Origin of the sequence: Paracidovorax sp. MALMAid1276, from assembly GCF_049198005.1 — a bacterium.
Classification (GTDB): domain Bacteria; phylum Pseudomonadota; class Gammaproteobacteria; order Burkholderiales; family Burkholderiaceae_C; genus Acidovorax.
Genome location: NZ_JBMIRS010000197.1, coordinates 55,685 through 111,125, shown reverse-complemented (window position 1 = coordinate 111,125; position 55,441 = coordinate 55,685). Strand labels below are relative to the sequence as shown.

Sequence of the window (55,441 nt, the reverse complement as noted above, 5' to 3'; positions counted from 1 at the left end):
GGGTGGAGATAAAGAATTGCGAGGCTTTCATCGGGCGATTTCAGGCGAAACGAACCGGCCCACTTGCCGCACGCTAGGCGCCGTGCATAATGGACGCAGTTTAAAAATTTGGGGTTTGATTATGCTTGACCGGGACGGCTTTCGGCCGAACGTCGGCATCATCCTGCTCAACCAGAAAAACCAGGTGTTCTGGGGCAAGCGCATACGCACCCACAGCTGGCAGTTTCCGCAGGGTGGCATTGACCGGGGCGAAACCCCCGAGCAGGCCATGTTCCGCGAACTGCATGAAGAGGTGGGATTATTGCCCAATCACGTACGCGTGGTGGCCCGCACACGGGACTGGTTGCGCTATGAGGTGCCTGACCGGTACATCCGCCGCGACGCACGCGGACACTACAAGGGCCAGAAACAGATCTGGTATCTGCTTCAACTGGTGGGACACGACTGGGACCTGAACCTGCGTGCCACCAACCACCCCGAGTTCGACGCATGGCGCTGGAATGACTACTGGGTGCCGCTGGACGTGGTGGTGGAGTTCAAGCGGGGCGTGTATGAAATGGCCCTCACGGAACTGGCCCGCTTCCTTCCTCGCCACGAACAGCGCAACCGGTACCTGCGCAGCGGCATGCGCACCCGGGAGGGCGAGCAGGCGGGCAGCCTGTATCGCACCGGCAGCCTGCTGACGAACCCCGGCATGGAGCTGCCCCCCGGCGCCAGCTTCGACCCCGACCCGCAAAACAGCATGCCCGGCGAGCTGGACGGGCTTCCTTCCGGCACGTCCACAAGCTAGCTCACATACCAAAACGCCTGCAGCAATGCAGGCGTTTTTGCTTTTACCGGTCGACGCGGATTCCTATGCCCGCGCAGTGAGCACCAAGTTGTCTCGGTGCACCATCTCCGGCTCCGCCACATAGCCGAGCAACGCCTCGAACTCGGCAGACGGCTTGCGACACAGGCGGCGGGCTTCGGCCGCAGCATAGTTGGCCAGGCCTCGGGCAATTTCCCCCCCCTCCGGGTCGCGGATGGCGATCACGTCACCCCGCGAGAAATCACCCTCCACGGCCGTCATGCCGATCGGCAGGAGGCTCTTGCCCTCGTCGCGCACCTTGGCCGCAGCCCCAGCGTCCACCACCACCGCGCCCCGCATTTGCAGATGATCGGCCATCCACTGCTTGCGGGCCTGTTTCTTCTGCGTGGGCGCCACAAGCAGCGTGCCGATGGCTTCGCCGCGCACCAGGCTGAGCAGCACATGCGGCTCGCGCCCCCATGCGATCACGGTGGAAGCCCCTGAGCCCGCAGCGCGCTTGGCGGCCAGGATCTTGGTAATCATGCCGCCCTTGCCGATGCTGGAGCCTGCACCCCCCGCCATGGCTTCCAGCGCGGGGTCGCCCGCCCGGGCTTCGTGCACGAACTGGGCTGCCGGGTCTCGGCGGGGGTCGGCGGTGTACAGACCCTTCTGGTCGGTAAGAATGATCAGCGCATCGGCTTCGACGAGATTGGCCACCAAAGCACCCAGCGTGTCGTTGTCGCCAAACTTGATCTCGTCGTTGACCACCGTATCGTTCTCGTTGATGACGGGCACCACGCCCAGGCGCAGCAGCGTGAGCAGGGTCGAGCGCGCGTTCAGGTAGCGCTCGCGGTCGGCAAGATCGGCATGGGTGAGCAGCACCTGTGCGCTGCCCATGCCCTGCTCGCGCAGCTTGGTCTCGTACATCTGGGCCAGGCCCATCTGCCCGACAGCGGCGGCCGCCTGCAGTTCATGAACCTCATGCGGGCGGCTCGTCCAGCCCAGGCGCTTCATGCCCTCTGCGATGGCACCGCTGGACACCATGATCACCTCGCGGCGCACGCCTCCTTCGCCTCGCACCAGCGCCGCGAGCTGACGGCTCCACTCGCCGATGGCCGTTTCATCCAGGCCCCGGCCTTCGTTGGTGACAAGGCTGGAGCCGACTTTGACCACGATGCGCCGGGCATCTCGCAATACGCTGGAAACCATTTTTCAGTGTTTTAGGCCCTTAGCGCTTATTGGATAAGCCCTAACAGCTATAAATAAAATAGCAATCAATACAAAGCTAGCGACGCCACCTGGTCAGGCCGGCGCATCGCCCGCAAAGCGCGGATCCACCTCGATGGGTTCGTTCTCCACGCGCTGCTCGGCCTGCACATGCTGGTAGATCGCATGGATCAGCGGCTCGCAGCCCTCGCGGGTGAGTGCGGAAATCTCGAAGACCGGCCCCTTCCACTTGAAGCGCTTCACAAAATCCTTGGCCCTGGCCTCACGTTCTTCGGCCGGAATCATGTCCAGCTTGTTGAGCACCAGCCAGCGTGGCTTGCTGTAAAGCGCCTGGTCGTACTTCTTCAACTCGTTGACGATGGCCTTGGCCTGCTCCACCGGATCCACACTGTCGTCAAAAGGCGCCAGATCCACGATGTGCAGCAGCAGCCGCGTGCGCTGCAGGTGGCGCAGGAACTGATGGCCGAGACCCGCGCCTTCGGAGGCGCCTTCGATCAACCCCGGAATATCGGCCACCACGAAACTTTGCTCCGGCCCCACGCGCACCACACCCAGGTTGGGGTGCAAGGTGGTGAAAGGGTAATCGGCAATCTTGGGCCGGGCGTTGGAAACCGCCGTGATGAAGGTGGACTTGCCCGCATTGGGCATGCCGAGCAGGCCCACATCGGCCAGCACCTTGAGCTCCAGCTTGAGATTCTTCTTCTCGCCCGGCCAGCCGGGCGTCTTCTGGCGAGGCGCGCGGTTGATGGCGCTCTTGAAACGCAGATTGCCAAAGCCGCCATCCCCGCCCTTGGCGATGGTGATGACCTCACCGGGGGTCAACAGCTCATAAAGCACCTCACCCGTTTCGGCGTCGGTGATGATGGTGCCCACCGGCATCTTGAGCGTGATGTCGGCCCCGGCGGCGCCGAACATGTCCGAGCCCATGCCATGCTCGCCGCGCTTGGCTTCGTGGCGGCGCGAATAGCGGTAATCCACCAGCGTGTTCAGATTCGGATCGGCCACGGCGAACACATGCCCTCCGCGCCCGCCATCCCCTCCGTTGGGTCCGCCGAATTCCTTGTATTTTTCGTGCCGGAACGACACGCAGCCATTGCCGCCGTCACCGGCAGCAATGTCAATAAAGGCTTCATCGACGAACTTCATGGGGTATCCAGTTTACAAAATGGCACGGCGTGGAGGCGTCCGTCCTTCGGGTGGCGGCGCCACCCGCAAGCAGGCGGACCCAAGCCGGGAGGCGCAGTCCATGCGCATGTGGTGCGGCGGCGACAATGTGGCAAACAAAGCCAGCATCGTACCGACCAAACAACAAAGCCCCGGCAAAGCGGGGCTTGGTGGGTTGCCGAGGACGAGCCTCAGGCGGGCGTCACATTGACCGTGTGCTTGGCCAATGCGCCCTTGGTGCCGAACGACACATGGCCGTCCACCAGGGCGAACAGCGTGTGGTCCTTGCCCACGCCGACATTGCTGCCGGGGTGGAAACGCGTGCCACGCTGGCGCACGATGATGGAGCCTGCGCTGATCAGTTCACCACCGAACGCCTTCACACCCAGCATCTTTGGCTTGGAGTCGCGTCCGTTTCGCGTAGAGCCGCCGCCTTTTTTCTGTGCCATGACTAGCTCCTTCGATTAACCAGCGATCGCACCGATTTGCAGTTCGGTGAACTGCTGGCGATGGCCTTGGCGTTTCTGATAGTGCTTGCGACGGCGCATCTTGAAGATGCGCACCTTGTCGTGCTTGCCGTGCGCCACCACAGTGGCTTTCACAGTTGCGCCGGACACCAGGGGCGTGCCCACCTTGAGTTCAGCGCCGTTGCCGACAGCCAGAACCTGGTCGATCACGATCTCCTGGCCTACGTCCGCAGCAATCTGTTCTACTTTGATTTTTTCGCCGGAAGCAACGCGATACTGCTTGCCGCCGGTTTTTATGACCGCGTACATGTTGACCTCTTGATATGAGTTCTGCAGACGGATTTCCGCAGAGCCCGCGATTATAGCCCAAGACCGGCCATCGCACCACCCCCTCCACCCGCGCGTACCGACCCGCCCTTGCGCGCGCTGGCAGCGCTCTTGGCGTTCCTATAATCCGGGCAGTTTCTGCGATCTCCAGATCACCACATCTTGACCGACCAATCCGCCCCCCCAGCATCGCCCCTCGCACTCGTCGCGCACGACATGCACGAGGTTGACAAGGTCATCGGTCAGCGCCTGACGTCCAGCGTGCCCCTGGTGGCGCAGATATCCCAGTACATCATCGCCGCAGGAGGCAAGCGCCTGCGCCCGGCTCTGCTCTTGCTCGTGTGCGGCGCTCTCGGCTACCAGGGCCGGCATCACCACAGCCTGGCGGCGGTGGTGGAACTCATCCACACGGCCACGCTGCTCCACGACGATGTGGTGGACGCGTCCACCCTGCGCCGCGGCCGGCCGACAGCCAACGAAACCTTCGGCAATCCTGCCAGCGTGCTCGTGGGCGACTTTCTGCATACCCGCTCCTTCCAGATGATGGTCGAAGCCGGAAGCATGCGCATCATGGAAATTCTCTCGGAGGCCACCAACGTGATCGCCGAAGGAGAGGTGCTTCAGTTGATGAACATGCACGATGCCTCGCTGGACGAAGCGGGCTATCTGCGCGTCATCCGCTCCAAGACCGCCAAACTGTTCGAGGCCAGCGCACGCCTGGGCGCCGTTCTTGCGGACGCACCCGCAGCGCTGGAAGAAACCTGCGCCATCTACGGCCAGGCCCTGGGCACGGCATTCCAGATCATCGACGATGTACTCGACTACGACGGCGACGCCGCCGAAATGGGCAAGAACCTGGGCGATGACCTGCGCGAAGGCAAATCCACCCTACCCCTGATTGCAGCGATGCAGCGCGGGACGCCCGAGCAGGCCCACACGGTGCGCCAGGCCATCGAGGAGGGATCGACCGACCAGCTCGCGGCCATCGTGGAAATCGTGCGCGCAACGGGTGCGCTGGAAATCACACGCGCAGCCGCTCACGCAGAAGCCCGGCGGGCCATGGCCGCCGCAGAGCAACTGCCACCCAATGCCTACACCACCGCGTTGCTAGAATTGGCGAGTCAACTACTCGCGCGGCGCCACTGACGCTACTCGCGAGCACCATCGGGGTGTAGCTTAGCCTGGTAGAGCGCTACGTTCGGGACGTAGAGGCCGGAGGTTCGAATCCTCTCACCCCGACCAGAAAATTAACAGCAGATCGGCAAATGCCACTCCTTTGTGGTGCAGTTGCCAATATCAAGCGCTGTACAGCCCTCGGGCGATGGGTGATGATAGGATGGTTTCTTTTCCAAACCTAACACATTACCGGTTACATGGCCGCTGTTGATACTGTCCCCAAAGAAGCTTCTGCGGTCGCCCTGCCCGGTTTGGGCCGGGCATTGATGTCCGCCGGCAAGCTGACGCAGAAGTCGGCCGAGGACATTTACAAAAAATCACAAATTGGCCGCACCAGCTTTATCGCCGAACTGACGGGTTCGGGAGCCGTATCCGCTGCCGATTTGGCCCATACGGTGTCTGCCGTTTTTGGTGCGCCGCTTCTGGATTTGGACGCGATAGATCCGCTTCGCCTTCCGAAGGAATTGCTGGACGCGAAAATATGCCAAGCATACCGCGTGGTGGTTCTCAACAAGCGCAATAATCGCCTGATTGTCGCCACGGCAGACCCCACCGACCAAGAAGCTGCTGAGAAAATCAAGTTCACCACCCAGATGGGCGTGGATTGGATTATCGCGGAGTATGACAAGCTCAGCAAACTGGTGGAAGCCACCACCAAATCCGCTAGCGAAACGCTCGATACATTTTCTGGTGGAGGTGGGGATTTCGATTTCGATGACGTGCCCGTCGAAGAAGCCCCGGAATCCAACGACACTGGTGCGGCCGATGTTGAAGACGCCCCGATCGTCAAGTTCCTGCACAAGATGCTTCTTGACGCATTCAATATGCGGGCATCGGACCTGCATTTTGAACCTTACGAACACCAGTACCGTGTCCGCTTCCGGATTGACGGCGAATTGCGTGAAATTGCTTCGCCGCCCATTGCGATCAAGGACAAGCTCGCTTCGCGCATCAAGGTGATTTCTCGCCTGGATATCTCTGAAAAGCGGATTCCCCAGGATGGGCGCATGAAGCTCAAGGTTGGGCCGGACCGGGTGATCGACTTTCGGGTCAGCACGCTGCCCACCTTGTTCGGCGAGAAAATCGTTATCCGTATTCTCGACCCCAGCAGTGCAAAACTGGGTATCGATGCACTGGGATATGAGCCCATCGAGAAAGAACGCCTGCTGCAGGCGATTGGCCGGCCCTATGGAATGATTCTGGTGACGGGCCCCACAGGGTCCGGCAAGACGGTGTCCCTGTACACCTGCCTGAACCTTCTCAACAAACCGGGCGTCAATATCGCCACGGCAGAAGACCCGTCCGAAATCAACCTGCCGGGTGTGAATCAGGTCAATGTGAATGAAAAGGCCGGGCTGACCTTCGCCGTGGCACTGAAATCGTTCCTTCGGCAAGATCCTGACATCATCATGGTGGGCGAAATTCGCGATCTGGAGACCGCCGACATTTCCATCAAGGCGGCACAAACGGGCCACCTGGTGCTGTCTACGCTACACACCAACGATGCGCCAACGACGCTCACGCGCATGCGCAACATGGGGATCGCGCCCTTCAACATTGCTTCCAGCGTGATCCTGATCACGGCCCAGCGGCTTGCGCGCCGCCTGTGCCCTGTGTGCAAGGCACCGGCAGACATCCCCCACGAGGCATTGCTGGACGCGGGTTATTCCGACGAGGAGCTGGATGGCTCCTGGGTCACCTACCGCCCGGTCGGATGCTCGGCGTGCAACAACGGCTACAAGGGCCGCGTTGGTATCTATCAGGTGATGCCCGTGTCCGAGGACATTCAGCGCATCATCCTGCGCGACGGCAGCGCACTGGAAATTGCCGAGCAGGCCAAGGCGGAAGGCGTGAGATCCTTGCGCGAATCGGGCTTGTACAAAGCCAAGATGGGACTGACTTCCCTGGAGGAAGTGTTGGCAGTCACCAACGAATAATGCTCTTGAGGGATTAGTATGGCGACCGCAGCATCTAGAGACATCAAAGACTTTGTTTTTGAGTGGGAAGGCAAGGACCGCAACGGGAAGATCGTGCGCGGCGAAGTCCGGGCCTCTGGCGAAAACCAGGTTCAGGCCACCCTGCGTCGCCAAGGGGTTTTCCCCACCAAAATCAAGAAACGCCGGATGCGGTCCGGCAAGAAAATCAAGCCCAAAGATATTGCGCTTTTCACCCGGCAGCTGGCGACGATGATGAAGGCCGGTGTGCCGCTGCTGCAGTCGTTTGACATCGTTGGGCGCGGCAATACCAACGCCAGTGTCACCAAGCTGCTCAACGACATTCGCACGGATGTGGAAACCGGTACCTCGCTGAATGCAGCGTTTCGCAAGCATCCGATGTATTTCGACAGCCTCTATTGCAACCTGGTGGAGGCAGGGGAAGCGGCCGGTATTCTGGAAGCCTTGCTCGACCGCCTGGCCACCTACATGGAAAAAACCGAGGCGATCAAGTCCAAGATCCGGTCAGCATTGATGTATCCCATCTCCGTGATCATTGTGGCCTTTGTGGTGGTGGCCGTGATCATGATTTTCGTGATCCCCGCCTTCAAGGAGGTTTTCACCTCTTTTGGCGCCGACCTTCCTGCGCCCACGCTGTTCGTGATGGCTGTCAGCGAGATTTTCGTGAAATGGTGGTGGCTGATTTTTGGCGGCATTGGCGGAGCGTTTTATTTCTTCATGCAGGCGTGGAAACGCAATGAAAAAATGCAGATGTTCATGGACCGGCTCCTGCTCAAGGTGCCGATCTTCGGTGTGCTGATCGAAAAATCCTGCGTGGCGCGATGGACCCGCACCCTGTCCACCATGTTTGCCGCCGGGGTGCCGCTGGTGGAGGCGCTCGATTCCGTGGGCGGCGCATCCGGTAACTCTGTGTATTCGATGGCCACCGAAAAAATCCAGCAGGAGGTGTCCACGGGCACCAGCCTGACGGCCGCCATGGGCAATGCCAACGTGTTTCCATCGATGGTGCTGCAGATGTGCGCGATTGGCGAAGAGTCGGGCTCCATCGACCACATGCTGGGCAAGGCCGCTGATTTCTACGAAGGCGAGGTGGACGAAATGGTGGCCGGCCTGTCCAGCCTGATGGAGCCCATCATCATCGTGTTTCTCGGCACGCTGATCGGTGGCATCGTGGTGTCGATGTACCTGCCCATCTTCAAGCTCGGCCAGGTTGTGTAATGGGGCCCGATGTCTGGGTCAACGCCGCTCTGGGCGGCGTCTTCGGGCTTTTGATCGGCAGCTTTCTGAACGTGGTGATCTACCGCCTGCCCAAGATCATGGAGCGGCAATGGGCGATGGAGGCGGAAGCCTTCCAGGCCGCGCAGGCAGGCCGCGAGCCCGCCGCAGCGCCCGAGCCGTTCAACCTCATGGTTCCTCGGTCGCGTTGCCAGCACTGTGGGCACATGGTGCGGTGGCATGAAAACATTCCCGTCGTGAGCTACCTGTTCCTGCTGGGCCGGTGCTCCGCCTGCAAGGCGCGGATCAGCCCCCGCTACCCGTTGGTGGAACTGGCGACCGGAGCCTTGTTCTTCTGGTGCATTCAGCGCTGGGGCTTCACCTCCACTGCAGCCGCATGGTGCCTTTTCTCGGCGGCGATGATCGCCCTGGCGTTCATCGACTGGGACACCACGCTGCTGCCGGACGACATCACGCTGCCGCTGCTGTGGGGCGGCTTGCTGGCCTCTGCGCTGCACTGGACGGCGGTGCCGCTGCAAGCTTCCGTGCTGGGCGCGGCTGCCGGATATGTCTCGTTGTGGATGGTCTACTGGGGCTTCAAGCTGGTCACGGGCAAGGAGGGCATGGGCTACGGCGACTTCAAGCTGTTTGCCGCGCTCGGTGCCTGGTTCGGCTGGCAGGCTCTGGTTCCGATCATCCTGATGTCATCGGTGATCGGCGCCGTGGTGGGCATTGCCATGAAGATCTTCAGCAGCCTGCGCGAGGGAGGCTATGTGCCGTTCGGGCCGTTTCTCGTGGGCGCAGGTTTCACGGCCATGATCCTGGGACCGCAGGCGATTCTCGACACGGTGCTGCGGCTCTTTGGCCTCTGACCCTGCCTCCACCCCCCTCCACTCCCCTCCGCCTTTCTCCGCGCGCAACCTGGTTCCGAAGTGGCTACCTTCCTTCCTAAACGGCACAGCCCCTGGCGCGTGGGCCTGACCGGCGGCATCGGCAGCGGCAAGAGCACAGTGGGCGGAATGCTCGCGGCGCAGGGCGCCGTGCTGGTCGATTCTGACCAGATCGCCCGCAGCGTGACCGGGCCGAACGGAGACGCCATGCCTGCGATCCGCTCAGCGTTCGGTGACGCGTACGTGGACGCCTCGGGCGCGCTCGACCGCAGCCGGATGCGGGCTCTGGCCTTCAGCCAGCCCGATGCGCGCGCGCAGCTGGAGGCCATCGTTCACCCGCTGGTCACGCTGCACAGCGATCTGGCCGCGCAGCGCGCTGCAGAGTCGGGCGCGGCGCTGATCGTCTTCGATGTGCCGTTGCTCGCAGAATCGGCCCGGTGGTCAAGGCGTCTGGACGCCGTGGTGGTGGTGGACTGTTCGCAAGCCACCCAGATCGACAGGGTGGTGCGCCGCAGCGGGCTGGCGCCCGATGCCGTGCGGGGCATCATCGCCTCGCAGGCCACGCGCTCCGCGCGCCGCGCCGTGGCCGATGTGGTGATCGTGAACGACGCCGACTGCACGCTCGATGAGTTGCAGGCCCGCGCGCGGCAGGCCGGCGCGCTGTTCGGGCTATGATGCACGGGATACCGATTGGGCTTTCGTCCCATGCCGTGCGCCACCGGCGTCAGAACCGCCCTGAGCCCAGGAACCCGCCAGCGTGATCCTTTACGAATATCCCTTCAACGAACGTCTCAGAACCTATCTGCGGCTTGAGCAGCTGTTCCGCCGGCTCGGCGAGCTGATCCCCCGCACGCATGCCCTGGACCACCATTTCGCGCTGGTCACGATCTTCGAGATCATGGACGTGGCCGCGCGTGCCGACCTGAAGGCGGACGTCCTCAAGGACATCGAAAAGCACAAGCACCAGCTTGACGCCTATCGGGGCAATCCATCCATCTCAGAGGCCGCGCTCGACGCCGTCATCGCTCAGCTTGACCGCTGCTTTGCTGCGCTCAACACGCAGGCGGGCAAGTCCGGCCATTCGCTGACGGAAAACGACTGGCTGATGAGCATCCGCAGCCGCGTGGGCATTCCCGGCGGCACCTGCGGATTCGATCTGCCGGCCTACTACGACTGGCAGCACCGAGACGCAGCGATGCGCCAGCGCGCGCTGCAGGAGTGGGCCTCCACCCTGGCACCGCTGGCCGAGTCGATCTATCTGCTGCTCAAGCTGCTGCGCGACTCTGGCGTGGCGCAGAAGGTCGCGGCCGAGCGCGGGCAGTTTCAGCAAAACCTGCCGCAGGGCCGCACGTTCCAGCTTCTTCGCATGCGTGTCGACCCTGCGCTGGGCGTGATTCCGGAGATCAGCGGAAACCGCCTGATCGTGTCCGTGCGGCTCATGCGCATGGGCGAAGACGCACGCCTGCACCCTTGCACCGAAGACGCTGCTTTCGAACTCACCCTGTGCGCCTGATGCGGGTGACCGCCGAGAAGAGAAGAAGGATGGAAGAAGGACGCTGCCATGGCATCAAGCCCACGCGATGACAACCACCGCAAGGCCGAGGACGGCAGCGCCGTGCCAGCCGCTCGCATCGTCCCCTGCCCCGCCTGTGGGGGCGACAGTGTGTATGCCACCAGCAATGCCTACCGGCCGTTCTGCAGCCAGCGCTGCAAGCAGGCCGACCTGGGGGCCTGGGCCAATGAGGACTTCCGCATGCCTGCGGACGCACCACCCGCCGACGCGCAGTACGGCGACCCGCGCCTGCAGTAGCGCGCTGAAAGAGGGGGCCGAACGCCCCCGTGTTCACGTCTGTTCACCGGTTCGCGCCTGCGGGCTGCGCACTCCGTATGGCAGCGCCACCCACCCAAACAATGCATCAAAATGACCTTCAGCGCTTACCTGTCAATGACTGGTAGCTATCATTTTTGATGTTCAACAGCTGACTGCACCGTCTCCGGCGCCAGGCCCTGCTCCTCCGCCAGCCAGCGCAGTACCGGATAGGCGCCGGGCAGCACCGGCGAGACGGTGAGCGGCATCTGCTGCCAGGCCATGGACTGGCCCTCGCGCATCTCGAAGTCACCCGTCCACTGCCAGACCTTGCACCAATGCAGGCGCACCAGCGCGTGGGGGTAGTCGTGCTCGGTGATCTTCCAGACGCTGGCCGGACCGATGGTGACACCCAGCTCTTCGATGAGTTCGCGGCGCAGCGCCTGCTCCACGGTCTCCCCGGCCTCCAGCTTGCCACCCGGAAATTCCCAATACCCGGCATAGGGCTTGCCCGGCGGGCGGGTGGACAGCAGCATGGCGCCGTCGGCGCGCAGCAGGATGCCGACGGCCACCTCGGTGTGGGTGCGCTCGGGTGCTGCCGCCTCAGCCATCGTGCCGCCCTGCGTAGTCGCGCGCAAACTGGTAGGCCACACGGCCGCTGCGCGAGCCGCGCTCCAGCGCCCAGACCAGCGCCTCGGGCCGCGCCGCTTCGATGGCCGATGCCGTCACGCCCAGCGACGACAGCCACTGCGCGACGATGGTCAGGTACTCCTCCTGGCTGAACGGGTAGAAGCTGACCCACAGGCCGAAGCGCTCCGACAGCGAGATCTTCTCCTCCACCACCTCGCCCGGGTGCACCTCGCCATCGGGCGTGTGGGTGTAGGTGAGGTTTTCTGCCATGTACTCGGGCAGCAGATGTCGGCGGTTGCTGGTGGCGTAGATGAGCACGTTCGGCGTGGCCGCCGCCACCGAGCCGTCCAAAATGGACTTGAGCGCCTTGTAGCCCGGCTCCCCGTCCTCAAAGCTCAGGTCGTCGCAGAAGACGATGAATTTTTCGGGGCGGACGGACACCACATCGACGATGTCGGGCAGGTCCGTCAGGTCGGCCTTGTCCACCTCGATCAAGCGCAGGCCCTGCGGTGCATACGCGTTGAGGCAGGCCTTGATGAGCGAGGACTTGCCCGTGCCCCGAGCGCCGGTCAGCAGCACATTGTTGGCGGGCTTGCCCGCCACGAACTGCTGCGTGTTGCGCTCGATCTTTTCCTTCTGCGGCCCAATCTCCTTAAGGTCATCGAGCTGCAGCGCACCCACGTGGCGCACGGGCTCCAGCGTGCCGTGGCCGCTGCTGCGCTTGCGGTAGCGCCAGGCGATGGCGGCCGACCAGTCGGGCGCAGAGAGCGGCTGGGGCAGGATGGATTCGATGCGGGCCATGAGCTGCTCCGCCTTCTCCATCAGACGTTCAAGTTTTTCAGTCATTTTGACCCTTAGCGCTTACTGCATAAGCGCTATCAGCTATCAACAATATAGCAATCAGGAACGGTAGTCCGCGTTGATGGTGACGTACTCGTGGCTGAAATCGCAGGTCCAGACCGTGTCGGCCGCGCTGCCACGGCCCAGCAACACGCGCACGGTGATCTCGCTTTGCTTCATCACGCGCTGGCCGTCTTCCTCGCGGTAGGCAGGGTTGCGCCCCCCTCGCACGGCCACGTGCACGTCGTCCAGATAGAGGTCGATCCCGGTCTGGTCCAGGTCGTCAATGCCGGCATAGCCGACGGCGGCCAGAATGCGGCCCAGGTTCGGGTCGCTGGCGAAGAAGGCGGTCTTGACCAGTGGCGAGTGGGCAATCGCATAGGCCACCTTGCGGCATTCGTCGCCCGTCTTGCCGCCTTCCACGCGCACGGTGATGAACTTGGTGGCACCTTCGCCGTCGCGCACGATGGCCTGGGCCAGCTTCTGCGACACCGCCAGCATGGCCGCCTTGAGCGCCTGGCCCTCGGCACTGTCCAGCGCAGTGATGGGCGCATGCTGCGCCTTGTTGGTCGCCACCACCACGAAGGAATCGTTGGTCGAAGTGTCGCCGTCGATGGTCACTCGGTTGAACGAGCCGTCCGCCAGCTCCCGCGCCAGTTGCTGCATCACGCCGGGCGCAACGCAGGCATCGGTGGCCAGGAAGCCCAGCATGGTGGCCATGTTGGGGCGGATCATGCCCGCCCCTTTGCTGATGCCCGTGATGGACACCGTGGCGCCGCCCACCTGCGCCTGGGCGGAAAACGCCTTGGGCAGCGTGTCCGTGGTCATGATGCCTTCGGCGGCGCGCGCCCAGTGGCCAGGCTGCGCATCGGCAATGGCAGCGGGCAGGCCGGCCTCGATGCGGTCGTTCGGCAGCGGCTCCATGATCACGCCGGTCGAAAACGGCAGGACCTGCTCGGGCGCCACGCCGAGCTGGCGGGCCAGCGCCACGCAGGTGGATCGTGCACGTGCCAGGCCATCTGCGCCCGTGCCTGCGTTGGCATTGCCGGTGTTGATGACCATGGCGCGGATGGACTGGCCGCCGGCGAGGTGTTCACGGCTGATCTGCACGGGCGCTGCGCAAAAACGGTTCTGGGTGAACACGCCCGCCACGCTGGCCCCTTCGTCCAGCAGGAACACCGTCAGGTCCTTGCGGTTGACCTTGCGGACACCGGCTTCAGCAACGCCAATGCGCACGCCTGCGATGGGGTTCAGATCAGCAGCAACGGGGGCAACAAGATTCACAGGCATGGGGCTGGGCCTTTCTATCGGGGAAGGGAGGGGTCAAATGCTTCGCGGCTGCAGAGCACAGCGCAGGCATCCATCAAAGAAAACTGCCGCCGATTATCCAAAAAACCGTGGCGCGCCAATGAAAACACGGGCCGAAGCCCGTGTCGTGCGGATCAGCAAATCATGCCAACTTGCCGTGGCACTGCTTGTACTTCTTGCCACTGCCGCAGGGGCAAGGATCATTGCGTCCCACGCGCACGCCGTCGGGCAGGGGCTGGCCCACGGTCTGCGCATCCACGGTGGTCTCCACCTCGCCCGTTACGGTGGGCGAGCTGTAGGTCACGTTGGAGATGCTCTCGGCGCGGCTTTCCATGTCCTGGGCTGCCTGGTCGAGCTGTGCCTGCGACTGCACCTGCACCGTCATGAGGATCTTGGTGACTTCGTTCTTGACCTGGTCGATCAGCTGGCGGAACAGCTCGAAGGCCTCGCGCTTGTATTCCTGCTTGGGCTGCTTTTGCGCGTAGCCGCGCAGGTGGATGCCCTGGCGCAGGTAATCCAGCGCGGAGAGATGGTCGCGCCAGTTGGAGTCAAAGTTCTGCAGCAGCACCACGCGCTCGAACTGCGTGAAGTTCTCGCGGCCGACCTGCTCCACCTTGACATCAAAGGCTGCATTGGCCGCCTCCAGCACCTTTTCAAGGATCTCTTCGTCGGTGATGGCGCTTGCGCCCTGCACTTCCTGCTGCAGCGCGATGGACACCTGCCACTCGTCGGCGAGCACCTTCTCCAGGCCGGGCAAGTCCCACTGCTCTTCGACCGATTCCACAGGCACGTACTGACGCACGAGGTCGGTCATGCAGTCTTCGCGCATCGCCTTGATGACGTCGGAGAGGTCTGCCGCGTCCAGAATGTCGTTGCGCTGCTGGTAGATCACCTTGCGCTGGTCGTTGGCCACGTCGTCGTATTCCAGCAATTGCTTGCGGATGTCGAAGTTGCGCGCTTCCACCTTGCGCTGCGCGGACTCGATGCTGCGGGTCACGATGCCGGCTTCGATGGCTTCGCCGTCGGGCATCTTGAGGCGGTCCATGATGGCCTTGACGCGCTCGCCGGCAAAGATGCGCATCAGCGAGTCGTCCAGCCCCAGATAGAAGCGCGAAGAGCCCGGGTCACCCTGGCGGCCCGAGCGGCCGCGCAGCTGGTTGTCGATGCGGCGGGACTCGTGGCGCTCGGTGGCAATGATGCGCAGGCCGCCCAGGGCCTTGACCTTCTCGTGGTCGATCTTCCACTGCTCACGCAAAGCCTCCACCTTGGCGGCACGCTCGTGCTCCGGCAGGGTTTCGTCGGCCTCGATGGCGGCCACGTCCTTCTCGATGTTGCCGCCGAGCACGATGTCGGTGCCCCGGCCCGCCATGTTGGTCGCAATGGTGATCATGCCCTCGCGGCCAGCCTGGGCCACGATGTCGGCCTCGCGCGCATGCTGCTTCGCGTTGAGCACCTGATGGGGAAGGCCTTCCTTGATCAGCAACTGGTCGATGATTTCGGAGTTTTCGATGGACGTGGTGCCCACCAGCACGGGCTGGCCGCGTTCGTGGCACTCGCGGATGTCCTTGATGGCCGCTTCGTACTTCTCGCGCGTGGTCTTGTACACGCGGTCGAGCTGGTCATCGCGGCGGCTGGTGCGGTTGGGCGGGATCACCACGGTTTCCAGGCCGTAGATTTCCTGGAATTCGTAGGCTTCGGTATCGGCCGTGCCGGTCATGCCGGCGAGCTTGCTGTACAGGCGGAAGTAGTTCTGGAAGGTGATGGACGCGAGCGTCTGGTTCTCGGCCTGGATCTTCACGCCTTCCTTGGCCTCCACGGCCTGGTGCAGGCCTTCGCTCCAGCGGCGGCCCGACATGAGGCGGCCGGTGAACTCGTCGACGATCACGATCTCGCCGTTCTGCACCACATAGTGCTGGTCGCGGTGGTACAGGTGGTTGGCCCGGAGCGCCGCATACAGGTGGTGCATCAGCGTGATGTTGGCCGGGTCGTACACCGAGGCGCCTTCGGCAATCAGCCCGTGGCTGGCCAGCACCCGCTCGGCAGTCTCGTGGCCCTGCTCGGTGAGTGTGATCTGGTGGCTCTTCTCGTCCACCGTGAAATCGCCCGGCTTGATCACGCCTTCGCCCGTGCGGGGGTCCGCCTCGCCTTCCTGGCGCACCAGCAGCGGCACCACCTTGTTCATGGCGATGTACATGGCGGTGTGGTCTTCGGCCTGGCCGCTGATGATGAGCGGCGTGCGCGCCTCGTCGATCAGGATCGAGTCCACCTCGTCCACGATGGCGTAATTCAGGCCCTGCTGCACACGGTCTGCAGCTTCATAGACCATGTTGTCGCGCAGGTAGTCGAAGCCGTATTCGTTGTTGGTTCCGTAGGTGATGTCGGAACGGTAGGCCGCCTGCTTCTCCTCGCGGGGCATGTTGGGCAGGTTGATACCCACCGAGAGGCCCAGGAAGTTGTACAGGCGCCCCATCCACTGCGCGTCACGGCTTGCGAGGTAGTCGTTCACCGTCACGACATGCACGCCCTTGCCGGACAGGGCGTTGAGGTACACCGGCAGCGTGGCGGTGAGCGTCTTGCCCTCGCCCGTGCGCATTTCCGCGATCTTGCCGTAGTGCAGCGCCATGCCACCCAGCAGCTGCACATCGAAGTGGCGCATCTTCATGATGCGCTTGGAGCCTTCACGCACCACCGCGAACGCCTCGGGGAGGATGTTGTCGAGGGATTCGCCCTGGGCAACGCGGTCCTTGAACTCCTGGGTTTTGGCCTTGAGCTGCTCGTCCGACAGCTTCTCGAAGTCCGGCTCCATCGCGTTGATGCGGGACACCGTCTTGCGGTACTGCTTGAGGAGCCGGTCATTGCGGCTGCCGAATAGTTTGGTGAGGAAGTTGGTGGCCATGCAAACAAGACCGCCTGCCTCGCTGCCAGCAGCAGCGCGCCAGACGACCGGGATCCCTAAGATGAATTGAGTTCAGGTGGGTCCTGCGGCGCGGATTGCAAGCTTGGCATGCAACCCGGGCCAGGGACGCCGAGCCCGCGATTTTACCTGCGCGCTGCAGGCGCGACCGTCAGACCGGGCGGGGCCGCAGGCTGGGCTGCAGCAACCTGTGCGCCTTGAGCGCCTTGGGGTGCACCGCCCGCGTTCAGAAACTTCTGCGGGTCTTGAAACACGCCCTGAACGAGCACCTCGAAATGCAGATGCGGGCCGGTGGAACGCCCGGTGGTGCCCACCTCCGCGATCTTCTGCCCGCGGCGCACGATGTCTCCCTGCTTGACCAGCGTGCGCGAAGCATGGGCGTAGCGGGTGACGAGCTGGTTGCCGTGGTCCACTTCGACCATGTTGCCGTAGGCAGGGTGGTATTCCTGGGTGACGACCACCCCGCCCGCTGCGGCGAGGATGGGCGTGCCGGTGTCGGCCTGGAAGTCCAGACCCGTATGCAGCGCAGACTGCCCGGTGATCGGGTCCACCCGCCAGCCGAACGGCGAGCCGGCCGTGCGCCCCGTCACCGGCGCGTGGGTGGGGACCATCTTCTTGCGGATGTGCTGATCGAACAGGCGGGACTCCAGCACCGTCATGAGGTCGACGCGCTGGTGGGTGAGCTTTTCCAGCTCGTCCAGGGTCGCCTGCAGTTCCTCCATCGACATGTCGCGTGCGCCCACCAGCGCGCCGCCCCGCGCATCCACTTTCTGGACATCGGCGGGAGCCATGCCCGCAAGCCCCAGCACGCGGTCGCCAAGGGACTCCAGCTGCACCATGCGTGCCTGCATTTCACCCACACGCCGCGCCATGGCGTCCAGGTTTGCGCGCATGAAGCGGTCGCGCTCGGCAAATTCATCCTTCACCACCAGCCGGACCAGCGAGCCCACCACCGGCCAGCCCTCGCGCGCGCCCTTGAGAAACACCCAGTGATAGAGACTTGCCGCCACAAGCATCAGGCACAGCGACACCATCAAACCGGCCAAGACCAAGCGCGTGCCCGTCAGATGGATGGCGCGGCTGCGCGCCAGTCGGGCGTCCGTGATAATCAAATGCACTACTTGTTCTCCACGCCCGAAGACGCCACACCATGAACCGCCGCCACTACGCCGTCACACTGCAGCAGGCCAGCGAGGAATCTCCCACGCTCGCACGGCTCGCAGCGCTCACACGCGAATCGAGTGATCGGCTCAAGGCCATTGAATTGCTGATTCCTGCAGCCCTGCGCCCCGCAGTCCAGGCAGGCCCCATCGACGGAGACCACTGGTGCCTGCTGGTGCGAAGCAATGCCGCAGCGGCAAAAATCCGCCAGCTGCTGCCTGCGTTACAGGCGCATTTGCGCAGCCGGGGGTGGGAGGTTAACGCGATTCGCCTGAAAGTTCAAACCTGACGGCCTGCGCCAGAACCCGGGAATGCGTGGGGAAAGAGGAGAAGATGGTGCCGGTTGTCGGAATCGAACTGACGACCTACCGCTTACAAGGCGGGTGCTCTACCAACTGAGCTAAACCGGCGAACGCTAGATTCTATGTGAAAAATCCGGCGTCAAATTTGAAAGGACGGGCTATTTCACACGCTTGAGCGAGGGGCGAGCGCCCCCTGCCGCAGGCGGCGGCCGGGGTGGATCCCCGCCGTCATCCTTGCGGCCCTCCTCGGTGCTGACCAGCTGCACCACCCGGTCATCGGCAGTCGGCGCTGCGCCCCCCCCGGGGTGGCTGTCCGCCCCCGGCGTGGCGGGCTCTGCAGGCGCAAGGGCACCCGTGAGCGCCCCCGGCACCGCAGGCGCATCGCCGCCCGCGAGCATGTCGACCGGCGGTGGAAACGCCATGCCCTGGCCGTTTTCACGCGCATAGATGGCAATGACCCGGCCCACCGGCACGATGATCTCGCGCGGCTTGCCACCGAAACGCGCCTTGAACTCGATGAAGTCGTTGCCCAGTTGCAGGGCACTGGTGGCGTCGAAGCTGATGTTCAACACGATCTCGCCATCCTTGACGTATTCGCGCGGCACCTGCACGGAATCGTCCACCCGCACCGCCACATAGGGTGTCAGCCCGTTGTCGGTGCACCACTCATAGAGGGCACGGATGAGGTAAGGGCGTGTGGACGTGGATTCCGGGACGTTCATGGACAGTCGTTCGGGCAGCTGCAGGAAAGGTTGGATACCAGGGCAGGCCCGGCTTACTTGCGCATGACCTTTTCGGAAGGCGTCAGCGCCTCGATGTACGCGGGGCGCGAGAAGATGCGCTCGGCATATTTCAGCAGCGGCGCTGCGTTCTTCGACAGGTCGATGCCGTAGTAGTCGAGGCGCCACAGCAGCGGGGCAATCGCCACGTCCAGCATGGAGAAGTTGTCGCCCAGCATGTACTTGTTCTTGAGGAACACGGGGGCCAGCTGCGTGAGGCGGTCGCGGATGTGGGCCCGTGCCTTTTCAAGCGCCTTCTCGTTGCCCTTGGTGGCGCGGGACTCCAGCACATTCACGTGCACGAACAGCTCCTTCTCGAAGTTGAGCAGGAACAGACGCACACGGGCGCGGTCCACCGGGTCGCCCGGCATCAGCTGAGGGTGCGGGAAGCGCTCGTCGATGTACTCGTTGATGATGTTCGACTCGTACAGGATCAGATCGCGCTCGACCAGGATCGGCACCTGGCCATAGGGGTTCATCACGCTGATGTCTTCGGGCTTGTTGTACAGGTCCACATCGCGGATTTCAAAGTCCATGCCTTTCTCGAACAGGACAAAACGGCAGCGGTGGGAGAAGGGACAGGTCGTACCCGAATAAAGCACCATCATGGTGGGAGGCTCCTAAAAATCAAAAGAGTGGGACGCGTGACAGCGCCCACTCTGCAAAAACCAATGGCACCCCGAAGGGTGCCTTGCCGGATGTGGCGAAACGGCTTACTTCACATCCTTCCAGAAGGCTGCGTTGAGCCTCCAGGCAATGACGGTGAAAAGGCCCAGGAAGATCAGCACCCACACACCCACGCGCTTGCGGGTGTTCTGCGCGGGCTCGGCCATCCACTGCATGTAGTTGACGAGATCGCCGACGGCCTGGTCGTACTGCAGCGGCGTCATGAGGCCGGGCTTGACCTGCTCCCAGCCCTTGAAGACCTGGGTCTTGTGGCCGTGGCTTTCCTGCTCTTCAAACACCGGGCGGCGCTCGCCCTGCAGCTCCCACAATGCGTGGGGCATGCCCACATTGGGGAACACCAGATTGTTCCAGCCCGTGGGCTTGGTGTCGTCCCGGTAGTACGTGCGCAGGTAGGTGTAGAGGTAGTCGGCACCCGTGCCGCCCGCACCCGCGCGCGAGCGCGCGATCACGGTCAGATCCGGGGGATTGGCACCAAACCAGGCCTTGGCCTGCTTGGGATCAATCGCAGCCTTCATCGTTTCGCCCACTTTGTCGGTGGTGAACAGCAGGTTGTCCTTGATCTGCTGGTCGGTGAGACCAATGTCTTTCAGGCGGTTGAACCGCATGAAGGCTGCCGAGTGGCAGTTCAGGCAGTAGTTGACGAAGATCTTGGCGCCGTTTTGCAGCGAGGCCAGGTCGTTGGTCTTGCCCGGAGCTTGGTCCAGAGGGATGCCACCGCCCGCAGCCATGGCAGAACCCGCTGCCAGACCCAGCGCAGCCACCAGCGTGAGGATGATTTTCTTCATTGTTGTTGTCTCCGGGGCTCAGTGCGCAACGTAGGTGACGCGGTCAGGCACGGCCTTGGCCTCGCCAAGACGGCTCCACCAGGGCATCAGCAGGAAGAAGCCAAAGTAGAACAGCGTTCCCACTTGCGACACGCGCTCGCCGATGGGCGACGGCGGCTGCACACCCAGGTAGCCCAGCACCAGGAAGTTGATCACGAACACGCCGTACAGGTACTTGTGCCAGTCAGGGCGGTAACGGATGGACTTGACGGGGCTGAAATCCAGCCACGGCAGGAAGAACAGGATGATCACAGCACCACCCATGACGACCACGCCCCAGAACTTGGCATCAATGGCCAGCATCAGCGCGGTCGCCACCACAGCGGCGCCCACAATGCCCACCTTGACGAAGCTGGGCAGCTTGGCCTTGAAGACACCAAAGGCAGCACCCGCCAACACGCACAGGATCAGCGCATACATCATCTCGCTGGTGATGGCACGCAGCATGGAATAGAACGGCGTGAAGTACCACACCGGCGCAATGTGCAGCGGCGTGACCAGCGGATCGGCCGGGATGAAGTTGTTGTACTCGAGGAAGTAGCCGCCGAACTCAGGCGCGAAGAACACCACGGCCGTGAACGCCATCAGGAACATGCTCAGGGCGAAGATGTCGTGCACCGTGTAGTACGGGTGGAAGGGCACGCCATCGAGCGGCTTGCCGTTGGCGTCCTTGGGCGCCTTGGGGCCCTTGATTTCCACGCCGTCGGGGTTGTTGGAACCCACGTCGTGCAGCGCCAGCAGGTGAGCCACCACCAGGCCCAGCAGGACCAGCGGCACGGCGATCACGTGGAAGCTGAAGAAGCGGTTCAGGGTGGCATCGCCCACCACGAAGTCGCCACGGATCAGCAGGGCCAGGTCAGGGCCGATGAAGGGAATGGCGGCAAACAGGTTCACGATCACCTGGGCGCCCCAGTAGGACATCTGGCCCCAGGGCAGCAGGTAGCCCATGAAGGCTTCGGCCATCAGGCACAGGAAGATGGCGCAACCGAAAATCCACACCAGCTCGCGCGGCTTGCGGTAGCTGCCGTAGATGAGGCCGCGGAACATGTGCAGATACACCACCACAAAGAACGCCGAGGCGCCCGTGGAGTGCATGTAGCGGATCAGCCAGCCCCAGGGCACATCGCGCATGATGTACTCGACCGATGCGAACGCCAGGTTGGCGTCGGGCTTGTAGTGCATGACCAGGAAGATGCCGGTCACGATCTGGATCACGAGCACTACCAGGGCCAGCGAGCCGAAGATGTACCAGAAGTTGAAGTTCTTCGGAGCGTAGTACTCCGACATGTGGACCTTGTACGCATCGAACGCGGTCGGGAAGCGGTTCTCGAACCAGTTCGTGACCTTGGCGCCAGCCGACGCGTTGGGGGAGATTTCCTTGAATTCAGCCATGTCGATTTACCTCAGGCCTTCTTGTCTTCGCCGATCAGCAGCACGTTGTCGGACAGGTACATGTGCGGCGGCACTTCCAGGTTGTCAGGCGCGGGCTTGTTCTTGAAGACCCGGCCCGCCACGTCGAACGTGGAGCCGTGGCAGGCACAGAGGAAGCCACCTTGCCAGTCGTCGGGCAGCGAGGGCTGCGGACCGGTCTGGAATTTGTCGCCGGGCGAGCAGCCCAGGTGCGTGCAGATGCCCACGCCCACGAACACTTCGGGCTTGATGGAGCGGTGCTGGTTCTTGGCGTACTCGGGAGTGGGGTACGTGTTGCGGTCCGACTTGGGGTCGGCCAGCTGGGGCTCGGTCTGCGCCAGCGATTCGAGCTGCTGGGGGGTGCGCTTGAGGATCCAGACGGGTTTGCCACGCCATTCGACAGTCAGCTTTTCGCCGGGCTGCAGCGTGGAGATGTCCACCTCCACTGCGGCGCCAGCTGCTCTGGCTTTTTCCGAAGGCTGGAAACTACTGACGAAAGGCACTGCTACGGCCACTCCGCCAACGGCACCGGCACATCCGGACGCAATCAGCCACGTCCTTTTACTGGTGTCGACTGGTGTGTCACTCATGGGGATCCTCGGTAAACATCGCTATTGTTGGGGTCAACCGCGAATTGTAGCGGAGTGAAAATGGTTATTTCAATGCGCTGCCCGCCTTGACAGACCCCGGTTTGCACCAGTGGCCCCCGCCGTGCGCCATACTGCGGCGTCAACGTTCAAGCAGAGGGAGTCACCATGGGAATGCTGCAGGAGTTCAGGGAATTTGCGGTCAAGGGCAATGTGATTGACCTGGCGGTGGGGGTCATCATCGGAGGGGCTTTCGGCAAGATCGTCGACTCCGTGGTGTCGGACCTCATCATGCCGGTGGTCGGCCTGGTGTTTGGCAAGCTGGATTTCTCCAACCTGTTTGTGGTGCTGGGCACCGTGCCGCCGGGCACGGCCATGACGCTCGATGCGCTGAAAAAGGCGGGCGTGCCGGTGCTGGCCTATGGCAACTTCCTGACGGTGGCCGTGAATTTTGCAATTCTGGCCTTCATCATTTTCATCATGATCAAGCAGATCAACCGCCTCAAGCGCGAAGCCCCGGCCGCGCCCCCTGCGGCCCCGGCCCCCACACCGGAAGACATCGTGCTGCTGCGCGAGATCCGCGACAGCCTGAAGAAGCAGCCGTCCTGACCCTCCGGGGTCAGGCCGACAGCTGCCTCGCCACCCGTACCGCCTCGATGAGGCTGGACGCGTCGGCCTCGCCCCGGCCAGCGATGTCAAACGCCGTGCCGTGGTCGGGGCTCGTGCGCACCAGCGGCAGGCCCAGGGTCACGTTCACGCCCTTGTCCACCCCCAGGTACTTCACAGGGATCAGCCCCTGGTCGTGGTACATCGCGATGACCACGTCGAACTCGCCCGGGTGCCCGGGCGCGTGGCGGGCGCGCATGAACACCGTATCGGGCGCCATGGGGCCGTGCACGTCCATGCCCAGTGCGCGTGCCGCCGCAACGGCGGGGGCAATGTGGGTTGCCTCCTCACGGCCAAACAAACCGCCCTCGCCGGCGTGGGGGTTGAGGCCGGCCACGGCAATGCGCGGCGGCCGGCCCAGGCTGCGCAGCAGCGCCGCATGCGCAATCTCCACGGTCTGCAGCACATTGCCCCGTGTGACGGCATCAATGGCGTCGCGCAATGCAACGTGGATGCTGACCAGGACGGTGCGCAGCTCGTCGCTCGCCAGCATCATGCGCACCGGCACGGCATCCACCGCAAGCCCCTGGTGCGCCGCCGCCTCCGCCTGCAGCAGCTCGGTGTGCCCCGGAAACGCCACGCCCGCTGCGGCCAGCGCCTCCTTGTGCAGCGGTGCCGTCACCATGGCCGAGATCTCGCCCCGCAGCGCGGCGCGCGCAGCCCACGCCACGCAGTCGGCCGCCGCGCGGCCTGCTTCGGCACTGACGCGGCCCCACGGCTGCGGGCCGGGGATGCCGGGCAGCTGCAGCACCGGCACGCAGCGTGGCGGCACGCGCAGCGCGTCGGCAGGGGCATCGATCTGCGCGACGGGCACCGCAGGGGCACCGGGTCGCACTACGGCTTGCGCGGCGCGGCGCAGGGTGGCCACATCGCCCACCACAAAGGCCCCGGCCAGGTCGGCAGGGGCATCGCGAAACGCCTGGACGATGATCTCCGGGCCGATGCCCGCCGGATCGCCCTGCGTGATGGCCATGGGGAGAGCGGTGGTGAGGGATGCGGCGCGGGTCATGGCAAACAGAGATTTGAATAAAAACAGGCTTCAGCGCTTATTGGTAAAGCGTTTATTGCTATAAAAAACGTAGTTCCAGGATTCCAGACCCCCGCGCACCGACGTGCGCCCTGCCCCGGCCGCGCATCGTCGCTTTCCTTTGCGTCACACCGCACCGCACTACGCCGGATTGTCGATCTCGATGAACTCGTGCTCCAGCCCCAGCGCGGCCGCCACATGGGCGGCGGTGGCCGGGGCGCCATAGCGCTCGGTGGCGTGGTGGCCGGCGGCGATGAAGCTCACGCCCATCTCGCGTGCGAGGTGGGCCTGGGGTTCGGAGATTTCGCCGGTGATGAAGGCATCGGCACCCGCTGCCACGGCAGACTCGAAATATCCCTGCGCGCCGCCCGTGCACCAGGCCACGCGCCGCAGGGGCTGCGCGCCGCCCTCGACCAGCGTCACCGGGCGGCCCAGCGTCTGCGCCACATGGTCTGCCAGGGCCTGTCCGCTGTCGAACGCGGCCGGCGCCGCAAAGCCCAGGTCCTGCTCGCCGAAGCGCGCATCGGCCGCCAGCCCCAGCACGCGGCCCAGCTGGGCGTTGTTGCCAAGCTGGGGGTGCGCGTCCAGCGGAAGGTGGTAGGCCAGCAGGTTGATGTCGTGCGCCAGCAGGCGCTGAAGCCGCTGCTTCATCCAGCCGGTGATGCGCCCGTCCTGGCCGCGCCAGAACAGCCCGTGGTGCACAAAGATGGCGTCCGCCCGCGCCGCAATCGCGGCGTCGATCAGCGCCCGATTGGCCGTCACGCCGCTCACGATGCGCCCGATGCGCGCCTTGCCTTCCACCTGCAGGCCGTTGGGGCCGTAGTCCTTGAAGCGGTCGGGTTGCAGCAGGCTGTCGAACGCCTGCACAAGTTCGGTGCGTGTAGTGCTCATGGCGCTATTGTGTATGGCACAGCCCTGCACGCCACCCGACCGCGCCACCCGGCCTTGCCGCCTGGCCGCCCGACGGTTGCGAAAAGGCGGGACGGTTCGGCGACAATGGCCCTTGCTGGCGCCGGCGCCCGTGCCGCAGACCTGCTGCCCGCTGCCTGGCTCTTCGCCCGCGTTGACGGCCGGCCGGGCAGACAGCGACATTCTCTTGAGTGCATCACCGCAACAACACACCATGAAGCGAATTTGGCTCCTCTTTTCCCAGGCCGTGACGGTGCTGGTTGCCGCCTATTTTGTCGTTGCCACGCTGCAGCCGCAGTGGCTAGGGCGCGGGGCCACGCGCTCGGGGGCCGGCATCGCGCTGATCGAGGCGCCCGCCGCGCCCGTGACGCAGCCGGCCACCGGCAGCTTCAGCGGCGCGGCGCGCAAGGCCGCACCCGCCGTGGTCAGCATCAACACCAGCAAGGCGGTGCGGCATCCGCGCAGCAACGATCCGTGGTTCCAGTTCTTCTTTGGCGACCAGGGCTCGCAGGCACAGGCCGGGCTGGGCAGCGGCGTGATCGTGAGCCCCGACGGCTACATCCTGACCAACAACCACGTGGTGGAAGGCGCCGACGAGATCGAGGTGACGCTCACCGACAGCCGCCGCACGCGCGCCTCCGTCATTGGCACAGACCCCGACACCGATCTGGCCATCCTCAAGATCAACCTCGACAAGCTGCCCGTGATCGTGCTGGGCAACTCGGACCAGCTCGCCGTGGGCGACCAGGTGCTGGCCATCGGCAACCCGTTTGGCGTGGGCCAGACCGTGACCAGCGGCATCGTGAGTGCGCTGGGCCGCACACAGCTGGGCATCAACACCTTCGAGAACTTCATCCAGACCGACGCCGCCATCAACCCCGGCAATTCGGGCGGCGCACTGGTGGACGTGAACGGCAACCTCATGGGCATCAACACCGCGATCTATTCGCGCTCGGGCGGCAGCATGGGCATCGGCTTTGCCATTCCCGTGTCCACCGCGCGCCTGGTGCTGGACGGCATCGTGAAGGACGGCCAGGTCACGCGCGGATGGATCGGGGTGGAACCCAACGAGCTCTCGCCCGAGCTTGCCGAGACCTTCGGCGTCAAGAAAGCCACGGAGGGCGTGATCATCACCGGCGTGCTGCAGGACGGCCCCGCCGCCCAGGCTGGCATGCGCCCTGGCGACGTCATCGTGCGCGTGGACGGCAAGAACGTGGGGAACGTGTCGGAACTGCTCACGGCCGTGGCCGCCCTCAAGCCCGGCACAGCCTCGGAGTTCCAGGTGCAGCGGGGCGACCGCATGGTGGAGCTGAGCATCAGCCCCGGCGTGCGCCCCCGGCCACAGCGCAACGTGAGGCGCTAACTCGCAGCGGTATCGGCATCCGCAGCATCGGCGCCCTGTGGCGCTGAGCTGCCGTGCAGCTGGTAGTTGGCAACTGGCTGCTTACTGCCCGCTCTGCAATCTGCCCCCCGCTCTGAGAGCGCTGCATCGCTGCAATGCCCCGCCCAACGGGCTCGGAGAAAGCACCGCCCCAGCATCACACAAACATTCCGCCAGACGCCTCGATGCGCTGCGCATTCACCCAGCGCGTGGCGGGTTGCAGCAGCGCGGCCACCAGCGGGCCGATGTCCTCGGGAAGGCCCACGCGGCCCAGAGCCGTCTGGCTGGCTACGAAGGCGTTGAGCTGTGCGTTGTCGCGCACGGCGCCGCCGCCAAAGTCGGTCTCGATGGCGCCGGGGGCCACCACGTTGACCGTGATGCCGCGCGGGCCGAGTTCCTTGGCCAGGTAGCGGCTCAGCACCTCGATGGCGCCCTTCATGGCCGCATAGGCGGCGTAGCCCGGCAGGGCAAAGCGTGCCAGACCCGACGACAGGTTGAGAATGCGCCCGCCATCGTTCATCAGCGGCAGCAGCGTCTGGGTGAGGAAGAACACGCCCTTAAGGTGCACGTTGACCAGCGCATCGAACTGCGCCTCGGTGGTCTCGGCAAACGGGGCGTGCACGCCCATGCCGGCGTTGTTGACGAGGAAGTCAAACCGATCGCGCTGCCAGGTGCTCTTCAAGGCGTGCAAAAGCTGGCCGGAAAACGTGGCGAAGCTGCCGACGTCGCCCACATCCAGCGCCAGGGCCACGGCGCGGCGGCCGAGGGATTCGATCTCAGCCACCACGGCCTGCGCCTCGGCGGCCTGTTGGCGGTAGGTCAGCACCACGTCGATGCCGCTGCGCGCGGCGGCCAGCGCGGCGCTGCGGCCCAGGCCCCGGCTGCCGCCGGTGATGAGAACGATGGGTACCGAAGAAGCAGCAGAAGAAGTGGGTGCGGAGGTCACGGAAGCAGTCATTGCAGGTCCTTGTCAGCAGAGTTGGTGGATGGACATGCACTTTATTGATTGCATTGCAATAGATAAATCAACAAAAATCAGATTCATTGTCCAAAATGACAAACCAATGAATCCCCTCCTCGACCGAATGCAGACCTTTGCGCGCGTGGCAGAGCTGGCCAGCTTCACCCAGGCCGCGCAGGTGCTGGGCATCCCCAAGGCCTCGGCGTCGCTCGCGGTGCAGCAGCTGGAGGCGCAGCTGGGCACCCGCCTTCTGCACCGCACCACCCGGCGCGTGCAGCTCACGCAGGACGGCCAGGCGTACTACGAGCGCTGCAAGGACCTGCTGGACGATGTGGAAGAGTTGCAGGCCTTGTTCCAGCAGCCCGGGGGCGCCGCCCTGCGGGGGCGGGTGCGCATCGACATGTCCACCGGCATTGCGCGCCAGCTGGTGCTGCCCCGTCTGCCCGAGCTGCTGAACCGCCACCCGCTGCTGGAGGTGGAGCTGAGCAGCACCGACCGCCGCGTGGATCTGGTGCGCGAGGGTTTTGACTGCGTGGTGCGTGTGGGCCCCGTGGCCGATGCGGGCCTGGTCGCCCGCCCCCTGGGTCATGTGCGCGTGGCCACCTGTGCCAGCCCCGCCTACCTGGCGCGCAAGGGCACGCCCCACACGCTGGCCGACCTGGCGCAGCACGAGCTGGTGCACTACGTGAGCACGCTGGGCACACGCTCGGCCGGGTTTGAGACGCTGTCTGAAGATGGCGAAACCCGCTTTACCGCCATGCCGGGCCGCGTCACGGTGAACAGCGCCGAGGCCTACCTGGGCGCTTGCGCCGCCGGGCTGGGTCTGATCCAGGCGCCCCTGCTGGGCGTGCGCGAACTGATCGACCGCGGCCTGCTGGTGGAGGTGCTGCCCCACCACCCCGCCCCGCCCATGCCGGTGACGCTGTTGTACGCCCACAGGCGCCACCTGTCGCAGCGGGTGCGGGTGGTGATGGACTGGCTGGCGGAGGTGGTGCAGGCGCACCTGCGCATCGAAGCAGGTGCCACCGACCACAGCCAACTATCAAATCAATAGCTGCCAGCGCTTACTGGATAAGCGCTGAAGGCCAAAATACCTACTTTTTTTGAACTGGCGGGTGGCGCTCAGGTAAAGCGGTACACGATGGCCCCGCGCACCACCTCGCCGGGCTGCCACCAGCGGCAGGGGAACGCCGGGTGGTTGGGCGCGTCCGGGTACTCCATGGGCTCCAGGCAGATGCCGTCGCCGGGGTGCCACAGCCAGCCATCGCCTTCAGCCGCACCGCAGGCGGGGCGCCCCAGGTCGCGCTGCGGGTCGGCCTTCAGCCCGTGGCCCGCGTACACCTGCACGCCGGGGGCGGTGCTCCACACCTCCATGGCCCGGCCGCTGTCCGGCTCGGCCAGCAAGGCGGTCATGCGCAGGCCGGGGGGTGTGATGGCCGAAGCCGGCGCCTGCAACGCCGGGCTGGAATCCGGGGCGTTCCCATCCAGCACCAGATAGTGGTCCAGCCCGCCAGCGCGTGCCAGCTGTTCATGCGGCTGCCCGGCGGCGTCGCCCACGCGGCGCGGCGCGCGGAAATCGAAGGGTGCGCCCTGTACCAGCGCCAGTGCGCCGCTGGGGCACACATCCGCCTCCAGCGGCACGTAGTGGCTGGCGGGCACCTGCAGGGTGTGGCCGTGCGTGCTGCCCGCGCCCGCCAGGTTGAAGAAGGCGTGGCCGGTGGGGTTGAACACCGTGGGGGCGTCCGCCACCTCGGCGGTCCAGGCCATGTGCAGGGCGTTGTCGTGGGCGGCGTGCAGGGCCAGTTGCAGGCGCACGGTGCCGGGCAGGCCGTCGTCTTCGGTGCGAAAGGTGTGGCCCAGCACCAGGGTGTCGGGCCCCGCGGCCTCCACATCGAACACCTGAAACCGGCTGCCGCGCGGACCGCCGTGGTGGTGGTGCGGGCCGCTGTTGGTGGGCAACTGCAGGGGCTGCCCGCCGGGCACGGCCAGCCGCCCCTGGCGCAGCCGCCCGGCCCAGCGGCCGATGAAGGCGCCCATCGAAAGCTGCCCGTCCAGGTAGCCCTGCAGGCTGTCGTAGCCCAGCGCCACGTCCACGCGGCCGCCCTGCCCGTCGGGCACCGCCACCTGCACCAGGCGGGCGCCGTAATTGCTGACGGCCACCTGCAGGCCGCCAGCACCGTTCAAGGTGAAAAGGTCGGTGCGCTGGCCGTGCAGGTTGCGCTGGAATGCTTCGCGAAGGAGGGTGTGTGCCATGCCGCAGAGTCTATTTGGCTGCGCGGGCTCCATCGCGCGTGACCAGCCCGATGCCGCCGCACACCAGCACCAGGGCCAGCAGGTTCTTCCACTCCCACAGCGCCTCGCCCAGGAACAGCGCCGACAGCGCCGCGCCGAAGATGGGCACCGTGAAGTTGAACACCGTGACCTGGCTCACGCGGTTGTGCTTGAGCAAGATGCTCCACAGCGAAAACGCGGCCGAGGACAGCAGCGCCAGATACACCAGCAGCGTGGTCGAGGCCCAGGTAAAGCCAGACAGCGCACCGCCCGTTCCCCAGCCGATGACCAGCAGCGCCACCCCGCCCAGGGCCAACTGCCAGCCGGTCATCACCACCGAATCCATGCGCTGCGACACCTGCTTGCCGTAGATGCTGGCGCCTGCCAGCACAAAGGCGGCGATCACCACAAAGCCTTCGCCCAGCAGGGTGAAGTCCAGGTCCAGCGCGCCGCGCCCGAGGTTGACCACCATCACGCCCGCAAAGCCCACCACGCAGCCCCAGAGCTTGGCGTGGCTGAGCCGGTCGTTGTGGTAGACCCAGTGCGCCAGCAACACGCTGAAGAAGGTGCCGGTGGCGTTCATGATGGAGCCCTTGACGCCCGTGGTTTGGGCCAGGCCCACATAGAAGAATACGTACTGCAGCGTGGTCTGCGCCAGGCCCAGCACCACCAGCTGGCGCGCGCTGCCCGCGCCCAGGTTCACGATGGCCTTGCGCTGGCTCAGCGCCCAGGCCAGCAGGATGAGCCCGGCGGCCAGAAACCGCCAGCCCGCGAACACCAGCTGCGAGGGGATGTCGCTGCGGGCGATGCCGAACCAGGCGTAGCCGGTCTTGATGGCCGGGTACGAGCTGCCCCAGAGCAGGCAGCACAGCAGCGCGAGCGCCACCACGGCCTTGCGGTCGGAAAATCGGGAGTGACCCATGCGAGTTCTTCTCTATAGCGAAACAGCCCGTGCGATGACGGGCTGTTCAAGTGGGATGTGGGCAGGCCGCTTTCTGGCGATCTGCACTCAGAAAATCTGGAACCGTTCACGCTGATCCTGTCGAAGTGCCGCGCAAGGCTTCGACAAGCTCAGCCCGAACGGTTACTGGGACCGGCGCATGCCCCCGTCAAGTCACTGGCGCCGGGTTGAACAGCACCAGCGCGTTGTGCAGCTTCCACTGCTCGGCCCAGGTCTTCTTGCGGCCGCTGGCCACGTCGAGCAGCAGATGGAACATCTCCCAGCCCAGGTCTTCGATGGTGGCTTCGCCGTCGGCGATCTTGCCCGCGTTGATGTCCATCAGGTCGTGCCAGCGGCGTGCCAGGTCGCTGCGCGTGGCCACCTTCACCACGGGGCATTCGGCCAGGCCATAGGGCGTGCCGCGGCCGGTGGTGAACACGTGCAGGTTCATGCCTGCGGCCAGCTGCAGCGTGCCGCAGATGAAGTCGCTGGCGGGCGTGGCGGCATACACCAGGCCGCGCTGGTCGCGGCGCAGTTTTTCGCCCGGCGCCAGCACGTGCGCAATGGGCGCGGTGCCGCTTTTGATGATGGAGCCCATGGCCTTTTCGGCAATGTTGGACAGCCCGCCCGCCTTGTTGCCCGGCGTGGTGTTGGCCGCGCGGTCCACGCGGCCCCGGTCCAGGTAGCGGTCGTACCAGCCCAGTTCGCGAACGATGGCGTCTGCCACTTCGGGCGTAGCGGCGCGGCTGGTGAGCTGCTCGACGGCGTCGCGCACCTCGGTGTTCTCGCTGAACATCACGGTGGCACCGGCGCGCACCAGCAGGTCGGCGCAAAAACCCACGGCCGGGTTGGCGGTGACGCCCGAAAACGCATCGCTGCCCCCGCACTGCACGCCCAGCACCAGCTCGCTGGCCGGGATGGTCTCGCGGCGGCGCGCGTTCAGGCGTTCCAGATGCGGCCTCGCGCTCTGCACGATGTCGTCCAGCATGGACATGAAGCCCACGTGGTGATCCGCCTGCAGGCACACGGTCTCGGGGCCGAGCGCTGCGTCGCGCTCGTCGGTGATGGGAAAGCTGCCCGGGGGCAGCAGGCGGTCGGGCTGCAGCTTTTCGCAGCCCAGGCTCACCACCATGATCTCGCCGCCGAAGTTGGGGTTCAGGCTGATGTGCTTGAGCGTGCGAATGGGGATGGCGGCATCGGGCGCGTCGATGGCTACGCCGCAGCCATAGGTGTGTTCGAGGCCGATCACGTCATCGACGTGCGGAAACAAGGGCAGCAGCTCGGCCTTGATGCGGCGCACCGCGTTGGCCACCACGCCCGCCACACACTGCACGGTGGTAGTGATGGCCAGGATGTTGCGTGTGCCCACTGAGCCATCGGCGTTGCGGTAGCCCTCGAAGGTGTAGCCCGTGAGGGGTTCCAGCACCGGCGGCTTCACGGTGGCCATGGGCAGGCCTTCGAGCGCGCGGGCCGAGGGCATCTGCAGCAGGCGTTCATGCACCCAACTGCCCGCCGGGATGTCTTTGAGCGCATAGCCGATGGGCACGTTGTAGCGGCGCACCACCTCGCCTTCGGCAATATCTTGCAGCGCGACCTTGTGGCCCTGAGGCACCTTGTCGCACAGCGCGATGCCCGCGCCGGGCACGCCCTCGGGCAGCACCGTGCCCGCGGGCAGGCCACCGTCGTTGGCGACGATGGCAACGTTGTCTTCCGCATGCATGCGGATGGTGAGGGCGGGGCGTGTCATCGGGGGGCTCGGTTTCTTGAATCTCGGCAGTCGCGCCAGCATGGCGCTTCAGGAACCCGCGTGCAAGGGCAGCAGGGTGATCCAGTTCGGGTTGAGGCCCACAGTGTGTTCGGCCACCGGCGTGAGTGCGCCGCTGGCGGGGTCGATGCGGTGCACGCCCACGCGGTGGCTGGTCTGGCCCGCCGCCAGCACGTGGCGGCCGTCGGGCGTGATGGCAAAGCCACGGGGCTGCTGTTGCGTGGGCCAGTGGCCGATGGGGCTGAGCAGGCCGGTCGCCGCGTCCACAGCAAACCCCGCCAGCGTGTGGCTGTTGCGCTCGCTGGTGTACAGCCACCGGCCATCGGGGCTCAGGTGCAGGTCTGCGCCCCATGCGGTGCCCGCAAACCCCGGCGGCAGCGTGGGCAGGCTCTGCAGCAGCTGCAGACCACCTGTGGCCTCGTCCCAGGCCAGCACATGCACGCAGGCGTCCAGCTCGCCCAGCAGGTAGATGCGGTCGCCCCGTGCGTTGAAGCGCAGGTGGCGCGGGCCGGTGCCTGGAGGCAGTGCAAACACGGCGGGGTCGGTCGGCTCCAGCGCCCCCGTGGCGGCATCCAGGCGATAGCGGTGCAACTGGCCGCCCCCCAGCGAGGCCGCCAGCACAAAGCCGTTGCCGGGGCTGGGCAGTGCGCAGTGCGCGTGGCGGCCGGTGGCATGGGTGGCGGCAGGCGCGCTGCCGTCCACCACACCATCCACGCCCACCGGCTGCACGGCCACCAGGTCGGCACCGTACGAGGCGGTGAGCAGCCAGCGCCCCGTGCCATCGGTGGCCACATGGGCCATGCTGGCGGGCAGCGGTGCTTCGCCCAGCACTTCGGCGCGGCCCGCACGCGCATCCACCGCCAGCGTGACCACGGCCAGCGGGTCGCTGCGGCGCGCCACATACAGGCGCGCGCCATCGGGGCTCAGCGCCATGGGCATGAGCTGGCCGCCGAGCGCCAGCACCTGCTCGGTGCGCAGCGCGCCGGTGGCGCCCGCGAGGTGCAGCACATGCAACTCGCCGCTGTCGGCGCAGGAGACAAAAGCCAGGGTATCGTTCATCGCACAGGGCTCGCCATCACAGGCCCATGGCGCGCGGCAGCCACAGCGAGATGGCAGGCACGTAGGTGATCATGAGCAGCACCACGAACAGCGCGGTGAAGAACGGCAGCATGGCGCGCGAGACGATGCCCAGCGGCAGCTTGGCCACCGCCGCCCCGGTGAACAGCACGGTGCCCACCGGCGGCGTGATGAGGCCGATGCCCAGGTTGACCATCATGATCATGCCGAAGTGCACCGGGTCCACGCCCAGCAGCTTCACCACGGGCAGCAGGATGGGCGTGAGGATCAGGATGAGGGGCGACATGTCCATCAGGCAGCCCAGCAGCAGCAGCATGATGTTGATCAGCGCCAGGATGACATACTTGTTGTCCGACAGGCTGGTGAGGAACATGGTGACCTTCATGGGGATCATCATCATCGTCATCAGGTAGCCGAACGCCGCCGCAAAGCCGATGAGGATCATCACCACCGTCACCGTCTTCACCGTGCGATGCACCAGCTTGGGCAGGTCGCGCCAGCGGTAGTCGCGGTAGATGAACATGGTGACGAAGAACGCCCACACCACGGCAATCGATGCCGACTCGTTGGCCGTGAACACGCCCGACAGAATGCCGCCCAGGATGATGACCATGGTCATCAGGCCCCACATGGCTTCGGCGCAGATCTTGAGCGCCTGCTTGAGCGGAATCACCTCGCCCTTGGGGTAGCCGTTCTTCTGCGCCGTGAACAGGCACAGGCCCGCCAACGTGAGACCGAGCAACAGCCCCGGCAGCACGCCGGCCATGAACAGCGCCGCGATCGACACCGAACCACCCGCCGCCAGCGAGTACAGCACCGCGTTGTGGCTGGGCGGGATCAGGATGGCCTGCACCGAGCCGCTCACGGTGACGGCCGTGGCAAAGGGGCGTGGGTAGCCCTGCTTTTCCATTTGCGGAATCAGCACCGAGCCAATGGAAGCCGTGTCGGCCACCGAGGAGCCCGAGATGGCGCCGAAGAAGGTGGACGCCAGGATGTTGACCAGCGACAGCCCGCCACGGATGAAGCCCACCAGCACGCCCGCAAACGCCACCAGGCGCCGCGCCATGCCGCCTTCGGCCATGATGGCCCCGGCCAGCACAAAGAAGGGAATCGCCAGCAGCGAGAACTTGTTGACGCCCGAGGCCACCTGGATCATCACCGCGTCCAGTGGCAGCTCGATCCACAGCGCGCCCGCCAGCGCCGCCAGGCCCAGCGAATAGGCAATCGGCACGCCGATCATCATCAGCACGAAGAACGTGCCCAGCAGTACGAGGGTGTCCATGGTCAGGCGCCTTCTTCGGTCAGTTCTTCAAAACGCACGATGCGCCGGTGGGTCTGCGGGCCGAAGGCCATCTTCTCCAGCACGAACAGCAAGGTGACGGCCGCGCCGATGGGCAGCGACGCATAGGTGGCGCCCACGGGCAGCCATGGCAGCTCGGCAATGCCCTGGCCCCAGGTTTCGATGCACAGGTTGGTGCCATACCAGGCCACAAAGCCGCAGATGACCAGCATGAGCAGGTCCACCACCCCCCCCAGGGCGCGCTGCAGCTGCGCGGGCAGCTTCTCGGTGAGCATGTTGACGGCGATGTGCCCGCCGGCGCGGTAGGCCGCGGCGGCGCCGATGAAGGTGAACACCATCATCAGCAGGATGGCGATGGGCTCGGGCCATTGCGATCCCGTGCCCAGTACGTAGCGGCTGAACACGCCCCAGGGAATGATCAGCGACATGAAGAAGATGGCGGTGCCGGCCGCCCAGATGGTGGACAGGTAGAGCCGGTCCATCCAGCGCAGGAAGGGGTGGTCCATACAGGCGGGTCCGAAGGAATTGGGGGAAGGTTCAGCGTAAAAAGAGGCGCAGGCGACCCACCAGGAGTTCGCCTGCGCGAGGGTTGCGATGCGCGCTCGTCGCGGTGCGGCCGTGGCTTACTTCACGGCCTCGATGCGCTTCATCAGCTCAGCGTAGTTGGCGCCGTACTTGGCACGCACGGGGGCCGTGGCGTCGAAGAAGGGCTTGTTGTCCACGGTGATGAACTCCACCCCGGCCGCCTTGAGCTTGGCCGTGTAGTCCTCCACGCTCTTGTCCCACAGCGCGCGCTGCTCCATCTGCGCCTCGCGGCCGAACTTCTTGAGCAGGGCCTGGTCGTCCTTGCTGAGCTTGTCCCAGGTCACCTTGGACACCACCAGCAGCTCGGGGATGATCAGGTGGTTGGTCTGCGTGTAGTACTTGGCGCCCGTGTTGTAGTGGTTGCTGGTGAAGAAACTGGGCGCGTTGTTCTCGGCGCCATCCACCACGCCGGTCTGCAGCGCGGTGAAGACTTCGCCATAACCCATCGAGATACCGTTGCCGCCCATGGCGTTCATGGTGTCCACAAACAGCGGGTTGCCCATCATGCGCACCTTCTGGCCCTTGAGGTCGGCGGGGGTGCGCACGGGCTTCTTGGTGTACAGGCTGCGCGAGCCGCCATCCATCCAGCCGATGGCCACCAACTTGGCGGGCGATGCGCTGATCTTGGCCAGCAGCTCGTCGCCGATGGCGCCGTCGATCACGGCGCGCATGTGGTCCTGGTTGCGGAACACGAACGGCATGTTGAACACGTTCACCTCGGGCACCACCGTGCCCACCGGGCCCAGCGAGGTGCGCAGGATGTTGATGGCGCCGAACTGGGTCTGCTCAATCATTTCCTTCTCGCCGCCCAGCACGCCGCCCGGGAAGGTCTGGATCTTCAGGCGCCCCTGGGTGGCGGCGTCGAGCTTCTTGCCCATGTTCTCCACGGCCACCACGTTGGGATAGCCCGCGGGGTGGACGTCGGCCGCCTTGAGCACCATGGACTGGGCCTGGGCAGCGGGGGCCAGCAGGGTGAGCGCAGCCACGGCGGCGGCGCTGGCGGCAAGGGCAAATCGGCGAAGGATCATGGCGGTGTGTCTCCGGTTCAGGTTGTTGTGAAGGTTTTTGCGGGAAAGAACGGTGGACTGCGGCAGAAAGCGGGGGCCTGCGATGGCGGGCCGAAGCGCCTGGTCAATCAAACGGCCCCGTGCGCACGAACGGGCCGCCCTGGTAGATCACGGCGGGGTCGTTCAGGTCGGGGTGCGGGTCGGCGGCTTCCACCTTGGCGCGGAAGGGTTCGGAGCTGTCCTGCGGGCGGTAGCCGATGTGGCGGGCCAGGGTGTTGTCCCACCAGGTGGTGGTGTTGTCGCCCATGCCGTAGATGATGCTGTGGCCCACCACCGGCGCGGTGAGGCTGGCCACCACGAGGCGCTCCAGGTCGTCATAGCTCATCCAGGTGGCCAGCATGCGGCGGTTCCTGGGCTCGGGGAAGGACGAGCCGATGCGCAGGCACACGGTTTCGATACCATGGCGGTCGAAATAGAAGCGCGACAGGTCTTCGCCAAAAGCCTTGGACAACCCATAGAGGCCATCGGGCCGGGCCGGGTCCTTGAGGCCCACCACTTCGTCCTGCCGGTAAAAGCCCGTGACGTGGTTGGAGCTGGCAAACACCACGCGCTTCACGCCTTGCTTGCGCGCGGCTTCGTACAGGTTGTAGGCACCCACGATGTTGGCCTGCAGGATCGGGTCCCAGGGTTGTTCGGTGGACACGCCGCCCAGGTGCACCACCGCGTCCACCGCCTCCAGCAGCGAGTGCATGGCACCCGCGTCTTCCAGGCGCGCGGGGCGCAGTTCTTCGCCCTCGGCAGCGTCGCCCAGGTCCGCCATGTCCGACAGGCGCAGCGTGGTGCAGTAGGCCTTCAGCCGCGTGCGCAACTCGCGCCCCAGCCCGCCGGCGGCGCCGGTCAGCAGAAGGCATTGAAATCGGATCGGCGTCGGGTGACAGGGCATGGCAAGGACGATGGTTCTTGGTACAGTGGAGTGGCGCGGGTTGCACGTCATCAGTTGTCGTACAACGAGCAGCAATGTACCCCGTCTGCCCGTCGCCGCCACATAGGGATAACACCAAGAAATGACCACCGATACCCTGCTTCGCCGCAAGCCCCGCACCCTGGCCCTGGAGCTGGTCGAGTCGCTCGGCGACCGCATCCGCGACGGCCGGCTGGCGCTGGGCGCCAAGCTGCCCACCGAGGCGGCCATCATGGACGAGTTCAACGTGAGCCGCACCGTGGTGCGCGAAGCCATCTCCAAGCTGCAGGCCTCGGGCCTGGTGGAGACGCGGCACGGTATCGGCACCTTTGTGCTGGGCCTGGGGCAGGCCCCTGGCTTCAAGATCGCGCCCGACCAGGTCAGCACGCTGCGCGACGTGATCGCCGTGCTGGAACTGCGCATCGGCGTGGAGACGGAGGCCGCCGCCTTGGCCGCACAGCGGCGCACGGACGCCAACCTGACCACCATGCGCGAGGCGCTGAATGCCGTGGCCGCCGCCGTGAACGAGGGGCGCGACGCGGTGGCGGCGGATTTTCAGTTTCACCTGGAGATCGCCCGCGCCACCCAGAACAGCCACTTTGCCGAGCTCATGGGCACGCTGGGCAGCATGATCATCCCGCGCGCCCGACTCGATGCCACCGACGCCCTGAACGAAGAACGCCGCCTGTACCTGCGGCGCGTGAATGGTGAGCACGAGAGCATCTACGACGCCATCGTGGCGCAAGACCCCGACGCCGCGCGCGCCGCCATGCGCACCCACCTGGCCAACAGCCGCGAACGCCGCCGCCGCGCCCAGGCCGAGGCCGGCTGAACGACGGAACCCCCTGCGCACGCCCAACGCGTCTCCCCGCCCCGGGTGCTCGTCGTATCAGTAGTAACCCTGCATGCCTCGCATCGATCTATGTTGTACGATGACATACAACAATGCTTTGCGCCTTGTCGCCCCTCTGAACCACCCCTAGCCCGCAGCGCCCGTCCGGCCGTCCGGGCTTGAGTTCGCATCCTTCCTTCCCCTCAACATCTCCCCCTGCCCACCATGCACGCAAACCTGATCAACGGCACCTGGACCGAAGGCGCCAAGACCTACCGCAACACCAATCCGTCGGACACGCGCGACGCCATTGGCGACTACGCCGTGGCGAGCCGCGAGCAAGCGCTTGACGCCGTGGCCGCTGCGCACGCGGCCTTCCCGGCCTGGAGCCTGTCCACGCCTCAGCAGCGTTTTGACATCCTGGACGCCGTGGGCAACGAGATCATCGCCCGCAAGGCCGAACTGGGCGACCTGCTGGCCCGCGAGGAAGGCAAGACCCTGCCAGAGGCCATTGGCGAAGTGGGCCGCGCGGCCGCCATCTTCAAGTTCTTCGCGGGCGAGGCCCTGCGCCCCGGCGGCGAAGTGATGCCCTCGGTGCGCCCCGGCGTGGGCGTGGAGATCACGCGCGAGCCCCTGGGCACCATCGGCATCATCACGCCGTGGAACTTCCCCATCGCCATCCCGGCCTGGAAGATCGCCCCGGCCCTGGCTTATGGCAACTGCGTGGTGTTCAAGCCCGCCGAGGTGGTGCCCGGCTCCGCCTGGGCGCTGGCCGACATCCTGCACCGCGCGGGCCTGCCGGCTGGCGTGTTCAACCTGGTGATGGGCCGCGGCGCCGAAGTGGGTGCCGTGCTGCTCGAAGACGAACGCATTGCGGGCGTGAGCTTCACCGGATCGGTGGGCACGGGCCAGCGTGTGGCGGCGGCCTGCGTACAGCGCGGCGCCAAGGTGCAGCTGGAGATGGGGGGCAAGAACCCCTTTGTGGTGCTGGACGACGCGGACCTGAACGTGGCCGCGGGCGCGGCCATCAACAGCGGCTTCTTCTCCACCGGCCAGCGCTGCACGGCCAGCAGCCGCGTGATCGTGACCGAAGGCATCCACGACCGGTTCGTGGCCGCCATGGTCGAGAAGATGAAGACCCTGAAGGTGGATGACGCGCGCAAGGCCGGCACCGACATCGGCCCCGTGGTGGACGACCGCCAACTGGCACAGGACCTGGAATACATCGCCATCGGCCAGCAGGAAGGCGCCAAGCTCGCCTTCGGCGGCGAGGCCCTGGAGAAGAACGCCGACGGCGCGCCCGGCTTCTACCTGCGCCCCGCCCTGTTCACCGAGACCACGCCCGGCATGCGCATCAACCGCGAAGAGATCTTCGGCCCGGTGGTGAGCGTGCAGCGCGTGAAGAACTACGACGAAGCGCTGGCCCTGGCCAATGACACGCCCTTCGGCCTGGCCAGCGGCATCGCCACCACCAGCCTCAAGCACGCCACCCACTTCAAACGCCACGCCCAGGCCGGCATGGTGATGGTGAACCTGCCCACGGCCGGCGTGGACTACCACGTGCCGTTTGGCGGCCGCAAGGCCAGCAGCTACGGCCCGCGCGAGCAGGGGCGCTACGCGGCGGAGTTCTACACCACGGTGAAAACCGCGTATACGCAGGCTTGATGCGCCACACCCAGCAGGCCACGCTCGTCTGGAATATGAATGAAATTGGCCTCCAGCGCTTATCCAATAAGCGCTGGCAGCTATCATTTTTATATCAGCACATCCTGACGGGCTGCCCCCTGGATGACGGGGCGGCTATCATCGCGCCCCATGACCGCCCCCCGACGAACCTTTGCTGCGCTGCGCCTGTGGGTGCTGGCATGGTTCGTGGTGTCGATGGGGGTCGCGATTGCGTCACCGCTGGTGAACCCGCAATCCTTCGAGGTGATCTGCTCGGGCACCGGCGCCATCAAGCTGCTGGTGCAGACCGACGAGGGCACGGTGGAGATGGGCGCCATGGGCATGGACTGCCCTTTGTGCGCCACCCCCGGCGCACCGCCGCCCGCACCGGCAGCCGCCGTGCTGCCACCCCATCCCCTGGCCCATGCGCTGCAGCCCGTCGAGGCCGCGCGCATCGCGGCCGCCACGGCCGCCCCACTGCCGGCGCGCGGCCCGCCCACACGCTCTTGAACTGAAACCCCTCGCAGCGCCCGGACCTGGTGGGCGGGTGCTGCGCTTTCGTGTTCCGTTGGTTTCCCTGACAGCGCTGCCTTGCCCGATGTGTTGAGTTGAATTGACGCACACAGGGCCACTGCGCTGTCGCTTCAAGACAAGAGCGTTTTCATGTCCCGTATCTCCTTTGCTTCGCGCCGCGCTGCGGCTCTCCCGCGCCTGCCTCTGTCGCCCCTGTGCCTGGGGGTGCTTGCCACCTGTGCGCTGGCCACCGTGCCTGCCCAAGCACAGACCACCTCGGCGCCCACGTTGCAAGCCGTGGATGTGGTGGACTCCGCCGCATCCCCCAACGGCAAGCTCAGCCTGGACACCCCCGTGGACACCGGCAGCCGCCTGGGCCTGACGGTGCGCGAGAACCCCGCCTCCGTCACGGTGGTGGACCGCGCCACCATCGACGCACGCGGTGCGCAGGACACGCAGGAGATCCTGCGCGCCGTGCCCGGCGTGGTGGCGCACAACGCGCCGGGTTCGATGGCCGCGCAGTACCGGGGCTTCACGTCCAACTCCGTGGCGCAGCTCTACAACGGCATCAATCCGCAGTACGGCAGCGCCACGCGCGCGGTCGATGCCTGGATCTATGACCGTGTCGAAGCCATCGGCGGTGCCTCAAGCTTTTTGTATGGATCGGGCGGCGTGGGCGGCTCGATCAACTACATCACCAAGACGGCCGAGCGCAGCGACTTTGCCGAAGGCCAGCTGCGTCTGGGCTCCTACGACCTGAAGGAAGTGTCGGTGGGCCTGAACCGCCGCATCGCGGGCGGCGATGGTGGCGCAGGCCCGGCCCACTATGCACGCATCGACCTCAACCACCGCAACGCAGGCAGCTGGACCGAAGGCACCAAGACGCAGTCCACCCAGCTCGCCACCTCGCTGCTGTCAGACCTGGGCGGCGGGTTCAGCCACACGCTGGCCTACGAGTACCAGAAAGACCATGTGGACCGCCCCTACTGGGGCACGCCGGTGCTGAACCCCGCCGTGGGCGCGCTGCAGATCGACCCCGCCACACGCTTCAAGAACTACAACAGCGCCGACGGCATGTACGAGCACCGCGTGCAGTGGCTGCGCTCGGTGGCGCAATGGCGTGTGTCGGATGCACTGCAACTGAAGAACACGTTCTACGTGTACGACGCCCTGCGCGACTACCGCAACGTGGAGACCTACACCTTCAATGCCACCAACACAGCGATCACGCGCACATCGCCGCTGTTGCAACGCCACGACCAACAGCTGGTGGGCGACCGCCTCGAAGGCACCTACCAGGGTCAACTGGCAGGCCGAAAGAGCGACTGGGCCTTTGGCCTGGACGTGAGCGTGAATCAGCAGACGCGCTTCCCGTTCGGCCCCTCGGTCACCGTGAGCACGGTCAACCCGTACCACTTCACCCCCGAGAACTTCTTCGACATTCCCGGCATGTCGCCCGCCCTGAACCCCGACAAGGACAACAAGATCCGCAACACCGCGCTGTATCTGGAGAACCGCACCCGGGTCGCTTCCGGCCTGAGCCTGATCACCGCGCTGCGGCATGAGCGCATCAAGCTCGATTTGGTGAACCGCCGCGCCGTGACAGCCACCGCGCCCGCCACCTTCAGCCGCAGCTACCACCCCACCACCGGCCGCCTGGGCGTGGTGTGGGACATTGCGCCCGGCGCCAACCTGTATGCGCAGGCCTCCAACGCGGCCGACCCACCCTCGGGCTCGCTGGCCTCGGCCTCGTTTGCCGATGTGCGCAACAACAGCGACCTGACCACGGGGCGCCAGGTCGAGGTGGGCAGCAAGTTCGACTTCTGGGACGGCAAGGGCAGCGCCACGGTGGCCGCGTTTGACATCCGCCGCAAGAACATCGCCTCGCAAGACCCGTCCAACCCCAACCTCACGGTGCTGGTGGGTGAGCAATCGTCCAAGGGCATCGAGCTGTCGGCGGGCATACGCCCCACGCCGCAATGGCAACTGCAGGGCAATCTGTCTCTGATCCGCGCGCGGTATGAGAACTTCGTGCAGGGCGGCGTCTCGCGCGCGGGCAACGTGCCCCAGCTGGTGCCGCAGCGGGTGGCCAACCTGTGGGCCTCGTACGCCGTCACGCCCACCGTCACGGCCAGCGCGGGCGTGCGCCATGTGGGCAAGGTGTATGGCAACGCGGCCAACACCAAGTTCTGGCCGTCGTACACCCTGCTGGACCTGGGCCTGGCGTGGAAGGTCAACAAGACCACCACGCTCACCACCCGCGTGCGCAACGCCACCGACCGCATCTACGCGGCCGAGACGCGCGACCAGGTCTACCTGGGCGCTCCGCGCACGCTGGATGTGACGCTGCACACCGCGTTCTGACCCCGGCGGAGCACCCGACATGCCACACGCCAAACGCTGGCTGTATCTCATCCACCGCTGGCTGGGCGTGCTGCTGTGCGCCTTTTTCGCCATGTGGTTCGTCTCGGGCGTGGTGATGATGTACGTGGGCTACCCCAAGCTCACGCAGGCCGAGCGCCTGGCCCACCTGCCGCCGTTGCGCACCGCACTGCTCGGCCCCGAGCGCGTGCTGGAGCCTGCGGAAGCCTTGCAGCGCGCGGGCCTGGCGGGGCTGCTGCAGGACCTGCGGCTGGCCGTGGCCAGCGGTGGCCGCGCCGTGTACCTGGTGGTTCCGGCCGCCCCCAAGGACAATGCCGCGCCACGCCCGCGCAGGGCACCGGCGCCTGCGGTCATCGACGCCCTTACAGGCGAGCGGCTGCAGCAGGTGGACGCCGCGCACGCCATCGCCTCGGCCCGCGCCTTTGCGCAGCAGCCCGATGCCGCCATCGACTACCAGGGCACGATCGACGAAGACGCCTTCACCCACTCGCGCGCGCTGGATGTGCACCGCCCCCTGCACCGCCTGCACCTGGGCGACGGCGCAGGCACCGTGGTCTACGTGTCGGGCACCACGGGCGAGGTGGTGCGCGATGCACCGCTGCACGAGCGCGCGTGGAACTACGCGGGCGCCTGGATCCACTGGCTCTACCCCTTCCGGGGCAATGCCTTCAATGCCTACTGGACGGACATCGTCAACTGGCTGTCCATCGCGGGCATCGCGCTCACGGTGACGGGCACGGTGGTGGGCGTGCTGCGCTGGCGCTTCAAGGGGCGGTACAAGACGGGCTCGCGCACACCTTACCGGGGCTTCATGATGCGCTGGCACCACGTGTTCGGGCTGGTGTTCGCGGCCATCACCTTCACCTGGATCTTCAGTGGTCTCATGTCCATGAACCCCTGGAAGATTTTTGACAGCGGCGCCGCACCCCTGCGCCAGCTGGCCATGAACGGCGGCCCGCTGGAGATACCCGCGCAGGCCGCCCCCCTGCAGGCCCTGCTATCGGCCGCATCCCCCAACACGCGCGAACTGCGCTGGGTGCGCAGCGCTGGCTACACCCTCGTGTTGGCGCACAGTCCGGGTGGCGCGCCCGCCGTGCTGAGTGCGACCACCGCAGCCCCGCACCACTGGCCCGCCGGCGCGTTGGCCCAGGCATCCACCCACTTGCTGCCCCACGCCGTGGTGCGCACCGAAACCCTCACCGCCTACGACCTGCACTACTACGACCGCGCCGCCCACACCATGACCGGCGGCGCCGAAAAGCCATTGCCTGCCCTGCGCGTGGTGTTTGACGACCCCCACGCCACCTGGGTGCACATCGACCCCCACACCGGCGCCGTGCTGGGCCGCACCGACAGCCACCGCCGCACCAGCCGCTGGCTGTTCGCCATGCTGTACAGCTGGGACTGGCTGCCCCTGCTGGAACGCAGGCCGCTGTGGGATGCGCTGCTCATCGTGCTGAGCCTGGGCGGCGCGGTGATGAGCGTGACCGGCGTGGTGATGGGGTGGCGCAGGCTGGGGCTGAAGCTGCGCGAAGTGAAGAAGCCTTCAGCCCCGGCTGCGCAGCGTGCGGCTTAGCAGGATCACCGGCACCAGCCCCACGGCCACCAGCGCCAGCGACGGCAGCGCTGCCTCGCCCAGCCGTTCGTCGCGCGCCAGCTGGTAGGCCACCACGGCCAGGGTGTCGCTGTTGAAGGGGCGCAGCACCATGGTGGCCGGCAGCTCCTTCATCACGTCCACAAACACCAGCAGCGCGGCGGCAGCGGTGGAGCGCTTGAGCAGCGGCCAGTGCACCCGCGCCAGCAGGCCCGGGCTGCCGATGCCGAGCATGCGGGCGGAGTCATCCAGGCTCGGCGGAATGCGCGCATAGCCGCTTTGCATGGACTGCAGGGCCACGGCGCAAAAGCGCACGAGATAGGCCCACACGATGCCGAACGCCGTGGCAGTGACCAGCGCACCCACGCCCCACTGCGGCATGGCGGCCTGCAGCCAGCCCACGGGCAGCAGCAGGCCCACCACGATGACGGCGCCCGGCACGGCATAGCCCACGCTGGCCAGCTGCACCACGCCGCGGGTCACGGTGTCGGGCTGGCGGCGCACCGCAAAGGCCAGGGCCAGGGCGATGGCCACCGCCAGCGCGGCCGTGATGCCACCCAGGCGCACGCTGTGCCAGGCCCATTCCATGAAGCGCTCCCAGGGCAGCACCGACCAGTCGGCCGCCAGCGGGCGCAGCATGAACAGCACCGGCGCCACGAATCCCATGAGCACGGGCAGCGTGCACACGGCCCAGGCGGCCCAGCGGCGTGCGCCGTGCAGGGCCAGCGGCTGCGCTTCGGCCGAGCCCGCACGCCCGCCCTTGGCGGCAAAGCGCATGCGCTTTTGCGCGCGCTGTTCCAGGTGCAGCAGCACCATCACCACGAAGAGCAGCATGGTGGCCAGCTGCGCGGCGGCGATGCGGTTGTCCATGGACAGCCAGGCCTTGTAGATGCCCGTGGTGAAGGTCTGGATGCCAAAGTAGCTGGCCACGCCGAAGTCGGCCATGGTTTCCATCAGCACCAGCGCCACGCCGGCGGCCACGGCCGGGCGTGCCAGCGGCAAGGCCACGGCGCGGATGCGCCGCGGCAGGGGCGCGCCCAGCAGCCGCGCGGCCTCCATGAGGTGGGCAGCACGCTCGCCCAGGGCGGTGCGGGCCAGCAGGTACACATAGGGGTAGAGCGAAAAGATGAACACCCACACGGCGCCGCCCAGGCTGCGCACCTCGGGCAGCAGCCGGCCTTCCAGGCCGAAGGTATTGCGCAGGCCCACCTGCAGCGGGCCGCTGAACTGCAGGAAGTCGGTATAGGCATAAGCCGTCACGTAGGCCGGCATGGCCAGCGGCAGGAGCAGCAGCCATTCGAAGGTGCGGCGCCCCGGAAAGTCGAACAGGGTGACCGCCGCAGCCGTGCCCATGCCGACGACCGCCGCGCCCAGCCCCACCAGCAGGCTCAGCCACAGTGTGGTCCCCACATAGCCGGGCAGCACCGTGGCAGCCATCTCGCGCAGGATGGCGCCCGCCTGCTCGTCGCCCGGCCCCACGGGCAGCCAGGACGCGAGCACGGCGAGCACGGGCAATGCCAGAAAACCCGCAAACAGGATCAACGGGACCGAGCGAAAAGCGAATCGGGGCGTGGGGCGCAAGGGGGACGGCTCAAGGAAAGTGAAGGGACCACCGGTCGCCAGGAATCTGCTGCAGAAGGCAACGCGCAGGAATGCAAATGCGAATTTTAAGCATTCGCCACCGCCTAAAATCCCGGGATGTTTCTTGAGGTCTCCCAACTCGAAGTGCGCTATGCGGGCCGCGCGCAGGCCGCCGTGCAAGGCGTCACGCTGGCCCTGAAGGCCGGTGATATCGGCGTGCTGATCGGCCCTTCGGGCTGCGGCAAGACGACGCTGCTGCGCGCGGTGGCGGGCCTGGAGCCGGTGACGGGCGGCGAGATCCGCCTGACCAAAAGCGTGGTCGGCAGCGCCACCCTGAGCGTGCCGCCCGAGCTGCGGCGCATCGGCATGGTGTTTCAGGACTACGCGCTGTTCCCGCACCTGTCCGTGGGCCGCAACGTGGCCTTTGGCATTCACCAGCTGCCCCGCGCCGAGCAGGCGGCACGCGTGGCCGAGGTGCTCAAGCTCGTGGGGCTGGAGGGCAGCGAGCACCGCTTCCCGCACGAGCTGTCGGGCGGCCAGCAGCAGCGCGTGGCGCTGGCGCGCGCCCTGGCGCCCCGCCCGCAGCTCATGCTGCTGGACGAGCCCTTTTCCAACCTCGACGTCGACCTGCGCGAGCGGCTTGCGCACGAGGTGCGCGGCATCCTCAAGGCCGCGGGCGCCACGGCGCTGTTCGTGACGCACGACCAGTTCGAGGCGTTTGCGATCGGCGACGTGATCGGCGTGATGCATGAGGGCCAGCTACACCAGTGGGACGACGCGTACACGCTGTACCACCGCCCCACCACGCGCTTTGTGGCCGACTTCATCGGCCACGGCGTGTTTGCGCCCGCCACGCTCGTGCAGCGCGGCGACAACGTGGTGGCCCAGACCCCGCTGGGCGAGCTGACCGACCTGGACGAGTGCCCCCTGCCCGGCAGCTACCCCGGCGGCGAATGCGATGTGCTGCTGCGCGCCGACGACATCGTGCACGACGACCATGCGCCGGTGCAGGCGCAGATCGTGCGCAAGTCGTTCCGGGGCTCGGAGTTTTTGTACACCCTGCGCCTGGCCAGCGGCCACACGGTGCTGGCCCATGTGCCCAGCCACCACGACCATGCGCTGGGCGAGTGGATCGGCATCCGCGCGCAGGTGGACCATGTGGTGACGTTTCCGCGCGCCTGAGCGTTGGGGCGCCGGGCTGGGCTGGGACGGAGATCGCGCCGCTCAGACGCCAGACGGGTGCATTCCGCCTATGAATTTTCGGTCAATTTGGCCTTGAGCGCTTATCCATAAAGCGCTTGCCGCTATCATTTTTTGTAAAGCAGCCCGTTTCGACGGATCTGAAGCTGCCTTGCACGCACTGCGCACCACGGCGTCCCAGGGTCGCGGCGCACGGTGCGGGCAGGCCCCTCAGGACTTGCCCTTGCGCTGCAGCGCCTCCAGCGCATTGAGGTCGACCTGCGCCAGATACGCGCGCAGGTCTTTCACGGACAGGTTGTCGCCCTCAATGCTCACCACCACGCCGTTCTTGAGCACGGTCTTGAACTCGGCATGGCTGCCGTCCTTCTCGTGGCGCTGGTGCAGCATGCGGCCGCTCTCCTGCCAGGTCTTCTCGGCACTGGTGGCGTCTTCTTTCTCGCCCTGCGCCATGCCCATGGCCATCACGGCCATCTGGCCCAGGCCGCCGATGTCGATGATCTCCAGGCGCACCTGCTTGCTGCCGTCGCCGTACTCGGCGCTGGCCTGGCTGGTGGGCAGCCCCAGGGCCGCTCCGTCCTGCACGTTCAGCGACGTGCGCTGCAGCCCCGACAGGGCCTGCGGCAGCGCGGCCTTCAGGCTTTGCGCCGCCACGGCCTGACCACCGCCCAGCACACCGGCGGCCGCGGCCGCAGCGTTGCCCGTGGCCGCGGCCATGGCGGCGGGGTCCTGGCTCTTCTGCGCCTGTTCCATCTGGCGGGCGGCTTCTTCCATCTTCTTGCCGGCAGCCTCCAGCTTCGCGGTGTCGATGGACACGGCGCCGCCGGGCGTGTTCATGGTGACGGCCGGCGCGCCTGCCGCACCCAGCATGGCGGCGCTGCCGGGCATGAACAGCGAGCTGACCATGGCCATGACCACGCCCACCACGATGGCCGCAACCACCACCACCGCCGTGTAGGCCGCCGATTTCTCGGAGGCACTCTTCATCAGCACCGGCAGGCCGGTGTACAGCAGATACACCGAATACAGCGCCGCCAGCAGCGCCAGCATGGACAGCGCGGGCAGCAAACTGAACACGCCCCCCACCAGGGCCGCCGTGCTGGCGTACACCGCCACTTTCTGCGCCTGGATGGGGCTCTTGTGGCCGCCAAACGTGGGCGCCAGCGCGTCGATGATGAGCCCCAGCACAAAAATGCCCACGAGGCTGAGCACATACGACAGCACCATGTTGACCACCCCCGCCACCAGGGGCACGCGCACCGAGACGCCGAAGGCGCTGAAGCCGATCAGCGACAGGCCGATGAAGCCGCAGACCGCAGGGATCGCGGCCAGCACCATGGCGTAGTTTGTGTACAGGGATGCGACGTCGGCAGGCTCCGCGTCGATGGCGGCCCAGGTGGGCCGGGGCTGCAAAAGGATGTTCTTGGCGCGCTCTATCAGATTCATGGTGCCCTCCCGGCAATGGCTCTATGGCGTTTGGCGGCGTTGAAAGAAAGCCCGGCGCGCAGCCGCGCGGGCCGAAACCGCGAACGATAGGAGAAAACGGGCGGAACGGGAAGATGCAGCCCGGCCGCGCCGTGGGCCACCGTGCAATAAGTCCGGCTTTTGCCGCCCGGCAGGCGCTGTCAGCCGCGTGACGGCGGCAGGGGCGCAGGGGCGGCAGGGGTTTCGGACGGGGACTGCGCGGGCGGAGGCTCCGGCGTCTGCGCAGGAGTCTGGCTGGCCGGGGCCGGCGGGGTCTGGGCAGGCGTGGCGGCCGGTGGGGGCACGGGCGCGGAGGCGGGTGGCACGGCGGGCCGAAGGCCGGGCACCACGGCAGGGGTGTTCACCCCCTGCGCCACGGCGGCCATGGCGCTGAACACGGTGAGCGCCCACACGATCCATGGACGAAACATCTGACGAAGACACTGAGCGGCAGGCATGGCAGGCTCCCGAATGGCTGGCGCCCGTCCACGGCGGGCGGGCTCGGAGTCTGCGTGGCAGAAGGCCCATCGGCTGGAACGCACGAGAAACCGCTCTCGCACGTTTCGCTTCGATGCCTTCTACCGCGCAGACTCCCAGCCAAGGTTGGATGGACGCCGGACATATACTTGCCTTTGTCAATTAATTAAGTGACAAAGACAGCCATGACAGACACCCCGAGCAACCCCCTCCCCACCGCTGCCGTGAAAGCGGTGCGCCGGTTCAACCGCTTTTTCACCCGGCGCATCGGCGTGCTGGACCCGTACCTGGGCAGCGATCTGTCGCTGACCGATGTGCGCGTGTTGTACGAGCTGGCCCACCGCGAGGCACCGGTGGCCAGCGAACTGGCGCGCGATCTGGGCTTGGACGGGGGCTACATGAGCCGCATCCTGCGCCGCTTCGAGCAGGCAGGCTGGATCAGCCGCAGCACCAGTGCACGGGACGCGCGGCAAAGCGTGCTGACGCTGACGGATGCCGGGCGCGTTGTGTTCGAGCCCCTGGAGCAACGCTCACGCGACGAAGCCGCCGCCCTGCTCGCCCCGCTGCCGCCCGCGCGCCAGCAGCAACTGGTGGATGCGATGGGGCGGATCGAATCGCTGCTGTCTCCACCGGCGGATCACCCCCTGCCCCGCGTGGCCGTGTTGCGCGATCCCGTGCCGGGCGACATCGGCTGGGTGGTGCAGCAGCACGGCGAAATCTATTGGCGTGAATATGGATGGGACAGCCGCTTTGAAGCGCTGGTGGCCGACATTGCGGCGCAGTTCGTGCGCAAGTTTCAGCCGGCGTGGGAGCGCGGCTGGGTGGCCGAGCTGGACGGCGAGCGCGTGGGTGCCATCTTTGTGGTGCGCAAGTCCCCCACCACGGCCCAACTGCGCATGCTGATCCTTGCGCCCCAGGCCCGGGGGCTGGGGCTGGGTGCGCGGCTGACCGACGAATGCATCGCGTTTGCGCGTGCCAAAGGTTACAAAAAAATGGTGCTTTGGACCAACAGCTGCCTGGTGGCGGCCCGCGCCATCTATGCCAAGCGAGGGTTTGTGCTCAAGGCGTCCGAGCCTTATGAGGGCTTTGGACAACAGTTGGTGGGCGAGACGTGGGAGCTGAAACTGTGAATGGCGCCATGCCGCACCGGTCTGGGTCGAATGGGTGTGGACGCTGCACGCTCCCTGCGTGAGCAGCCCCACACGGCGTTCAGGCCCCCACGCTCAAGAACTCTGCGCAGCTGCTACCACTCACCCACATCGCGCACCCGCTGGGCCAGGTCTGGCCACGCATCGTCGTCGGGCGCGGCATTGGGGGTGCCATGCGCAGGCGCTGCCATGGGCACGGGTGCCGCCGCCTCGCCCTGTCCGGCTGCGGCGGCCGTCCGCGCTGGCATGAAGCGCCCAAACACATGGGTGGCAAGGGCTTGGTGCAGGGGGGCGGTGAACGGGGTGGCGAACATGGCGGAGTCCTTTGCGCTGGCCGGGGGGCTGTGCGGGTGCTTTCGAAACGATAGCGCGAGCGTAGACCCGTGCTTGGGTGGATCAGTGTAGGAAAGCGCGCTGAATGCAGGTGTGACAGAACGCACGAAACAACAGCATTACCAAGCAATCCGAAAGCACTCCCACCGCATCCGGCCTCATCGGGCGTCTGCCCGACCCAGCCCATCGCGCCGCCGTGAGGTTCATCACGGCGCGCGCCGTACACTTTGCGCCCCATGCCCTACACCCTGGCTGCACAGGCACACAGCGAACTCCTCATCAAGAAAAGCCGCTTCATCGGCTGCGTGCAGCCCATGGCCGACCGGGCCAGTGCCCAGGCGGCCGTGGACGCGCTCTGGAAGCAGCACCCGGGTGCCGCGCACATCTGCTGGGCGCTGATGGCGGGCGGCCAGTCGGCTGCGGTGGACGATGGCGAGCCGGGCGGCACTGCGGGCCGCCCCATGCTGGAGGTGTTGCGCCACCAGGACCTGGAAGGCGTGCTCGCCACGGTGGTTCGCTACTTCGGCGGCGTGAAGCTGGGTGCGGGCGGGCTGGTGCGGGCCTACACCGACACCGTGGCCCAGGCGCTGCTCGCGGCGCCCAAGGTGGCGTTGCAGCGCATGGCCACACTGCAATGCCAGGTGCCCTATGCGCTCGAAGGTCTGCTTCGCCGCGAGATCGAGTCATCGGGCGCAGAGCTGCTCACCGTGTCACACGGCACGCTGGTCACCCTGCAGATGCGCCTGCCCGAGGCGCAGACGCCGGACTTCGTGGCGCGCATCAACGATGGCGGCCAGGGCCGGGTCGGCTGGATGTGATGGAGATGCAGGGCCTGCGCCAGCGTTGGAGGGTCGGGCAAGCGAGGCAACACTGGTCCTGCGCCTACACGCCTGCGGCCGCTGTTCCGCCACACTGAACGTTCGCGACACGGTGCGACCACCGAGGAGACACTTATGAGCCAGGAGCTCGACACCATCATCATCGGCGCAGGCACGGCAGGCCTCGCGGCTCTGCGCGAGGTGCGCAAGCGCACCAGCCGCTACCTCATCGTGAACGAAGGCCCCTGGGGCACCACCTGCGCGCGCGTGGGCTGCATGCCTTCCAAGGCACTGATCGAGGCCGCCAACGCCTTTCATCGGCGCCACACGTTTGAAGAGTTCGGCCTGCGCGGCGCCGAGGCATTGTCTGCCGACATCCCCGCCGTGCTTCAGCGGGTGCGCACGCTGCGGGACGACTTCGTGGCCGGAGTGCTCAAGGCCACCGACAACCTCGGGCCCGCCCGCCGCAAGGGCCGGGCCACATTGCTGGGCCCAAACCGCGTGGACATTGACGGCACGGCGTATGACACGCGCAGCATCATCCTGGCGACCGGGTCCCGCCCCGTCGTGCCGGAAGAATGGCTGGCCTTTGGCGACCGCATGCTCACCACCGACACGCTGTTCGAACAGCCCACGCTCGGCCCCCGCATCGCAGTGATCGGCATGGGCCCGATTGGGGTGGAGCTGTCGCAGGCCCTGGCCCGCCTGGGGCTGCAGGTGGCCGCCTTCACCCGGGGCGACACCGTGGGCGGCCTGAAGGACCCCGCGCTGAATGCGCTGCAGATTGAAGTATTGAAGAAGGAGATGGTGCTGCACACCGATGCCTCGGCAGAGTTGCGCGAGGTGGCCGGGGGCATCGAGGTGCGCAGCGGCTCGCACCGTGTGGTGGTGGACCAGGTCATCGCCGCCATGGGCCGCGTGCCCAACGTCCAGTTTCTGGGGCTGGACACCCTGGGCGTACCGCTGGACAAGCGCGGCATGCCGCAGGTGGACCGGGGCACCCTGCAGATCGGCGACCTGCCCGTATTTCTGGCCGGCGACGCCAATGGCAAGACGCCGCTGCTCCATGAGGCTGCCGATGAAGGCCATATTGCAGGCATGAACGCGCTGGCCGACAACGCCACCAAGTTTCAGCGCCGCACACCGCTGTCGGTGGTTTTCTCCGATCCGCAGATTGCCGTGGTGGGCCAGCCGCGCGCCGACCTGGACAGCGCCGATGCCGTGGTGACGGGCACTGTGGATTTCGCGCAGCAGGGCCGAGCGCGGACGGCGCAGCGCAACGAGGGGCGCTTGTGCGTGCATGCCGACCGCAGCACAGGCCGCCTGCTGGGCGCCGAGATGTGCGCCCCCGAGGCCGAGCACATGGCACACCTGCTGGCGCTCGCCGTCCAGCAGCGGCTCAGCGTGCACGATCTGCTGGGCATGCCCTTCTACCACCCCACACTAGAAGAAGGCCTGCGCTCCGCCTTGCGGGACGCTGCCCGGCAGCTGCCCACGGCGCGTGAATCCGACCTGTCGAGCTGCCCGGCCATCGGCGTTGACGCGCTGGAGTAGCTCCGACCAGGTCCCGCTGGCGAACACCTTCGGCAATGCCGCTCAAGATCTGCTGGCAAGTGCCGATAACCACCCATCGCCTTCAGGAGGAAGCCTTGCCATGGACGTCGCACTGACCAACAGCCTCATCAACACCGCTACCGCCCTGGCCAGCGCCAAGACCTCGGACGCCGTGAACATGGCCGTGCTCAAGCAAGCCATGGACATCCAGGAAGTGGCGGCCACCACCCTGCTGGAGGCCCTGCCCCAGCCCGCGCTGGCCACCAGCGGAACGCTGGGCACGCAGGTCAACACCTTCGCCTGAACGCCCCCACCGATTTCGTTGCTGCGCCCTTACCGCAAACGCGCAGGCGATAGCCCCTCGACCCCCACCCCCTCGCGCACCAGTTCTTCGGCCAGTGGCTCGCCCCGCAACAGCTGCCGCGCCAGCAACGACGCCCCCGCCGCACTCTGGATCCCATACCCGCCCTGCCCCGCCAGCCAGAAGAAGCCGGGCACATGGTTGTCCCAGCCGATCACCATGTCGCCGTCCGGCACAAACGAGCGCAGCCCGGCCCAGGTGTGCGATGGGCGGCGGATCTGGAAGGTGGTCATCTCCTCGATGTGATAGATCCCGGTGGCCACGTCCAGCTCTTCGGGCACCACGTCATGCGGGTGCGTCGGGTCGGCATTGGCCGGTGAGCCCAGCAGCTGCCCCGCGTCGGGCTTGAAGTAAAAACTCTCGTCCACCCCCACGACGGCCGGCCAGTGCGTGGCGTCCATGCCCTCGGGCACGGGGAAGGTGAACGCCGTGCGGCGGCGTGGCTCCAGCCCGATGGGCGGCACGCCCGCCAGGCCCGCCACCACGTCGGCCCAGGCGCCCGCCGCGTTGACAAGCGTGCCCGCCGCAAACACCCGCCCATCGGCCAGCGTCACCTGCCACACACCGCCTTCGCGGTGCACGGCTGTTACCTCGGCATTCGTCAGCACCTGGCCGCCGCGCTGGCGCAGGCCACGCAGATAGCCCTGGTGCAGCGCATTCACGTCGATGTCCGCCGCCTCGGGCTCGCTCATGCCGGCGGCCACGGCCTCGGGTTTCAGGCAGGGCAGCATCGCCAGCAGCTCGTCCCGCGCCACCCACCGCACATTGGGCGAAGTGGCATGCGCTTCCTCGTAGGTCTGTTTCAGCAGGTCCAGCTGGTCCGGCCCGGCCACATAGACCACGCCCCGGGGCGACAGGATGGGGTCGCCGCCAAACTCGGGCGGCGGCGCATCGTAGAAGGCGCGGCTGGCACGGGTCAGCGCCTGGATGTTGGGTGTGCCGTAGGTGGCCATGTAGAGGGCTGCCGAGCGGCCGGTGGTGTGGTAGCCGGGCTGCGATTCGCGCTCCAGCAGCAGCACGCTGGCGCCCTGCCCGGCGGCGCCGGGCTGTACCAGTTGCCAGGCCACGGAGGCTCCGGCAATGCCTGCGCCAATCACGAGGGTGTCTACGGTTTGCATGGTCGGTGTCTCCTGCTCAAACCGCCGACACCTGCGCTGCCGACGCTGTACGGTCGTCGCGCGGCAGACTGCGGGCGTCGCGCGGGTCGGGTGCCTGCGTCACGATGGAGGTCAGCGCAGGCTCGGCGCGGGTCTGCATCAATTTGGCAATATCAGGCCGGGGCCGCGCCAGCCCCGCAATGCCCTTGAACGCCTGCTCCAGCGCATGCCCCACGCCCAGCGTGTGCCGGTCGGCACGAAAGCGCCCCACGATCTGCAGGCCAAACGGCATGCCCGCGTCGTCCAGCCCGCACGGCAGGCTCAGCGCCGGGTGGGTGGTGAGCGTGGTCACATAGGTCAGCGCCAGCCAGCGGTAGTAATTGGCCTGCGGCTCGCCGTGGATGTGGCTGGCAAACAGCTCAGTCCACGCAAACGGCGACACCGGCGTGGTGGGCGCCAGGATGACGTCGTAGTCCTGGTACAGCTTCTGGAACCGCGCCAGGATGCGCGTCTGCTCCGCCTGCGCCCAGGCGCTGTCCAGCAGCGTCATCGCGGCGCCCATTTCGTAATTGGCGCGGGTGTTGGGCCCCAGGCTGGCAGGGTCGCGCTCGTAGGCCTCGCGCGTGCTGGCCACAAAGGCCTCGGCGCGCAGCACGTCAAAGCAGCGGTGCACATCGCCCAGGTCGATGTCAATGGCGTCGCACCGCGCAAACAGGTGCTGCATGGCCTGCACCTTGCGGCGGAACACGGCGCGGATGCCGTTGTCCACCGCGCAGGCGCCAAAGTCCTCGGTATAGGCCACGCGCAGGCGACTCAGGTCCACGGCTTCAGGCAGCAAGAAACTCATGGGGTCCAGCGGATAGCTCAGCGGGTCGCCGGGCGACATGCCCGCCGAGGCCGCCAGCTGCAGGCAGGCCTCTTCCACTGTGCGGCCCATGGGGCCCACCACCGAAATCGGCGTCCAACCCAGCAGCTTGCGCGAGCTGGGCACCACACCCGGTGAAGGCCTGAAACCCACCACGCCACAGATGGACGCCGGAATGCGCAGTGAGCCGCCCGTGTCCGACCCCGTGCACACCGGCAGCATGTCGCAGGCCAGCGCAGCGGCCGAGCCGCCC

Annotated in this window: 54 protein-coding genes and 2 tRNA genes (2 of these 56 cut by a window edge); 23 read left to right on the top strand and 33 right to left on the bottom strand. The window is 66.2% G+C overall.

The window, feature by feature from the left end:
* On the bottom strand, positions 1-31 hold the beginning of the coding sequence (locus ACOQFS_RS15370) for a proline--tRNA ligase (RefSeq protein WP_421563697.1). It extends 1,712 nt beyond the left edge of the window; the window shows 31 of its 1,743 coding nt (coding positions 1-31); the start codon lies at positions 29-31; its stop codon lies off the left edge, out of view.
* 90 nt (positions 32-121) lie between these two features.
* On the opposite strand from ACOQFS_RS15370, the gene ACOQFS_RS15365 reads away from it, so the two are divergent.
* A complete protein-coding gene (locus ACOQFS_RS15365; RefSeq protein WP_421563696.1) occupies positions 122-790 on the top strand; it encodes an RNA pyrophosphohydrolase in 669 nt (222 codons plus the stop codon).
* Between the two features lie 63 nt (positions 791-853).
* Here ACOQFS_RS15365 and proB read toward each other — a convergent pair whose 3' ends face one another.
* The 4 genes from proB to rplU all read right to left on the bottom strand — a co-directional run bounded on the left by proB (position 854) and on the right by rplU (position 3,954).
* On the bottom strand, positions 854-1,996 hold the full coding sequence (gene proB / locus ACOQFS_RS15360) for a glutamate 5-kinase (RefSeq protein WP_421563695.1): 1,143 nt from the start codon (positions 1,994-1,996) through the stop codon (positions 854-856).
* Between the two features lie 93 nt (positions 1,997-2,089).
* Positions 2,090-3,160: an Obg family GTPase CgtA gene (cgtA, locus tag ACOQFS_RS15355; protein WP_421563694.1), complete on the bottom strand. Its 1,071-nt coding sequence runs from the start codon at positions 3,158-3,160 to the stop codon at positions 2,090-2,092.
* Positions 3,161-3,369: 209 nt separating this feature from the next.
* A complete protein-coding gene (rpmA, locus tag ACOQFS_RS15350) occupies positions 3,370-3,627 on the bottom strand; it encodes a 50S ribosomal protein L27 (RefSeq protein WP_421563693.1) in 258 nt (85 codons plus the stop codon).
* Between the two features lie 15 nt (positions 3,628-3,642).
* The gene (gene rplU, locus ACOQFS_RS15345) at positions 3,643-3,954 is read right to left on the bottom strand and encodes a 50S ribosomal protein L21 (protein WP_421563692.1); all 312 of its coding nucleotides are present in this window, start codon (positions 3,952-3,954) and stop codon (positions 3,643-3,645) included.
* Between the two features lie 234 nt (positions 3,955-4,188).
* On the opposite strand from rplU, the gene ACOQFS_RS15340 reads away from it, so the two are divergent.
* The 8 genes from ACOQFS_RS15340 (at position 4,189) to ACOQFS_RS15305 (ending at position 11,018) form a co-directional block, all read left to right on the top strand.
* Complete coding sequence (locus tag ACOQFS_RS15340; protein ID WP_421563718.1) at positions 4,189-5,118, top strand: polyprenyl synthetase family protein; 930 nt, start codon at positions 4,189-4,191, stop codon at positions 5,116-5,118.
* 19 nt (positions 5,119-5,137) lie between these two features.
* Positions 5,138-5,214: transfer RNA gene (locus ACOQFS_RS15335), tRNA-Pro, on the top strand.
* Between the two features lie 131 nt (positions 5,215-5,345).
* Positions 5,346-7,085 (top strand): type IV-A pilus assembly ATPase PilB, encoded by a 1,740-nt coding sequence (pilB, locus tag ACOQFS_RS15330; RefSeq protein WP_421563691.1) that lies wholly within the window; start codon positions 5,346-5,348, stop codon positions 7,083-7,085.
* 18 nt (positions 7,086-7,103) lie between these two features.
* Entirely contained in the window at positions 7,104-8,321 is a 1,218-nt protein-coding gene (locus ACOQFS_RS15325; protein ID WP_421563690.1) for a type II secretion system F family protein, read from the top strand.
* Positions 8,321-9,190 (top strand): prepilin peptidase, encoded by an 870-nt coding sequence (locus ACOQFS_RS15320; RefSeq protein WP_421563689.1) that lies wholly within the window; start codon positions 8,321-8,323, stop codon positions 9,188-9,190. Before ACOQFS_RS15325 ends, ACOQFS_RS15320 begins: the two co-directional genes overlap by 1 nt.
* Positions 9,191-9,250: 60 nt before the next feature.
* On the top strand, positions 9,251-9,883 hold the full coding sequence (coaE, locus tag ACOQFS_RS15315; RefSeq protein WP_421563688.1) for a dephospho-CoA kinase: 633 nt from the start codon (positions 9,251-9,253) through the stop codon (positions 9,881-9,883).
* Positions 9,884-9,965: 82 nt separating this feature from the next.
* On the top strand, positions 9,966-10,721 hold the full coding sequence (zapD, locus tag ACOQFS_RS15310; protein ID WP_421563687.1) for a cell division protein ZapD: 756 nt from the start codon (positions 9,966-9,968) through the stop codon (positions 10,719-10,721).
* A 48-nt stretch (positions 10,722-10,769) separates the two neighbouring features.
* Positions 10,770-11,018: a DNA gyrase inhibitor YacG gene (locus ACOQFS_RS15305; protein ID WP_421563686.1), complete on the top strand. Its 249-nt coding sequence runs from the start codon at positions 10,770-10,772 to the stop codon at positions 11,016-11,018.
* A gap of 149 nt (positions 11,019-11,167) precedes the next feature.
* Here ACOQFS_RS15305 and ACOQFS_RS15300 read toward each other — a convergent pair whose 3' ends face one another.
* The 5 genes from ACOQFS_RS15300 to ACOQFS_RS15280 all read right to left on the bottom strand — a co-directional run bounded on the left by ACOQFS_RS15300 (position 11,168) and on the right by ACOQFS_RS15280 (position 17,825).
* Positions 11,168-11,626, bottom strand: a complete 459-nt coding sequence (locus ACOQFS_RS15300) for an NUDIX domain-containing protein (protein WP_421563685.1) — start codon at positions 11,624-11,626, stop codon at positions 11,168-11,170.
* The gene (locus ACOQFS_RS15295) at positions 11,619-12,491 is read right to left on the bottom strand and encodes an ATP-binding protein (protein ID WP_421563684.1); all 873 of its coding nucleotides are present in this window, start codon (positions 12,489-12,491) and stop codon (positions 11,619-11,621) included. Before ACOQFS_RS15295 ends, ACOQFS_RS15300 begins: the two co-directional genes overlap by 8 nt.
* 54 nt (positions 12,492-12,545) lie before the next feature.
* Positions 12,546-13,775, bottom strand: a complete 1,230-nt coding sequence (argJ, locus tag ACOQFS_RS15290; RefSeq protein WP_421563683.1) for a bifunctional glutamate N-acetyltransferase/amino-acid acetyltransferase ArgJ — start codon at positions 13,773-13,775, stop codon at positions 12,546-12,548.
* Between the two features lie 160 nt (positions 13,776-13,935).
* Positions 13,936-16,689, bottom strand: coding sequence for a preprotein translocase subunit SecA (gene secA / locus ACOQFS_RS15285; protein ID WP_421563682.1), 2,754 nt, complete (start codon positions 16,687-16,689; stop codon positions 13,936-13,938).
* 143 nt (positions 16,690-16,832) lie between these two features.
* Entirely contained in the window at positions 16,833-17,825 is a 993-nt protein-coding gene (locus ACOQFS_RS15280) for a M23 family metallopeptidase (RefSeq protein ID WP_421563681.1), read from the bottom strand.
* Positions 17,826-17,857: 32 nt separating this feature from the next.
* On the opposite strand from ACOQFS_RS15280, the gene ACOQFS_RS15275 reads away from it, so the two are divergent.
* On the top strand, positions 17,858-18,157 hold the full coding sequence (locus tag ACOQFS_RS15275; protein WP_421563680.1) for a hypothetical protein: 300 nt from the start codon (positions 17,858-17,860) through the stop codon (positions 18,155-18,157).
* Between the two features lie 45 nt (positions 18,158-18,202).
* Here ACOQFS_RS15275 and ACOQFS_RS15270 read toward each other — a convergent pair.
* From ACOQFS_RS15270 to petA, 6 genes are all read right to left on the bottom strand, one after another.
* Positions 18,203-18,278 (bottom strand) — tRNA-Thr (locus ACOQFS_RS15270).
* A gap of 50 nt (positions 18,279-18,328) precedes the next feature.
* The gene (locus ACOQFS_RS15265; RefSeq protein ID WP_421563679.1) at positions 18,329-18,892 is read right to left on the bottom strand and encodes a ClpXP protease specificity-enhancing factor; all 564 of its coding nucleotides are present in this window, start codon (positions 18,890-18,892) and stop codon (positions 18,329-18,331) included.
* A 53-nt stretch (positions 18,893-18,945) separates the two neighbouring features.
* Positions 18,946-19,557, bottom strand: a complete 612-nt coding sequence (locus ACOQFS_RS15260) for a glutathione S-transferase N-terminal domain-containing protein (protein ID WP_011811626.1) — start codon at positions 19,555-19,557, stop codon at positions 18,946-18,948.
* Positions 19,558-19,662: 105 nt separating this feature from the next.
* Positions 19,663-20,421 carry a cytochrome c1 gene (locus ACOQFS_RS15255; protein ID WP_421563678.1) on the bottom strand — a complete coding sequence of 253 codons (759 nt, stop codon included), beginning with the start codon at positions 20,419-20,421 and terminating at the stop codon, positions 19,663-19,665.
* 18 nt (positions 20,422-20,439) lie between these two features.
* A complete protein-coding gene (locus tag ACOQFS_RS15250) occupies positions 20,440-21,852 on the bottom strand; it encodes a cytochrome b (protein WP_421563677.1) in 1,413 nt (470 codons plus the stop codon).
* An 11-nt stretch (positions 21,853-21,863) separates the two neighbouring features.
* A complete protein-coding gene (petA, locus tag ACOQFS_RS15245) occupies positions 21,864-22,460 on the bottom strand; it encodes a ubiquinol-cytochrome c reductase iron-sulfur subunit (protein WP_421563676.1) in 597 nt (198 codons plus the stop codon).
* Positions 22,461-22,625: 165 nt separating this feature from the next.
* Here petA and mscL point away from each other — a divergent pair, with 165 nt between their 5' ends.
* Positions 22,626-23,066: a large conductance mechanosensitive channel protein MscL gene (mscL, locus tag ACOQFS_RS15240; protein WP_421563675.1), complete on the top strand. Its 441-nt coding sequence runs from the start codon at positions 22,626-22,628 to the stop codon at positions 23,064-23,066.
* 10 nt (positions 23,067-23,076) lie between these two features.
* On the opposite strand, the gene pdxA is transcribed toward mscL, so the two are convergent.
* Both pdxA and ACOQFS_RS15230 read right to left on the bottom strand, forming a co-directional pair.
* The gene (gene pdxA, locus ACOQFS_RS15235; protein WP_421563674.1) at positions 23,077-24,132 is read right to left on the bottom strand and encodes a 4-hydroxythreonine-4-phosphate dehydrogenase PdxA; all 1,056 of its coding nucleotides are present in this window, start codon (positions 24,130-24,132) and stop codon (positions 23,077-23,079) included.
* 159 nt (positions 24,133-24,291) lie between these two features.
* Positions 24,292-25,041 (bottom strand): Nif3-like dinuclear metal center hexameric protein, encoded by a 750-nt coding sequence (locus ACOQFS_RS15230; protein WP_421563673.1) that lies wholly within the window; start codon positions 25,039-25,041, stop codon positions 24,292-24,294.
* Positions 25,042-25,273: 232 nt separating this feature from the next.
* Here ACOQFS_RS15230 and ACOQFS_RS15225 point away from each other — a divergent pair, with 232 nt between their 5' ends.
* The gene (locus ACOQFS_RS15225; protein WP_421563672.1) at positions 25,274-26,422 is read left to right on the top strand and encodes a trypsin-like peptidase domain-containing protein; all 1,149 of its coding nucleotides are present in this window, start codon (positions 25,274-25,276) and stop codon (positions 26,420-26,422) included.
* A 175-nt stretch (positions 26,423-26,597) separates the two neighbouring features.
* On the opposite strand, the gene ACOQFS_RS15220 is transcribed toward ACOQFS_RS15225, so the two are convergent.
* Entirely contained in the window at positions 26,598-27,398 is an 801-nt protein-coding gene (locus ACOQFS_RS15220; RefSeq protein WP_421563671.1) for an SDR family oxidoreductase, read from the bottom strand.
* Positions 27,399-27,504: 106 nt separating this feature from the next.
* Here ACOQFS_RS15220 and ACOQFS_RS15215 point away from each other — a divergent pair, with 106 nt between their 5' ends.
* On the top strand, positions 27,505-28,455 hold the full coding sequence (locus ACOQFS_RS15215; protein ID WP_421563670.1) for a LysR family transcriptional regulator: 951 nt from the start codon (positions 27,505-27,507) through the stop codon (positions 28,453-28,455).
* 68 nt (positions 28,456-28,523) lie between these two features.
* Here ACOQFS_RS15215 and ACOQFS_RS15210 read toward each other — a convergent pair whose 3' ends face one another.
* The 8 genes from ACOQFS_RS15210 to ACOQFS_RS15175 all read right to left on the bottom strand — a co-directional run bounded on the left by ACOQFS_RS15210 (position 28,524) and on the right by ACOQFS_RS15175 (position 37,289).
* Positions 28,524-29,654 carry an aldose epimerase family protein gene (locus ACOQFS_RS15210; protein WP_421563669.1) on the bottom strand — a complete coding sequence of 377 codons (1,131 nt, stop codon included), beginning with the start codon at positions 29,652-29,654 and terminating at the stop codon, positions 28,524-28,526.
* Between the two features lie 10 nt (positions 29,655-29,664).
* A complete protein-coding gene (locus ACOQFS_RS15205) occupies positions 29,665-30,594 on the bottom strand; it encodes a DMT family transporter (RefSeq protein ID WP_421563668.1) in 930 nt (309 codons plus the stop codon).
* Between the two features lie 187 nt (positions 30,595-30,781).
* Positions 30,782-32,359: a galactarate dehydratase gene (garD, locus tag ACOQFS_RS15200; protein ID WP_421563667.1), complete on the bottom strand. Its 1,578-nt coding sequence runs from the start codon at positions 32,357-32,359 to the stop codon at positions 30,782-30,784.
* Between the two features lie 48 nt (positions 32,360-32,407).
* Positions 32,408-33,436, bottom strand: coding sequence for a lactonase family protein (locus tag ACOQFS_RS15195; protein WP_421563666.1), 1,029 nt, complete (start codon positions 33,434-33,436; stop codon positions 32,408-32,410).
* A gap of 16 nt (positions 33,437-33,452) precedes the next feature.
* The gene (locus ACOQFS_RS15190) at positions 33,453-34,736 is read right to left on the bottom strand and encodes a TRAP transporter large permease (RefSeq protein ID WP_421563665.1); all 1,284 of its coding nucleotides are present in this window, start codon (positions 34,734-34,736) and stop codon (positions 33,453-33,455) included.
* Between the two features lie 2 nt (positions 34,737-34,738).
* Positions 34,739-35,260 (bottom strand): TRAP transporter small permease, encoded by a 522-nt coding sequence (locus ACOQFS_RS15185; protein ID WP_421563664.1) that lies wholly within the window; start codon positions 35,258-35,260, stop codon positions 34,739-34,741.
* 117 nt (positions 35,261-35,377) lie between these two features.
* Positions 35,378-36,367 (bottom strand): TRAP transporter substrate-binding protein, encoded by a 990-nt coding sequence (locus ACOQFS_RS15180; protein WP_421563663.1) that lies wholly within the window; start codon positions 36,365-36,367, stop codon positions 35,378-35,380.
* A 103-nt stretch (positions 36,368-36,470) separates the two neighbouring features.
* Entirely contained in the window at positions 36,471-37,289 is an 819-nt protein-coding gene (locus tag ACOQFS_RS15175) for an NAD-dependent epimerase/dehydratase family protein (RefSeq protein WP_421563662.1), read from the bottom strand.
* A 121-nt stretch (positions 37,290-37,410) separates the two neighbouring features.
* Here ACOQFS_RS15175 and ACOQFS_RS15170 point away from each other — a divergent pair, with 121 nt between their 5' ends.
* From ACOQFS_RS15170 to ACOQFS_RS15150, 5 genes are all read left to right on the top strand, one after another.
* Positions 37,411-38,139, top strand: a complete 729-nt coding sequence (locus ACOQFS_RS15170) for a FadR/GntR family transcriptional regulator (protein WP_421563661.1) — start codon at positions 37,411-37,413, stop codon at positions 38,137-38,139.
* A 225-nt stretch (positions 38,140-38,364) separates the two neighbouring features.
* On the top strand, positions 38,365-39,804 hold the full coding sequence (locus ACOQFS_RS15165) for an aldehyde dehydrogenase family protein (protein ID WP_421563660.1): 1,440 nt from the start codon (positions 38,365-38,367) through the stop codon (positions 39,802-39,804).
* Between the two features lie 150 nt (positions 39,805-39,954).
* On the top strand, positions 39,955-40,314 hold the full coding sequence (locus tag ACOQFS_RS15160; protein ID WP_421563659.1) for a DUF2946 family protein: 360 nt from the start codon (positions 39,955-39,957) through the stop codon (positions 40,312-40,314).
* A 153-nt stretch (positions 40,315-40,467) separates the two neighbouring features.
* The gene (locus tag ACOQFS_RS15155) at positions 40,468-42,681 is read left to right on the top strand and encodes a TonB-dependent receptor (RefSeq protein WP_421563658.1); all 2,214 of its coding nucleotides are present in this window, start codon (positions 40,468-40,470) and stop codon (positions 42,679-42,681) included.
* 19 nt (positions 42,682-42,700) lie between these two features.
* Positions 42,701-44,275, top strand: a complete 1,575-nt coding sequence (locus ACOQFS_RS15150; protein WP_421563657.1) for a PepSY domain-containing protein — start codon at positions 42,701-42,703, stop codon at positions 44,273-44,275.
* On the opposite strand, the gene ACOQFS_RS15145 is transcribed toward ACOQFS_RS15150, so the two are convergent.
* Entirely contained in the window at positions 44,246-45,874 is a 1,629-nt protein-coding gene (locus ACOQFS_RS15145; RefSeq protein ID WP_421563656.1) for an ABC transporter permease, read from the bottom strand. The two genes, ACOQFS_RS15150 and ACOQFS_RS15145, sit on opposite strands and share 30 nt — an antisense overlap.
* 117 nt (positions 45,875-45,991) lie before the next feature.
* On the opposite strand from ACOQFS_RS15145, the gene ACOQFS_RS15140 reads away from it, so the two are divergent.
* On the top strand, positions 45,992-47,056 hold the full coding sequence (locus ACOQFS_RS15140) for an ABC transporter ATP-binding protein (protein WP_421563655.1): 1,065 nt from the start codon (positions 45,992-45,994) through the stop codon (positions 47,054-47,056).
* A 228-nt stretch (positions 47,057-47,284) separates the two neighbouring features.
* On the opposite strand, the gene ACOQFS_RS15135 is transcribed toward ACOQFS_RS15140, so the two are convergent.
* A complete protein-coding gene (locus ACOQFS_RS15135; protein ID WP_421563654.1) occupies positions 47,285-48,517 on the bottom strand; it encodes a Yip1 family protein in 1,233 nt (410 codons plus the stop codon).
* 179 nt (positions 48,518-48,696) lie between these two features.
* Positions 48,697-48,993, bottom strand: a complete 297-nt coding sequence (locus ACOQFS_RS15130) for a hypothetical protein (RefSeq protein WP_421563653.1) — start codon at positions 48,991-48,993, stop codon at positions 48,697-48,699.
* Positions 48,994-49,197: 204 nt separating this feature from the next.
* Between ACOQFS_RS15130 and ACOQFS_RS15125 the strand changes: the two genes are divergently transcribed.
* Positions 49,198-50,142 carry a bifunctional helix-turn-helix transcriptional regulator/GNAT family N-acetyltransferase gene (locus ACOQFS_RS15125; protein ID WP_421563652.1) on the top strand — a complete coding sequence of 315 codons (945 nt, stop codon included), beginning with the start codon at positions 49,198-49,200 and terminating at the stop codon, positions 50,140-50,142.
* 113 nt (positions 50,143-50,255) lie between these two features.
* Here the strand turns inward: ACOQFS_RS15125 and ACOQFS_RS15120 are convergent, their stop codons facing one another.
* On the bottom strand, positions 50,256-50,474 hold the full coding sequence (locus tag ACOQFS_RS15120; protein ID WP_421563651.1) for a hypothetical protein: 219 nt from the start codon (positions 50,472-50,474) through the stop codon (positions 50,256-50,258).
* A 255-nt stretch (positions 50,475-50,729) separates the two neighbouring features.
* On the opposite strand from ACOQFS_RS15120, the gene ACOQFS_RS15115 reads away from it, so the two are divergent.
* The 3 genes from ACOQFS_RS15115 (at position 50,730) to ACOQFS_RS15105 (ending at position 53,169) form a co-directional block, all read left to right on the top strand.
* The gene (locus tag ACOQFS_RS15115; protein ID WP_421563650.1) at positions 50,730-51,311 is read left to right on the top strand and encodes an IMPACT family protein; all 582 of its coding nucleotides are present in this window, start codon (positions 50,730-50,732) and stop codon (positions 51,309-51,311) included.
* 135 nt (positions 51,312-51,446) lie between these two features.
* Entirely contained in the window at positions 51,447-52,865 is a 1,419-nt protein-coding gene (locus ACOQFS_RS15110) for a dihydrolipoyl dehydrogenase (RefSeq protein WP_421563649.1), read from the top strand.
* A 100-nt stretch (positions 52,866-52,965) separates the two neighbouring features.
* Positions 52,966-53,169, top strand: coding sequence for a YjfB family protein (locus ACOQFS_RS15105; RefSeq protein ID WP_421563648.1), 204 nt, complete (start codon positions 52,966-52,968; stop codon positions 53,167-53,169).
* Between the two features lie 29 nt (positions 53,170-53,198).
* Here ACOQFS_RS15105 and ACOQFS_RS15100 read toward each other — a convergent pair whose 3' ends face one another.
* Both ACOQFS_RS15100 and ACOQFS_RS15095 read right to left on the bottom strand, forming a co-directional pair.
* A complete protein-coding gene (locus tag ACOQFS_RS15100) occupies positions 53,199-54,344 on the bottom strand; it encodes an NAD(P)/FAD-dependent oxidoreductase (RefSeq protein ID WP_421563647.1) in 1,146 nt (381 codons plus the stop codon).
* A 16-nt stretch (positions 54,345-54,360) separates the two neighbouring features.
* On the bottom strand, positions 54,361-55,441 hold the 3' portion of the coding sequence (locus ACOQFS_RS15095) for an amidase (RefSeq protein ID WP_421563646.1). Its footprint extends 488 nt past the window's final position; the window shows 1,081 of its 1,569 coding nt (coding positions 489-1,569); its start codon lies beyond the right edge, outside the window; it ends in the stop codon at positions 54,361-54,363.

Bases quoted from the DNA above. Each gene is read 5' to 3' on its own strand.
- ACOQFS_RS15365 (WP_421563696.1), top strand. From the start codon at position 122: ATGCTTGACCGGGACGGCTTTCGGCCGAACGTCGGCATCATCCTGCTC.
- proB (WP_421563695.1), bottom strand. From the start codon at position 1,996: ATGGTTTCCAGCGTATTGCGAGATGCCCGGCGCATCGTGGTCAAAGTC.
- cgtA (WP_421563694.1), bottom strand. From the start codon at position 3,160: ATGAAGTTCGTCGATGAAGCCTTTATTGACATTGCTGCCGGTGACGGC.
- rpmA (WP_421563693.1), bottom strand. From the start codon at position 3,627: ATGGCACAGAAAAAAGGCGGCGGCTCTACGCGAAACGGACGCGACTCC.
- rplU (WP_421563692.1), bottom strand. From the start codon at position 3,954: ATGTACGCGGTCATAAAAACCGGCGGCAAGCAGTATCGCGTTGCTTCC.
- ACOQFS_RS15340 (WP_421563718.1), top strand. From the start codon at position 4,189: ATGCACGAGGTTGACAAGGTCATCGGTCAGCGCCTGACGTCCAGCGTG.
- pilB (WP_421563691.1), top strand. From the start codon at position 5,346: ATGGCCGCTGTTGATACTGTCCCCAAAGAAGCTTCTGCGGTCGCCCTG.
- ACOQFS_RS15325 (WP_421563690.1), top strand. From the start codon at position 7,104: ATGGCGACCGCAGCATCTAGAGACATCAAAGACTTTGTTTTTGAGTGG.
- ACOQFS_RS15320 (WP_421563689.1), top strand. From the start codon at position 8,321: ATGGGGCCCGATGTCTGGGTCAACGCCGCTCTGGGCGGCGTCTTCGGG.
- ACOQFS_RS15305 (WP_421563686.1), top strand. From the start codon at position 10,770: ATGGCATCAAGCCCACGCGATGACAACCACCGCAAGGCCGAGGACGGC.
- ACOQFS_RS15300 (WP_421563685.1), bottom strand. From the start codon at position 11,626: ATGGCTGAGGCGGCAGCACCCGAGCGCACCCACACCGAGGTGGCCGTC.
- ACOQFS_RS15295 (WP_421563684.1), bottom strand. From the start codon at position 12,491: ATGACTGAAAAACTTGAACGTCTGATGGAGAAGGCGGAGCAGCTCATG.
- argJ (WP_421563683.1), bottom strand. From the start codon at position 13,775: ATGCCTGTGAATCTTGTTGCCCCCGTTGCTGCTGATCTGAACCCCATC.
- secA (WP_421563682.1), bottom strand. From the start codon at position 16,689: ATGGCCACCAACTTCCTCACCAAACTATTCGGCAGCCGCAATGACCGG.
- ACOQFS_RS15275 (WP_421563680.1), top strand. From the start codon at position 17,858: ATGAACCGCCGCCACTACGCCGTCACACTGCAGCAGGCCAGCGAGGAA.
- ACOQFS_RS15265 (WP_421563679.1), bottom strand. From the start codon at position 18,892: ATGAACGTCCCGGAATCCACGTCCACACGCCCTTACCTCATCCGTGCC.
- ACOQFS_RS15260 (WP_011811626.1), bottom strand. From the start codon at position 19,557: ATGATGGTGCTTTATTCGGGTACGACCTGTCCCTTCTCCCACCGCTGC.
- ACOQFS_RS15255 (WP_421563678.1), bottom strand. From the start codon at position 20,421: ATGAAGAAAATCATCCTCACGCTGGTGGCTGCGCTGGGTCTGGCAGCG.
- ACOQFS_RS15250 (WP_421563677.1), bottom strand. From the start codon at position 21,852: ATGGCTGAATTCAAGGAAATCTCCCCCAACGCGTCGGCTGGCGCCAAG.
- petA (WP_421563676.1), bottom strand. From the start codon at position 22,460: ATGAGTGACACACCAGTCGACACCAGTAAAAGGACGTGGCTGATTGCG.
- mscL (WP_421563675.1), top strand. From the start codon at position 22,626: ATGGGAATGCTGCAGGAGTTCAGGGAATTTGCGGTCAAGGGCAATGTG.
- pdxA (WP_421563674.1), bottom strand. From the start codon at position 24,132: ATGACCCGCGCCGCATCCCTCACCACCGCTCTCCCCATGGCCATCACG.
- ACOQFS_RS15230 (WP_421563673.1), bottom strand. From the start codon at position 25,041: ATGAGCACTACACGCACCGAACTTGTGCAGGCGTTCGACAGCCTGCTG.
- ACOQFS_RS15225 (WP_421563672.1), top strand. From the start codon at position 25,274: ATGAAGCGAATTTGGCTCCTCTTTTCCCAGGCCGTGACGGTGCTGGTT.
- ACOQFS_RS15220 (WP_421563671.1), bottom strand. From the start codon at position 27,398: ATGACTGCTTCCGTGACCTCCGCACCCACTTCTTCTGCTGCTTCTTCG.
- ACOQFS_RS15215 (WP_421563670.1), top strand. From the start codon at position 27,505: ATGAATCCCCTCCTCGACCGAATGCAGACCTTTGCGCGCGTGGCAGAG.
- ACOQFS_RS15210 (WP_421563669.1), bottom strand. From the start codon at position 29,654: ATGGCACACACCCTCCTTCGCGAAGCATTCCAGCGCAACCTGCACGGC.
- ACOQFS_RS15205 (WP_421563668.1), bottom strand. From the start codon at position 30,594: ATGGGTCACTCCCGATTTTCCGACCGCAAGGCCGTGGTGGCGCTCGCG.
- garD (WP_421563667.1), bottom strand. From the start codon at position 32,359: ATGACACGCCCCGCCCTCACCATCCGCATGCATGCGGAAGACAACGTT.
- ACOQFS_RS15195 (WP_421563666.1), bottom strand. From the start codon at position 33,436: ATGAACGATACCCTGGCTTTTGTCTCCTGCGCCGACAGCGGCGAGTTG.
- ACOQFS_RS15190 (WP_421563665.1), bottom strand. From the start codon at position 34,736: ATGGACACCCTCGTACTGCTGGGCACGTTCTTCGTGCTGATGATGATC.
- ACOQFS_RS15185 (WP_421563664.1), bottom strand. From the start codon at position 35,260: ATGGACCACCCCTTCCTGCGCTGGATGGACCGGCTCTACCTGTCCACC.
- ACOQFS_RS15180 (WP_421563663.1), bottom strand. From the start codon at position 36,367: ATGATCCTTCGCCGATTTGCCCTTGCCGCCAGCGCCGCCGCCGTGGCT.
- ACOQFS_RS15175 (WP_421563662.1), bottom strand. From the start codon at position 37,289: ATGCCCTGTCACCCGACGCCGATCCGATTTCAATGCCTTCTGCTGACC.
- ACOQFS_RS15170 (WP_421563661.1), top strand. From the start codon at position 37,411: ATGACCACCGATACCCTGCTTCGCCGCAAGCCCCGCACCCTGGCCCTG.
- ACOQFS_RS15165 (WP_421563660.1), top strand. From the start codon at position 38,365: ATGCACGCAAACCTGATCAACGGCACCTGGACCGAAGGCGCCAAGACC.
- ACOQFS_RS15160 (WP_421563659.1), top strand. From the start codon at position 39,955: ATGACCGCCCCCCGACGAACCTTTGCTGCGCTGCGCCTGTGGGTGCTG.
- ACOQFS_RS15155 (WP_421563658.1), top strand. From the start codon at position 40,468: ATGTCCCGTATCTCCTTTGCTTCGCGCCGCGCTGCGGCTCTCCCGCGC.
- ACOQFS_RS15150 (WP_421563657.1), top strand. From the start codon at position 42,701: ATGCCACACGCCAAACGCTGGCTGTATCTCATCCACCGCTGGCTGGGC.
- ACOQFS_RS15140 (WP_421563655.1), top strand. From the start codon at position 45,992: ATGTTTCTTGAGGTCTCCCAACTCGAAGTGCGCTATGCGGGCCGCGCG.
- ACOQFS_RS15135 (WP_421563654.1), bottom strand. From the start codon at position 48,517: ATGAATCTGATAGAGCGCGCCAAGAACATCCTTTTGCAGCCCCGGCCC.
- ACOQFS_RS15130 (WP_421563653.1), bottom strand. From the start codon at position 48,993: ATGCCTGCCGCTCAGTGTCTTCGTCAGATGTTTCGTCCATGGATCGTG.
- ACOQFS_RS15125 (WP_421563652.1), top strand. From the start codon at position 49,198: ATGACAGACACCCCGAGCAACCCCCTCCCCACCGCTGCCGTGAAAGCG.
- ACOQFS_RS15120 (WP_421563651.1), bottom strand. From the start codon at position 50,474: ATGTTCGCCACCCCGTTCACCGCCCCCCTGCACCAAGCCCTTGCCACC.
- ACOQFS_RS15115 (WP_421563650.1), top strand. From the start codon at position 50,730: ATGCCCTACACCCTGGCTGCACAGGCACACAGCGAACTCCTCATCAAG.
- ACOQFS_RS15110 (WP_421563649.1), top strand. From the start codon at position 51,447: ATGAGCCAGGAGCTCGACACCATCATCATCGGCGCAGGCACGGCAGGC.
- ACOQFS_RS15105 (WP_421563648.1), top strand. From the start codon at position 52,966: ATGGACGTCGCACTGACCAACAGCCTCATCAACACCGCTACCGCCCTG.
- ACOQFS_RS15100 (WP_421563647.1), bottom strand. From the start codon at position 54,344: ATGCAAACCGTAGACACCCTCGTGATTGGCGCAGGCATTGCCGGAGCC.